55 protein-coding genes (2 of these 55 only partly in view) are annotated in these 55,447 nt (G+C 67.7%); 27 read left to right on the forward strand and 28 right to left on the reverse strand.

What is annotated here, in order from left to right:
• The 7 genes in view from thiL to glyA are tightly spaced (at most 21 nt apart) and all read right to left on the reverse strand, a layout consistent with a single transcriptional unit that may run on beyond the window.
• Nucleotides 1–869, reverse strand: partial view of a thiamine-phosphate kinase gene (gene thiL / locus ACYQ6W_RS18620; protein WP_459677433.1) — the 5' portion only. 103 nt of this gene lie to the left of the window's left edge; only the first 869 of its 972 coding nucleotides appear in the window; the start codon lies at nt 867–869; the stop codon falls past the left edge of the window.
• Between the two features lie 12 nt (nt 870–881).
• Nucleotides 882–1,415, reverse strand: coding sequence for a transcription antitermination factor NusB (gene nusB, locus ACYQ6W_RS18625; RefSeq protein WP_459677434.1), 534 nt, complete (start codon nt 1,413–1,415; stop codon nt 882–884).
• The gene (ribH, locus tag ACYQ6W_RS18630) at nt 1,415–1,894 is read right to left on the reverse strand and encodes a 6,7-dimethyl-8-ribityllumazine synthase (protein ID WP_459677435.1); all 480 of its coding nucleotides are present in this window, start codon (nt 1,892–1,894) and stop codon (nt 1,415–1,417) included. Before ribH ends, nusB begins: the two co-directional genes overlap by 1 nt.
• On the reverse strand, nt 1,891–3,045 hold the full coding sequence (gene ribB / locus ACYQ6W_RS18635) for a 3,4-dihydroxy-2-butanone-4-phosphate synthase (protein WP_459677436.1): 1,155 nt from the start codon (nt 3,043–3,045) through the stop codon (nt 1,891–1,893). The genes ribH and ribB overlap by 4 nt, the downstream gene beginning before the upstream one ends.
• Nucleotides 3,042–3,659: a riboflavin synthase gene (locus ACYQ6W_RS18640; protein WP_459677438.1), complete on the reverse strand. Its 618-nt coding sequence runs from the start codon at nt 3,657–3,659 to the stop codon at nt 3,042–3,044. Before ACYQ6W_RS18640 ends, ribB begins: the two co-directional genes overlap by 4 nt.
• Nucleotides 3,660–3,680: 21 nt before the next feature.
• Nucleotides 3,681–4,151: a transcriptional regulator NrdR gene (gene nrdR / locus ACYQ6W_RS18645; protein WP_459677439.1), complete on the reverse strand. Its 471-nt coding sequence runs from the start codon at nt 4,149–4,151 to the stop codon at nt 3,681–3,683.
• Nucleotides 4,152–4,165: 14 nt separating this feature from the next.
• Entirely contained in the window at nt 4,166–5,470 is a 1,305-nt protein-coding gene (glyA, locus tag ACYQ6W_RS18650) for a serine hydroxymethyltransferase (protein WP_459677441.1), read from the reverse strand.
• Between the two features lie 178 nt (nt 5,471–5,648).
• Between glyA and hemB the strand changes: the two genes are divergently transcribed.
• From hemB to ACYQ6W_RS18700, 10 genes are all read left to right on the forward strand, one after another.
• Entirely contained in the window at nt 5,649–6,641 is a 993-nt protein-coding gene (gene hemB, locus ACYQ6W_RS18655; protein WP_459677442.1) for a porphobilinogen synthase, read from the forward strand.
• A gap of 66 nt (nt 6,642–6,707) precedes the next feature.
• A complete protein-coding gene (radC, locus tag ACYQ6W_RS18660; RefSeq protein WP_459677444.1) occupies nt 6,708–7,457 on the forward strand; it encodes a RadC family protein in 750 nt (249 codons plus the stop codon).
• 178 nt (nt 7,458–7,635) lie between these two features.
• Nucleotides 7,636–9,792 (forward strand): putative bifunctional diguanylate cyclase/phosphodiesterase, encoded by a 2,157-nt coding sequence (locus ACYQ6W_RS18665; RefSeq protein WP_459677445.1) that lies wholly within the window; start codon nt 7,636–7,638, stop codon nt 9,790–9,792.
• A 79-nt stretch (nt 9,793–9,871) separates the two neighbouring features.
• Entirely contained in the window at nt 9,872–10,951 is a 1,080-nt protein-coding gene (locus ACYQ6W_RS18670) for a BMP family ABC transporter substrate-binding protein (RefSeq protein WP_459677447.1), read from the forward strand.
• Nucleotides 10,952–10,954: 3 nt separating this feature from the next.
• Nucleotides 10,955–12,535 (forward strand): ABC transporter ATP-binding protein, encoded by a 1,581-nt coding sequence (locus ACYQ6W_RS18675; RefSeq protein WP_459677449.1) that lies wholly within the window; start codon nt 10,955–10,957, stop codon nt 12,533–12,535.
• Nucleotides 12,532–13,548, forward strand: a complete 1,017-nt coding sequence (locus tag ACYQ6W_RS18680; protein WP_459677452.1) for an ABC transporter permease — start codon at nt 12,532–12,534, stop codon at nt 13,546–13,548. Before ACYQ6W_RS18675 ends, ACYQ6W_RS18680 begins: the two co-directional genes overlap by 4 nt.
• Nucleotides 13,545–14,432 (forward strand): ABC transporter permease, encoded by an 888-nt coding sequence (locus ACYQ6W_RS18685; RefSeq protein ID WP_459677453.1) that lies wholly within the window; start codon nt 13,545–13,547, stop codon nt 14,430–14,432. The genes ACYQ6W_RS18680 and ACYQ6W_RS18685 overlap by 4 nt, the downstream gene beginning before the upstream one ends.
• Before the next feature lie 27 nt (nt 14,433–14,459).
• Entirely contained in the window at nt 14,460–15,404 is a 945-nt protein-coding gene (locus ACYQ6W_RS18690; protein ID WP_459677454.1) for a nucleoside hydrolase, read from the forward strand.
• Nucleotides 15,405–15,414: 10 nt separating this feature from the next.
• Nucleotides 15,415–16,173 carry a class I SAM-dependent methyltransferase gene (locus ACYQ6W_RS18695; RefSeq protein ID WP_459677455.1) on the forward strand — a complete coding sequence of 253 codons (759 nt, stop codon included), beginning with the start codon at nt 15,415–15,417 and terminating at the stop codon, nt 16,171–16,173.
• Nucleotides 16,173–17,072: an MBL fold metallo-hydrolase gene (locus ACYQ6W_RS18700; RefSeq protein WP_459677456.1), complete on the forward strand. Its 900-nt coding sequence runs from the start codon at nt 16,173–16,175 to the stop codon at nt 17,070–17,072. The genes ACYQ6W_RS18695 and ACYQ6W_RS18700 overlap by 1 nt, the downstream gene beginning before the upstream one ends.
• Here the strand turns inward: ACYQ6W_RS18700 and ACYQ6W_RS18705 are convergent.
• Complete coding sequence (locus ACYQ6W_RS18705; protein WP_459677459.1) at nt 17,053–17,790, reverse strand: metallophosphoesterase family protein; 738 nt, start codon at nt 17,788–17,790, stop codon at nt 17,053–17,055. The genes ACYQ6W_RS18700 and ACYQ6W_RS18705 overlap by 20 nt on opposite strands.
• Before the next feature lie 140 nt (nt 17,791–17,930).
• Here ACYQ6W_RS18705 and ACYQ6W_RS18710 point away from each other — a divergent pair, with 140 nt between their 5' ends.
• The 4 genes from ACYQ6W_RS18710 (at nt 17,931) to ACYQ6W_RS18725 (ending at nt 20,934) form a co-directional block, all read left to right on the forward strand.
• Nucleotides 17,931–18,692: an ABC transporter ATP-binding protein gene (locus ACYQ6W_RS18710; RefSeq protein ID WP_459677460.1), complete on the forward strand. Its 762-nt coding sequence runs from the start codon at nt 17,931–17,933 to the stop codon at nt 18,690–18,692.
• Nucleotides 18,692–19,513 (forward strand): ABC transporter permease, encoded by an 822-nt coding sequence (locus tag ACYQ6W_RS18715; protein WP_459677461.1) that lies wholly within the window; start codon nt 18,692–18,694, stop codon nt 19,511–19,513. Before ACYQ6W_RS18710 ends, ACYQ6W_RS18715 begins: the two co-directional genes overlap by 1 nt.
• Nucleotides 19,514–19,535: 22 nt before the next feature.
• Nucleotides 19,536–20,168 carry a histidine phosphatase family protein gene (locus ACYQ6W_RS18720; RefSeq protein ID WP_459677463.1) on the forward strand — a complete coding sequence of 211 codons (633 nt, stop codon included), beginning with the start codon at nt 19,536–19,538 and terminating at the stop codon, nt 20,166–20,168.
• 76 nt (nt 20,169–20,244) lie between these two features.
• A complete protein-coding gene (locus ACYQ6W_RS18725) occupies nt 20,245–20,934 on the forward strand; it encodes a lipid-binding SYLF domain-containing protein (RefSeq protein WP_459677464.1) in 690 nt (229 codons plus the stop codon).
• Nucleotides 20,935–20,952: 18 nt separating this feature from the next.
• On the opposite strand, the gene ACYQ6W_RS18730 is transcribed toward ACYQ6W_RS18725, so the two are convergent.
• The 5 genes from ACYQ6W_RS18730 to ACYQ6W_RS18750 all read right to left on the reverse strand — a co-directional run bounded on the left by ACYQ6W_RS18730 (nt 20,953) and on the right by ACYQ6W_RS18750 (nt 26,150).
• Nucleotides 20,953–21,639: a class I SAM-dependent methyltransferase gene (locus ACYQ6W_RS18730; protein ID WP_459677466.1), complete on the reverse strand. Its 687-nt coding sequence runs from the start codon at nt 21,637–21,639 to the stop codon at nt 20,953–20,955.
• 109 nt (nt 21,640–21,748) lie between these two features.
• Entirely contained in the window at nt 21,749–23,212 is a 1,464-nt protein-coding gene (locus ACYQ6W_RS18735) for a sodium:solute symporter family protein (RefSeq protein WP_459677468.1), read from the reverse strand.
• On the reverse strand, nt 23,209–23,445 hold the full coding sequence (locus ACYQ6W_RS18740) for a DUF3311 domain-containing protein (protein ID WP_459677469.1): 237 nt from the start codon (nt 23,443–23,445) through the stop codon (nt 23,209–23,211). Before ACYQ6W_RS18740 ends, ACYQ6W_RS18735 begins: the two co-directional genes overlap by 4 nt.
• 78 nt (nt 23,446–23,523) lie before the next feature.
• Nucleotides 23,524–24,813, reverse strand: a complete 1,290-nt coding sequence (locus tag ACYQ6W_RS18745; RefSeq protein WP_459677470.1) for an NAD(P)/FAD-dependent oxidoreductase — start codon at nt 24,811–24,813, stop codon at nt 23,524–23,526.
• Nucleotides 24,810–26,150, reverse strand: coding sequence for a glutamine synthetase family protein (locus tag ACYQ6W_RS18750; protein ID WP_459677471.1), 1,341 nt, complete (start codon nt 26,148–26,150; stop codon nt 24,810–24,812). The genes ACYQ6W_RS18745 and ACYQ6W_RS18750 overlap by 4 nt, the downstream gene beginning before the upstream one ends.
• A 293-nt stretch (nt 26,151–26,443) precedes the next feature.
• Here ACYQ6W_RS18750 and ACYQ6W_RS18755 point away from each other — a divergent pair, with 293 nt between their 5' ends.
• From ACYQ6W_RS18755 to ACYQ6W_RS18770, 4 genes are all read left to right on the forward strand, one after another.
• Entirely contained in the window at nt 26,444–27,346 is a 903-nt protein-coding gene (locus ACYQ6W_RS18755; protein ID WP_459677473.1) for an aldose 1-epimerase family protein, read from the forward strand.
• 142 nt (nt 27,347–27,488) lie between these two features.
• A complete protein-coding gene (locus ACYQ6W_RS18760; RefSeq protein WP_459677474.1) occupies nt 27,489–29,048 on the forward strand; it encodes an FGGY-family carbohydrate kinase in 1,560 nt (519 codons plus the stop codon).
• Entirely contained in the window at nt 29,038–30,300 is a 1,263-nt protein-coding gene (locus tag ACYQ6W_RS18765; RefSeq protein WP_459677475.1) for an ROK family transcriptional regulator, read from the forward strand. The genes ACYQ6W_RS18760 and ACYQ6W_RS18765 overlap by 11 nt, the downstream gene beginning before the upstream one ends.
• 25 nt (nt 30,301–30,325) lie before the next feature.
• Nucleotides 30,326–31,267: an ABC transporter substrate-binding protein gene (locus ACYQ6W_RS18770; RefSeq protein ID WP_459677477.1), complete on the forward strand. Its 942-nt coding sequence runs from the start codon at nt 30,326–30,328 to the stop codon at nt 31,265–31,267.
• Nucleotides 31,268–31,307: 40 nt separating this feature from the next.
• Here ACYQ6W_RS18770 and ACYQ6W_RS18775 read toward each other — a convergent pair whose 3' ends face one another.
• From ACYQ6W_RS18775 to ACYQ6W_RS18790, 4 genes are all read right to left on the reverse strand, one after another.
• Nucleotides 31,308–32,060, reverse strand: a complete 753-nt coding sequence (locus ACYQ6W_RS18775; protein WP_459677478.1) for an SDR family NAD(P)-dependent oxidoreductase — start codon at nt 32,058–32,060, stop codon at nt 31,308–31,310.
• A 58-nt stretch (nt 32,061–32,118) separates the two neighbouring features.
• Nucleotides 32,119–32,991 carry an EcsC family protein gene (locus ACYQ6W_RS18780; protein ID WP_459677479.1) on the reverse strand — a complete coding sequence of 291 codons (873 nt, stop codon included), beginning with the start codon at nt 32,989–32,991 and terminating at the stop codon, nt 32,119–32,121.
• Between the two features lie 71 nt (nt 32,992–33,062).
• Nucleotides 33,063–34,439 carry a PI-PLC domain-containing protein gene (locus tag ACYQ6W_RS18785; protein ID WP_459677481.1) on the reverse strand — a complete coding sequence of 459 codons (1,377 nt, stop codon included), beginning with the start codon at nt 34,437–34,439 and terminating at the stop codon, nt 33,063–33,065.
• Nucleotides 34,440–34,612: 173 nt separating this feature from the next.
• Nucleotides 34,613–35,899 carry a Zn-dependent hydrolase gene (locus tag ACYQ6W_RS18790; RefSeq protein WP_459677482.1) on the reverse strand — a complete coding sequence of 429 codons (1,287 nt, stop codon included), beginning with the start codon at nt 35,897–35,899 and terminating at the stop codon, nt 34,613–34,615.
• Nucleotides 35,900–35,981: 82 nt separating this feature from the next.
• Here ACYQ6W_RS18790 and ACYQ6W_RS18795 point away from each other — a divergent pair, with 82 nt between their 5' ends.
• The 3 genes from ACYQ6W_RS18795 (at nt 35,982) to ACYQ6W_RS18805 (ending at nt 39,271) form a co-directional block, all read left to right on the forward strand.
• Nucleotides 35,982–37,385 carry an aspartate aminotransferase family protein gene (locus ACYQ6W_RS18795; RefSeq protein ID WP_459677483.1) on the forward strand — a complete coding sequence of 468 codons (1,404 nt, stop codon included), beginning with the start codon at nt 35,982–35,984 and terminating at the stop codon, nt 37,383–37,385.
• An 86-nt stretch (nt 37,386–37,471) separates the two neighbouring features.
• On the forward strand, nt 37,472–38,521 hold the full coding sequence (locus ACYQ6W_RS18800) for an aldo/keto reductase (protein WP_459677484.1): 1,050 nt from the start codon (nt 37,472–37,474) through the stop codon (nt 38,519–38,521).
• Nucleotides 38,522–38,878: 357 nt separating this feature from the next.
• Nucleotides 38,879–39,271 carry a hypothetical protein gene (locus ACYQ6W_RS18805; RefSeq protein WP_459677485.1) on the forward strand — a complete coding sequence of 131 codons (393 nt, stop codon included), beginning with the start codon at nt 38,879–38,881 and terminating at the stop codon, nt 39,269–39,271.
• 66 nt (nt 39,272–39,337) lie between these two features.
• Here ACYQ6W_RS18805 and ACYQ6W_RS18810 read toward each other — a convergent pair whose 3' ends face one another.
• From ACYQ6W_RS18810 to uxuA, 3 genes are read right to left on the reverse strand one after another with little or no spacing between them, the layout of a single operon-like run.
• A complete protein-coding gene (locus ACYQ6W_RS18810; protein ID WP_459677486.1) occupies nt 39,338–39,826 on the reverse strand; it encodes a hypothetical protein in 489 nt (162 codons plus the stop codon).
• Nucleotides 39,827–39,857: 31 nt separating this feature from the next.
• Nucleotides 39,858–41,321, reverse strand: coding sequence for an MFS transporter (locus tag ACYQ6W_RS18815; protein WP_459677487.1), 1,464 nt, complete (start codon nt 41,319–41,321; stop codon nt 39,858–39,860).
• A 43-nt stretch (nt 41,322–41,364) separates the two neighbouring features.
• The gene (gene uxuA / locus ACYQ6W_RS18820; RefSeq protein ID WP_459677488.1) at nt 41,365–42,570 is read right to left on the reverse strand and encodes a mannonate dehydratase; all 1,206 of its coding nucleotides are present in this window, start codon (nt 42,568–42,570) and stop codon (nt 41,365–41,367) included.
• Nucleotides 42,571–42,711: 141 nt separating this feature from the next.
• On the opposite strand from uxuA, the gene ACYQ6W_RS18825 reads away from it, so the two are divergent.
• Nucleotides 42,712–43,401 carry a GntR family transcriptional regulator gene (locus tag ACYQ6W_RS18825; protein ID WP_459677490.1) on the forward strand — a complete coding sequence of 230 codons (690 nt, stop codon included), beginning with the start codon at nt 42,712–42,714 and terminating at the stop codon, nt 43,399–43,401.
• Nucleotides 43,402–43,446: 45 nt separating this feature from the next.
• Here the strand turns inward: ACYQ6W_RS18825 and ACYQ6W_RS18830 are convergent, their stop codons facing one another.
• Genes ACYQ6W_RS18830 through ACYQ6W_RS18845 form a run of 4 tightly spaced genes read right to left on the reverse strand, consistent with a single transcriptional unit; the run spans nt 43,447 to nt 47,173 of the window.
• Complete coding sequence (locus tag ACYQ6W_RS18830) at nt 43,447–43,851, reverse strand: DUF2177 family protein (RefSeq protein WP_459677492.1); 405 nt, start codon at nt 43,849–43,851, stop codon at nt 43,447–43,449.
• A 12-nt stretch (nt 43,852–43,863) separates the two neighbouring features.
• Nucleotides 43,864–45,075, reverse strand: a complete 1,212-nt coding sequence (locus tag ACYQ6W_RS18835; protein ID WP_459677493.1) for a class I SAM-dependent methyltransferase — start codon at nt 45,073–45,075, stop codon at nt 43,864–43,866.
• Nucleotides 45,072–45,842, reverse strand: coding sequence for a DUF1365 domain-containing protein (locus ACYQ6W_RS18840; RefSeq protein WP_459677495.1), 771 nt, complete (start codon nt 45,840–45,842; stop codon nt 45,072–45,074). The genes ACYQ6W_RS18835 and ACYQ6W_RS18840 overlap by 4 nt, the downstream gene beginning before the upstream one ends.
• Nucleotides 45,839–47,173, reverse strand: coding sequence for an NAD(P)/FAD-dependent oxidoreductase (locus ACYQ6W_RS18845; RefSeq protein WP_459677497.1), 1,335 nt, complete (start codon nt 47,171–47,173; stop codon nt 45,839–45,841). The genes ACYQ6W_RS18840 and ACYQ6W_RS18845 overlap by 4 nt, the downstream gene beginning before the upstream one ends.
• Nucleotides 47,174–47,273: 100 nt before the next feature.
• Between ACYQ6W_RS18845 and ACYQ6W_RS18850 the strand changes: the two genes are divergently transcribed.
• From ACYQ6W_RS18850 to ACYQ6W_RS18870, 5 genes are read left to right on the forward strand one after another with little or no spacing between them, the layout of a single operon-like run.
• Complete coding sequence (locus ACYQ6W_RS18850) at nt 47,274–47,891, forward strand: sigma-70 family RNA polymerase sigma factor (protein WP_459677498.1); 618 nt, start codon at nt 47,274–47,276, stop codon at nt 47,889–47,891.
• Nucleotides 47,888–48,523, forward strand: coding sequence for a ChrR family anti-sigma-E factor (locus ACYQ6W_RS18855; protein ID WP_459677500.1), 636 nt, complete (start codon nt 47,888–47,890; stop codon nt 48,521–48,523). The genes ACYQ6W_RS18850 and ACYQ6W_RS18855 overlap by 4 nt, the downstream gene beginning before the upstream one ends.
• A 3-nt stretch (nt 48,524–48,526) precedes the next feature.
• Nucleotides 48,527–49,414, forward strand: a complete 888-nt coding sequence (locus tag ACYQ6W_RS18860) for an alpha/beta hydrolase (RefSeq protein ID WP_459677501.1) — start codon at nt 48,527–48,529, stop codon at nt 49,412–49,414.
• Nucleotides 49,411–50,436 carry an SAM-dependent methyltransferase gene (locus ACYQ6W_RS18865; RefSeq protein ID WP_459677503.1) on the forward strand — a complete coding sequence of 342 codons (1,026 nt, stop codon included), beginning with the start codon at nt 49,411–49,413 and terminating at the stop codon, nt 50,434–50,436. The genes ACYQ6W_RS18860 and ACYQ6W_RS18865 overlap by 4 nt, the downstream gene beginning before the upstream one ends.
• A complete protein-coding gene (locus ACYQ6W_RS18870; RefSeq protein ID WP_459677504.1) occupies nt 50,433–51,215 on the forward strand; it encodes a DUF1295 domain-containing protein in 783 nt (260 codons plus the stop codon). Before ACYQ6W_RS18865 ends, ACYQ6W_RS18870 begins: the two co-directional genes overlap by 4 nt.
• Nucleotides 51,216–51,248: 33 nt before the next feature.
• On the opposite strand, the gene ACYQ6W_RS18875 is transcribed toward ACYQ6W_RS18870, so the two are convergent.
• From ACYQ6W_RS18875 to ACYQ6W_RS18890, 4 genes are all read right to left on the reverse strand, one after another.
• A complete protein-coding gene (locus tag ACYQ6W_RS18875) occupies nt 51,249–52,013 on the reverse strand; it encodes an SDR family oxidoreductase (RefSeq protein ID WP_459677506.1) in 765 nt (254 codons plus the stop codon).
• A gap of 50 nt (nt 52,014–52,063) precedes the next feature.
• Nucleotides 52,064–53,446: an FAD-dependent oxidoreductase gene (locus ACYQ6W_RS18880; protein WP_459677507.1), complete on the reverse strand. Its 1,383-nt coding sequence runs from the start codon at nt 53,444–53,446 to the stop codon at nt 52,064–52,066.
• Between the two features lie 10 nt (nt 53,447–53,456).
• Nucleotides 53,457–54,281, reverse strand: coding sequence for an alpha/beta fold hydrolase (locus ACYQ6W_RS18885; protein WP_459677532.1), 825 nt, complete (start codon nt 54,279–54,281; stop codon nt 53,457–53,459).
• A 154-nt stretch (nt 54,282–54,435) separates the two neighbouring features.
• Nucleotides 54,436–55,447 carry the 3' portion of an alcohol dehydrogenase catalytic domain-containing protein gene (locus ACYQ6W_RS18890; RefSeq protein WP_459677509.1) on the reverse strand. 23 nt of this gene lie beyond the right edge of the window, so only the last 1,012 of its 1,035 coding nucleotides appear in the window; the start codon falls outside the window, past its right edge; the stop codon is at nt 54,436–54,438.

Genomic DNA, 55,447 nt, shown 5'->3' on the forward strand with positions numbered 1-55,447 from the left:
AGCGACACGCCTTGGGCGCGGCAGGCCTCCGCCAGCGCCGCACCCTGGCCCTCGCCCTCGGGCACGGCGAGCAGCAACTCGTAATCGTCGCCACCGCCGAGGCGCGTCTCAAGCCAAGCGGGCCCCGCGGCCTGGGCCGCCGGCGAGGCCGGCACGGCGGCCGCGGCGATTTCCGCCCCGCAACCGCCCAGGCGACAGAGATGGCCGAGATCCTGCAGCAGCCCGTCCGACACGTCGATGGCTGCCGAGACACGGCCCGCGAGCGGCAGGGCGAGGCGCGGGCTCGGTACGCAATAGCGCCGGCGCAGGAAGCCCGTGGGGTCGGCGAGCTTGCCGAGCGAGACGGCGAGGCCGAGCGCGCCGTCGCCGATCGTGCCCGTCACCCAGATCTCGTCACCCGGCTTCGCCCCCCGGCGGCGCACCGCCTGTCCAGGCGCCACATGGCCGATGATGGTGAGGGAGAGCGTTACCGGCCCTGGCGTGCTGGTGGTGTCTCCGCCGAGGAGGGAGAGGCCGAATTCCGCCTGGTCGGCAGCAAGCCCGGCCGCGAAACCCGCGAACCAGGCATCCGGCGTGCCGGTGGGGGCCGAGACCGCGAGCAGATAGCCGAGCGGCGCGGCCCCCATGGCCGCGAGATCGGAGAGGTTGACGCGCAGCAGCTTCTGCCCGACGCCCTCCGCCGGATCATCCGGCAGGTAGTGGACGCCGGCGACCATCGTATCCGCCGCCATGACGAGGGCGCGGCCGGCGGGCGGCGTCAGCACCGCCGCATCATCCTCGAGGGCGAGCGCGGCCTCCCCCGCCAGAGGCCGGAAATGCCGGCCGATGAGATCGAATTCGGGCGGCAGAACCCCCGGCGCCGCAGCCATGGCCGGCGGCCCTCAGGGCGTGGTGGCGCTGGCGGCGGAGGCGCCGTCGAACTCACCCGGGCGCACGCGGCGGGCGAGCGCATCGAGCAGGCCATTGACCATGCGCGGCTCGTCCCCGGTGAAGAAGCCGTGGGCAACGTCAAGATATTCGTTGATGACGACGCGGGACGGCGGCCCATCGGCCATGGCGAGTTCCGCGACGGCCGCGCGCAGCAAAGCGCGCAGCACCGGGTCGAGCCGGTCAAAGGGCCATTCGGCGGGCAGGCTTTCGGCGATCATCGGATCGAGCCGGTCCTGCTCGCGGGCGGCGAGGCGGACGATGGCGCCGAAGAGCGGGACATGCGCATCGGCGACACGGCCCTCCTCGAAACCGCCGGTGCCGGCATTCTTGCCGAGGCGGTGACGGGTGAACTGCTCGATGACGGTCTCGGCGCTTTCCTCGGCCTGCTCGCTCTGGAACAGCGCCTGCACGGCGGCGACGCGGGCGCCGGTGCGCGGACGGCCCTGCGCTTTCGGCGGCTTGGCCGCTTTCGGGGCGTCGCTCATCAGATGCGCCCCAGATGCCGCTGCAGCGCGATCTGCTTGAGCATGGCAATGGCGGCTTCCGCGCCCTTGTTGTGCTCGGCGCCCGAGCGAGCGACCGCCTGATCGATGGTATCGACCGTCAGCAGCGCGGTGCCGAGGCAGAGCTTGTGGTCGAGCGCCACCTTCATGATGCCGTCCATCGAGGACCGGCAGATGAAGTCGTAATGGTCGGTCTCGCCCTTCACGACGCAGCCAATGACGACGAAGCCGTCGAAGGGCCGGTCGGTCGCGGAAGCGATGCAAAGCGCCTGGGGCAGTTCGTAGGCGCCGGCGACCTCCACCACCTCGTGCTCGGCCTCCACCTGGTCCAGCACGGCGATGGCGCCGCGCGTCATGCCTTCCACGACATCGCGGTAATAGGGCGCGGTGATGATAAGGACGGAAGGCGGCGCCCCTTCGAGTTCCGGGACGTCGCCCAGAATGGCGTCGGCGGTGCTCATAGGCCGGTCTCCGCCCCGAGGTCGGCCGCATCGCCCGGATGCTCCGCAAAGGGCTGCTGGTCCACAATGTTGAGGCCAAAGCCTTCGAGCGCAATCAGGCTGCGCGGATGGTTGGTGAGCAGGATCATATCTTTCACGCCAAGATCGATGAGGATCTGCGCGCCGATGCCGTATTGGCGCAGCACGTTGTCCTCGGCACGGGCGGCCTCGTTGAGGCCAAGCTTGCGGGCGACGGCGCCCGGCTGGTTGTCGCGCAGGAGCACGATGACACCGCGGCCGGCTTCCGCGATGATGCGGGAGGAGGCGCCGAGTGCCTGACGGCCCGAGCCCAGCAGATCCGTCACCGGATCGACGCTGTGGACGCGCACCAGCACCGGCTTCGGGCCGGTGAGGTCGCCCTTGACCAGGGCCAGGTGCTCGGTCTGGGTCAGCCGGTCCTCGAAGACCTTCACCGCCCAGTCCCCGCCCTCGAGATCACCCAGCCAGGTCTCGAAGGACCGGTTCACCAGCTTCTCGGTCCGGCGGCGATACTGGATGAGGTCGGCGATGGTACCGAGCTTGAGGTTGTGCCGCTGCGCGAAAGCGATGAGTTCCGGCAGCCGCGCCATGGTGCCGTCCTCATTCATCACCTCGCAGATGACGCCCGAGGGGTTGAGGCCGGCGAGGCGCGAGATGTCGACCGCGGCTTCGGTGTGGCCAGCCCGCACCAGCGAGCCACCGTCGCGCGCCGCGAGCGGAAAGATGTGCCCGGGCGTCGCGATCTCGTCCCGCGGGTTTTCGGAATTGATGGCAACCGCGACGGTGCGGGCGCGATCCGCAGCCGAGATGCCGGTGGAGATACCATGCCGCGCCTCGATCGAGACGGTGAAGGCCGAGGCATGGCGGGAGCGGTTATGCGCGCTCATCAGCGACAGGCCGAGCTGCTGCACCCGCTGCGTCGTCATGGCGAGGCAGATCAGGCCGCGCGCATGGCGGGCCATGAAATTGATCGCCTCCGTCGTCGCGAACTGCGCGGGGATGACGAGATCCCCCTCGTTCTCGCGGTCCTCGTCGTCCACCAGAATGAACATCCGGCCGGCGCGGGCCTCTTCGATGATCTCGGCGGTGGGCGAGATGTATTCGTGAAGGGACAGGGTTTTCATCATCGTCACAGGTCACGCTCCGCGAGCCGCGCGACGTAGCGCGCCAGCATGTCGATCTCCAGATTGACCACATCGCCCACGGCGAGGGTGCCGAAGGTCGTCTCCTCGGCGGTGTGGGGAATGATGTTCACGCCGAACACATCACCCTCCACCTCGTTCACCGTCAAGGAAACACCGTCGATGGCGATGCTGCCCTTCTTCGCGATGAAAAAGGCGAGATCGCGCGGCGCCCGGAAGGTCCAGCGGGTGGAGCCGTTCTCCATGGTCTTGGAGAGCACGGTGCCGAGCCCGTCGACATGGCCAGAGACGATGTGGCCGCCGAGTTCGTCCCCCATCTTCAGCGCGCGTTCCAGGTTGATGCGCCGGCCGGGGGCCCAGGTGCCGAGCGATGTCTTGGACAAAGTCTCGGCCGAGACTTCGACGAGGAAGGAGCCCCCGTCCTTCTCTACGACCGTGAGGCAGCAGCCGGAGCAGCAGATGGAGGCGCCGATCAGGACGCCGGGCAGGCCCGCCCATTCGGCCTTGTGCTGCGGCACGGCGATGCGCAGCCGCATGTCGGCGCCGCCGCCAATCGGTTGCACCTCGGCGACGGTGCCGATGCCGGAAATGATCCCTGTGAACATTCTGCCTCTCAGGCCCGGCCCTTAAGGGGCTTCGGACTCCAGCTTGTCGCCCAGCTGGTCCAGGAACTGCTCGAAATCGCGCGCCTCACGGAAATCGCGATAGACGCTCGCGAAGCGGACATAGGCGACATCGTCCACTTCCTTCAACGTCTCCATCACCAGCTCGCCGATCTGCTTGCTGGGCACGTCGCTGTCGCCGCTCGATTCGAGCTTGCGCACGATGGAGTTGACGATGCGCTCCACCCGCTCCTCCTGCACCGGCCGCTTGCGTAGCGCGATGCGGATGGACCGGGCGAGCTTGTCCCGGTCGAAAGGCACCCGCCGCTGGTCCGATTTCACGACGACGAGTTCGCGCAGCTGCACCCGTTCGATGGTCGTGAAACGCTGGCTGCAGGCGCTGCAAAAGCGCCGCCTGCGGATCGCCGTCCCATCTTCGCTGGGACGGCTGTCCTTTACCTGAGCGTCGTCATGACCGCAGAAGGGGCAGCGCATTCAGGCGCGGTCTTTCAGCTGGCGTAGATCGGGAAGCGCGCGCAGAGCGCCTGGACCCGACGGCCGACTTCCTGCTCGACGAGCGCGTTGCCGCCCTCTTCGTTCGAGCCGGCAAGGCCGGTCAGCACCTCGTCGATCATCTCGCCGATCTGGCGGAACTCCACCGTGCCGAAGCCGCGCGTGGTGCCGGCGGGCGTGCCGAGGCGGATGCCCGAGGTGATGGCCGGCTTCTCGGGGTCGAAGGGGATGGCGTTCTTGTTCGCCGTCATGTGGGCGCGCTCCAGACTCGCTTCCGCGACCTTGCCCGTCACCCGCTTCGGCCGGAGATCGACCAGCAGGAGATGCGTGTCGGTGCCGCCGGTCACGATGTCGAAGCCGCGCGCCACCAAGGTCTCGGCCAGCACCTTGGCATTGTCGGCCACCTGCTTGGCGTAGAGCTTGAAGTCCGGGCGCAGCGCCTCGCCGAAGGCGACGGCCTTGGCGGCGATCACGTGCATCAGCGGGCCGCCCTGCAGCCCTGGGAACATCGCCGAGTTGATCTTCTTCGCGAGTTCCGCGTCGTTCGTCAGGATCATGCCGCCGCGCGGGCCGCGGAGCGTCTTGTGCGTCGTCGTCGTCGCGATATGGGCATGCGGGAAGGGGCTCGGATGCACGCCACCCGCGACGAGACCGGCGAAATGCGCCATGTCCACCATGAAGATCGCGCCCACCTCGTCCGCCACCTTCCGGATGCGGGCGAAATCGATGACGCGGGGATAGGCGGAGCCGCCGGCGATGATCAGCTTGGGCTTGTGGGTGCGCGCCTTCTCCTCCAGCTCCTCGTAATCGAGCAGCCCGTCTTCCTTCCGCACGCCATATTGCACGGCGTTGAACCACTTGCCGGACATGTTGGGCGCGGCGCCGTGGCTGAGATGGCCGCCGGCCGCCAGGCTCATCCCGAGGAAGGTATCGCCCGGCTGCAGCAGGGCGAGCATGACGCCGCCATTGGCCTGGGCGCCGGAATGCGGCTGGACATTGGCAAACTCGCAGCCGAAGAGCTGCTTCGCGCGGCTGATCGCCAGCTCCTCGGCGATGTCCACCGCATAGCAGCCGCCGTAATAGCGGCGGCCGGGATAGCCTTCGGCGTATTTGTTGGTGAGCACGGAGCCCTGCGCCTCAAGCACGGCGCGGGAGACGATGTTCTCGCTCGCGATCAGCTCGATACCGTCCTGCTGTCGACCGAGTTCCTTACGGAGAGCGGCGGCGAGTTCCGGATCGGTTTCCTCGACGGGGGCGGAGAAGAACCGCGCAAGGCTGGCGGCGGGCGTCTGCTCGTTCATAGGGCTCAAGGTTCCTAGTTCGGACGGTCCCGGCCGAGATGACGTCGAATCAGCCGGGCACGCCTTGTAACATGGGCGTGACGCGAGCGTGAACCGCCGCCTTCCCAAAGCTGGGTTGCCTGTCATGATGGGAGCGGGAGCCGTAAGAAGGCGCCGTGACCCGCGGAGGTTCTTGCTCATGACCGACAGCCGTTTCCCCCAAACCCGTCTGCGCCGCAATCGCCACGACGCCTGGACGCGCCGGCTGGTGGCCGAGAACCGGCTGTCCGTGGACGACCTGATCTGGCCGATCTTCCTGCGCGAAGGCAGCGGCGATGCGACGGAGGTCGCTTCCATGCCCGGCCAGTTCCGCGTGACTCTGGAGGGGCTGCCCCGCCACGTCGAAGAGGCGGCCAGGCTCGGCATTCCGGCGATCGCCCTCTTCCCGGCGACACCGTCCGACAAGAAGGACGCGGAAGCGACGGAAGCGACCAACCCCGAGAACCTCATCTGCTCCGCCGCCCGCATTCTCAAGCGCGAGTTCCCCGACATCGGGCTGATCGGGGACGTGGCGCTCGACCCCTATACCGACCATGGCCATGATGGCGTCATCCGCAACGGCTACGTCGCCAATGACGAGAGCCTGGCCGTCCTCACCGCCCAGGCACGGGTGCAGGCGGAATCCGGGATCGACGTCATCGCGCCCTCCGACATGATGGACGGGCGCGTCGGCGCGATCCGCGAAACGCTGGACGGCGCCGGCTTCATCCACACCCGGATCATGAGCTACGCCGCGAAGTATGCGAGCGCCTTCTACGGCCCCTTCCGCGACGCGCTGGGCTCCTCCGCCTCGCTCAAAGGCGACAAGAAGACCTATCAGATGGACCCGGCCAATTCGGAAGAGGCGCTGCGCGAGGTCGCCATGGACATCGCCGAGGGCGCCGACATGATCATGGTCAAGCCCGGCATGCCCTATCTCGACATCATCCGCCGCGTGCGCGACCGTTTCGAAGTGCCGACCTTCGCCTATCAGGTGTCGGGCGAATACGCGATGATCATGGCGGCGGCGCAAAACGGCTGGCTGGACGAGACGCGGGCGATGATGGAGAGCCTGCTGGCTTTCAAGCGCGCGGGATGCCGCGGCGTGCTTACCTATTTCGCGCCCGCTGCCGCCCGCCTGCTGAACGGATAATCTGACTTTTTGTTATTATATCGAAACAACTAGTTTTGCCATTCCTGCCGTGCCAGACTGTTCGGGATGGCCAAACAACTTCCTTCCTCCGGCGCCGCCACGCTCTTTTCCGAGCTGCCGCCGCCTCCGCCCGCCCTCCGGCACGATGCAGGGGTGGACGGCCACCGCGCCCGCATGCGGGACCGTCTTCTGCGGGCGGGGCCGGATGCTCTGAACGACCACGAAATCCTGGAGATGGTGCTGTTCCTGGCGCTGCCGCGGCGGGACACCAAGCCGATTTCGCGCAGCCTGCTTATCCGTTTCCGCAGCTTCGCCAGCGCCATTTCGGCCTCTCCCCAGGAGTTGCGGGAGATCGACGGCCTCGGCGAGGCCGGCATCGCGGCGCTCAAGACGATCCAGGCGGCGGCACTGCGGCTGAGCCGGGCCGAGATCATGGACCAGCCGGTGCTGACCAATTGGCAGCGCGTCATCGACTATCTGACGGCGGTGCTCGCGCGCGAGAAGATCGAGCATTTCCGCGTCCTCTATCTCGACAGCCGCAACCGGCTGATCGCCGACGAGGAACAGGGACGCGGCACGGTGAATGCGACGCCGGTCTACCCGCGGGAGGTCGTGCGCCGTGCCCTGGAGCTGAGCGCCACCGCGATGATCCTCGTCCACAACCACCCGAGCGGGGACCCGACGCCCTCGCACCAGGACATCGAGATGACGCGCGCGCTGCGCGCCGCCGCCGAGCCGCTGTCCCTGCTGCTGCATGACCATGTGATCATCGGCAACGGGCGATGGATCAGCCTCATCCGCGAGGGTCTGGTCTAGCTCCCTCTGCCAGCGGGGCTCACGAAAACGTGGCCCCTCAGGGCAGGTCTTCCCGAAAGTCGCCTCAAATGGGGCCAGACGGCGGCATCCGATCCCGCCGATAGTCAGCCGACCGCGCCCGCTCGATCCGATGCGATGCTGTCCGGCGGTTCGGCATTCCTTCGTTACGGTGACGCACGTGTTTTTCGGTCGGTCTCAGCACGCTCGCTCGGCAGACCATCGGCTTGCCACCGCGCTGTCGGTCGGCGCGTCCGGCGCCTTGGGCCCCGCCTTCCTCGCGATCATCCTGCTGGCCCCCCTGCTGTGCGCGGCCCTGCCCGACCTCGATTCCGCTCATCGCCTGAGCCTGGACTGGCTGCTGTCCCCATCCGCCATGCTGGCCGGCACTGCCCTGCTACTCATCACCCTCGGGGCCGGCACCGGACTGTCCCGCCGGGACTCCTGGCGCCGAATGGCCTTGGCCATCACCTTGCTCGGCACGCTGCTCCTTCTGGGCGGCACCCTGCTGCCGTCGCTTGCCCCCACTGTCGCGCTGCGGCTCGGTCTCTCTCAGCCGGCGCTCGCTCCGCTCGCCTGCGCCGCCTTCCTGCTGCTCGGCCTCGGCCAGACCGCCGTGCTGCGGGAGCGGCCGCGCCTCGGGCGCCTTCTGCTGGCGGTCGCCGCCGGCCTCTTCCTGGTACAGCCGCTGCTCCGGCTGCAGAGCCTGCCCGGGCCGAGCCCGGGCGGCATGCTTCTCGGCACGGTCGGCCTCTGCCTGACCATCGCCATCCTGCTCGCGAGCGCCGGGACTGGGCCCGGCCAGAGCCGCGGCGCCAGCCTTCCCGCGCCCAGCCGCACCATCGAACGGCTGCTGATCGCCTCCGCCCTCGGCATTCCCCTGCTGTCGGGGCTCTTGGGCTCTCTGCTCGGCCATGCGCGGGAGGTCGTGCTGCTTTCCGAAGGGCTCCTCGCCCTCGCCTGGACGGCCATCGTCATCGTTCATGCCACTAATACGCCCGCATTCGAGGGCGCCGCCTGGGCCCGCGGCACCGACCGGCTGACCGGGCTCTACAACCGCAACACCATGGATGGCCTCATCACCCTCCTGGAACAGCGGCCGGAGCGCGCGGCGATCGTGATGATCGACCTCGACCGCTTCCGCTCGGCCAACCACACCCTCGGCCACAAGGACGCCGATGCGGTGCTGCAGGAGGTGGCACGCCGGCTGCAGGAGATCGCGGGCCGGGCGCAGCAGCACGTGGTGCGCACCGGCGGGGACGAATTCGCCATCTTCTGCCGCGACATCGGCTCCGCCGAGGCGGTGAGCCTGGCCGAGCGCCTGCTGGCTGCCGTCGCCCGGCCCTTCGAGATCAGCGCCGGCCGCAGCTTCCACGTCACCGCCAGCATCGGCCTGGCCCATGGCCAGACGGAAGGGCTGACCGATCTGCGCGATGCGGCGGACGAAGCCCTCTTCTTCGCTAAACAGCAGGGCGGCAACCAGGCCGTGCTCTTCACCCTGCCGCTGCACCACGTGCAAATCGAACGGGCGGGGCTGGAGCAGGATCTGCACCGCGCCTTCCGCAGCGACAGCGAGCTGTTCCTCGTCTACCAACCCATCATCAGCCTGCGCGACAACAGCCTGGTCGCGATCGAGGCGCTGGCGCGCTGGCAGCACCCGCAGGCGGGGCTCGTACCGCCGGGCCGCTTCGTCGGCATCGCCGAAGCCGCCGGCATGGGCCTCGGTCTCGGCGCCAAGGTGCGCGAGATGGCGGTCTCCCAGGTCGCCGCCTGGCGCGACCGCGGCATGGCGCCGCTGCCCGTCGTCAACCTCAACGTCTCGCCGCAGGAACTGTCGCGCGCGGACGTGCCGGCCGATCTCGGGGCGCTCGTCGACCGCTACGGCCTCGACCGCGCCGGCTTCTGCATCGAGGTGACGGAGGGCACCTTCACCGACGGCCACGCCCTGTCGACGCTGCGCGCTGCGCGGGAGGCGGGCTTCAAGGTCGCCATGGACGATTTCGGCACGGGCTATTCCTCGCTGGCGCAATTGCCGCGCCTGCCGCTGACCTCGCTGAAGCTCGACCGCAGCTTTCTCGACCAGGCGATGGCGGGCGAAGACGGCATCAGCCTCTTCGCCACCATCGTGCAGCTGGCCCATGTCCTCAACCTGCCGGTGGTCGCCGAAGGCGTGGAGACGCCGCAGGAACTGGCCGTCGCCTCCGACTGCGGCTGCGACTTCGTGCAGGGCTTCTTCTTCGCGCGCCCCCTTTCCGCCGCCCAGTTCGAGACCAGCCTGCAGATCGGCGGGACGCCCGGAACCGCCCGGCTTTCCTGGCTGCAGCGCCAGCCGAGCTGAGCGGCCGCACCGCCGGCGCGCCGATTGACGCTCAGCCATGCAGCCTCGTAGGCTCTGCCATCCATACCAGGAGCGCGCCATGGCCGAGCGAGACGACACGTCATCCCCCCTTCCGTTGAGCGCACGACCGACCCGCCGCAGCCTTCTCGGCGCGGGCGCGCGCGGCGCCGCTCTCCTCGGGGCCGCCGCCGGCCTGCCTCTGCTCGGCCGCCCGGCCTTCGCCGCGGGCAAGCTGGTCGCCCTCGTCCATACCCAGGCGGCGGGTGACAACGGCCCGGTGGACGACATGATCGCCCATCTCAAGGCGCTCGGGAAAAAGGATCATTTCCCGGTCCGCACGATCTATGCGGCCGATCCCTCGGCCTATCAGTCGATCCTCTCGACCCTCGCCGGCGCGGGGGCCGCCGTCATCGTCACCACCTTCAACGAGATGGCAGACCCCATCAAAGCCGTGGCGCCGCAATATCCCGGCACGAAGTTCATCCAGCTCTATGCCGATCCCTTCAATCCGATCATCCCGAACGTGCGTACGGTGGAATACCAGGCGCATTACGGCATGTATCTCGCCGGCCTCTTCGGCGCGAAGATCAGCCAGAGCCACAAGCTCGGCTATATCGGCGGCGTCAGCCTGCCTGGCCTCAATGCCGACCTCAACGCCATGAAGGCAGGCGCGGCCCAGGTCTCCTCCACCGTCACCGTGAAAGGCGCCTTCGCCGGCTCCTTCCAGGACCCGACGAAGGGCCGGGAGATCGCGAACCAACTCTACGGCACCGGGATCGACTTCATCCAGACGGATGGTGCCGCGACCGACGCCGGCGTCATCCGCGCGGCCGGCGAAGGCGCCAACCGCATCGTCAGTGCCGTCTTCCGCACCCAGTTCAAGCTCGGGCCGAAGACCGTCGCCTCCTCCGTGCTGGTCAATTTCGGCCAGAGCCTGACCGATCAGGTCTCGGCCGCCGTTTCCGGCAAGTTCGAGGCGGGCCACTACGTCAGCACGCTCGCCGACGGCATCATCGACTTCGTGCCCTCGGACCTTTTCATGCAGAACGGCCCGCCGGCCTACGTAACGGCCGCGAAGGCGGCCTGGCCCGCGGTCAACGAGGCGAAAGCCGCGATCATCGCCGGCAAATTGAAAGTGCCGTTCAACACCCAGCTCTGAGGCATGCACGACGCCGCAGAGGCCGGGGCGGCTCTCGCCTGCTCCGGCTTGACCGTCCGCTTCGGGGATTTCACGGCGCTCGCCGAGGTGAGCCTCGCCTTCGCACCCCGGCGCATCCATGCCGTCTGCGGCCAGAACGGCGCCGGCAAGACGACCTTCGCCCGCGCCTGCGCGGGCCTGGTCGCGCCCTCCGCCGGCACCATCGCGGTCGGCGGTCAGCGCCTGCGCGGGAGGCAGGTACAAGCGGCGCGCGCCGCCGGCGTGGAGCTGGTGCATCAGAGCTTTGCGCTGCCGCCCTCCTTTACCATCGCCGAGGCCATGGAGTTCGGCCGCGCCGGCGCGCCCGGCGGCCTCTACACGCGCCGGCGCCTGGAAGACCGCTGGCGGTCGCATCTCGCGACCCTCGGGGTAGAGGCGAAGCCCTCCACCCGGATCCGTGACCTGCCGGTCGAGACGCAGCAGGCGGTGGAGATTGCCCGCGCCCTGGCGGGCGAGGCCCGCGTGCTGATCCTGGACGAGCCCACCGCCGTCCTCGCGCCGGCCGCGGCCGATGCGCTCTTCGCGCGCCTGCGGCGGCTGTGCGACGGGGGTGTCACCATCCTCGTCATCCTGCACAAGATCCGCGAGGTGCTGGCCGTCGCCGATACCGTCTCGGTGCTGCGCGGCGGCCGCCTGATCGCGGCGACGGACGAGGCGCGGACGACGACGCCGGACGCCCTCGCCCGCGCGATCATCGGCAGCACCCCTCCCGAAACCGTGGCGGGCCAGACCGGTGCGGAGGATCTGGCGGCGCTGGTGGGCGCGGGTGTGCCGCATGGCGTGGTGCATGCGGAAGTTGGTGCGCAGATGGTGGCGACGCTCGACGGCGTCTCCACCCGGCCGGCGGCGGACGGGCAAGAACTGCACGGCGTGACGCTGCGGGTGGCGGCGGGGGAGATCATCGGCATCGCCGGGGTGGAGGGAAACGGCCAGCGTCCGCTGGTCGAGGCCTTGGCCGGTCTCGTGCCGCTCACCGCCGGGCGCATCACCCTGGACGGTGCGGAGGTGACGGGCCTGCCGCTCGCCGAGCGGCGGCGGCGCGGGCTGCGCATCATCCCCTTCGAACGCAACACGGAGGGGCTGAGCCTGACCAGCCCCTTATGGGAAAACTGGGCGGCACGCGGGCTGCTCGAAGGGTCGGCGCTGTCCCTGATCCGGCCGCGTGCCCTGCGCCGGGCCGCGGACGAGGCCTTCCGCCGCTGGGACGTGCGGTTCACCAGCGCCGACCAGCCGGCGCGCGCCCTCTCCGGCGGCAACGCCCAGAAGGTCATTCTCGCCCGCGAGATCGACGCCGCGGCGCGGCTCATCATCCTGGCTCAGCCGACGCGCGGCCTCGACCTCGGCGCCACCGCCTTCGTCTGGCAGGCGATGCGCGAGGCACGCGACCGCGGCCTCGGCCTCATTCTGATCTCCTCGGATCTGGACGAGCTGTTCGACATCGCCGACCGGCTGGTGGTGCTACAAGGCGGCCGCGTGGCCGGCACGTTCCGCCCGCCCTACGACCTCGGGCCAGTCGGCGCCGCCATGGTGGGTGGCCCCGCATGAGCGCCGGTCTCCTTGCCGTGGGCCGCGCCGTCGCCTTCGTCGCCCTGGCACTCATCCTCTGCGGCGCGCTCTTCGAAATCGCCGGCTTCTCCGCGCCCGACATGTTCGCGGCCATCCTGCAGGGTGCCTTCCTCTCCGACGGCGCACTCGGCCACGATCTGCGCTGGGCCTGCCCGCTCTTCATCTCGGCCTGCGGCGTGCTGGTCGCCTTCCGTTGCGGCTATTTCAACGTCGGCACGCAGGGACAGTTCTACATGGGCGCGATCGGCGCGACGGTCGCCGTCACCCTGCTGCCTGGCCTGCCGCCGCTGCTGGTCACCCTCGCGGCCCTCCTCGGCGGCCTCGCCGCCGGCGGAGTCTGGGCGCTGTGGCCCGGCTGGCTCCGCATCCGCTCCGGCACCGACGAGGTCATCACCACGCTGATGGGCAATTTCATCGCCGGCCTCTTCCTGGTCTGGGTGACGAGCGGGCCATTGAAGGACCCGGCGGGCAGCGGCCAGGTGACGTCGAGCAAGCCGGTGGCCGCCGCCATCCGCATCAGCAATGACAGCGGCGTCTCAGGCTGGATTCTGGGGCTGACCCTTATCGTGGGTCTCGTCACCTGGCTGCTCGTCAACCGCACCGCCTTCGGCGTGCTGGGGGGGCTCGCCGGGCGCAACCCGGTGATGGTGACCTGGCAGGGCGCGCGCCTCTCCCGCCTCGGCCTCGGGGCTTTCGTCTTCAGTGGTGCGACGGCCGGCCTCGCAGGCGCGATGGAGGTGTTGGGGCCGGATGGGCGACTCGTCTCCGGCTTCTCGCCCGCACATGGCTTCACCGCCGTGCTGATCGCCCTCGTCGCCAATCTCTCCGTCTCCGGCAGCGTGATCGTCGCCCTCTTCTTCGGCGGCCTCGCCTCGGCCAGCCTCTATTTGCCGGTGATCGCGGGCCTGCCGGCCGCCGCGATCGACATGGTGAATGCGGCGATCGCCCTCTTCATCACGGCGCGGCCACAGTGGCGGAAGCGCGCGCGATGATCGACCTTCTCGTCTCCGTCCTGCGCACCGGCACGCCGATGATCTACGTGGCGCTGGCCGGCGTGCTCGCCCAGCGCGCCGGCGTGTGGAATCTCGGCCTCGAGGGGCTGATGATCACCGGGGCCTGCGCGGCCGTGGTCGTCGTGGCGCAGACCGGATCGGTGGCCCTCGGCCTCGCCGCCGCCGTCGCTTTCGCCGTGCTGCTCTCGGCGCTCCTCTGGTTCGTCATCGAGAAGCTGCGCGCCAATGCCATCATCGCCGGGCTCGGCCTCACCGGCCTCGGCCTCGGCGGCACGGATTTCGCGGTCCAGGCCGTCTATGGGTCAGAGGCCGCCGTGACGGCGCCGGCCGGCATCCCGAGCCTCGGCCCCGGCTTCGGCCCCTTCGGCGTGCTGGACGCCGTCGTCCTCGCCATGCCGGTCGTCGTCTTCGGAGTCTGGGTGCTGTGCCGCCGCACGCGCTTCGGCCTGCGTCTCGCCGCCGCCGGCGAGCACCCCTTCGCCGCCCGCAGCGTCGGCGCCGACCCGGCGCGCATGCGGCTGATGGCGCTGCTCCTCGGCGGCGTGCTGGCGGGCCTCGGCGGCGCCGAACTCTCCCTCGGCGGCCTGCAGATCTTCAGCGTCGGCATGACGGCGGGGCGCGGCTTCATGGCCTTCTCCGCCGTCATCTTCGGCGCGGGCCACCCGGTGGGTGCCACCTTCGCCGCCCTCTTCTTCGCCCTCGTCGATTATCTCGGCATCAAGGCCCAGCTCGTCTTCGGCGAGCGCGCCCCGCGCGACTTCGTGTTGATGCTTCCCTACCTTGCCACCGTCCTCGGCATATGGATCAGTGCCCGCTTCCGGGGCGGGGCGCTGCTCGGCTCGACCGAGATGCGCGACGGCTGACCTTTCCGCCCGAGACCGAGGAATCCCATGACCAAACGCGTGATCTTCGACACAGACCCGGGCCAGGACGACGCGATTGCCATCCTGCTCGCCCTCGCCTCGCCCGCCGAGATCACGGTGGAGGCGATCGTCGCGGTGGGCGGCAACGTGCCCGTCACCCTCACCTCCAAGAACGCGCGCAAGATCTGCGAACTCGCTGGCCGTCCGGACATTCCGGTCTATGCCGGCTGCGCGGGACCCATGGCCGCGCGCCCGCTCGTCACCGCCGAGCATGTGCATGGCGCGACCGGCCTGAACGGGCCGGATCTGCCGGAGCCCACGATGCCGCTGCAGACGCAGCACGGCGTCGATTTCCTGGTGGACAGGTTGCGCGCGGAGGCCGCCGGAGAGATCACCCTCTGCGTCCTCGGGCCCATGACGAACATCGCCATGGCGCTGATCAAGGCGCCGGACATCGCCCCCCGCATACGCGAGATCGTCGCCATGGGCGGCGCCTATTTCGAAGTGGGCAACATCACGCCGGCGGCCGAGTTCAACATCTATGTCGATCCCACGGCCGCGGCCATCGTGCTGGCGAGCGGCATTCCGATTACCCTGCTGCCGCTGGACGTGACGCATCAGGTGCAGACGACGCCGGCCCGGCTGGAGGCGATCCGCGCGGTGCCGACCCGCGCCGCCCAGGCGACGGCCGAGATGATCGCCTTCTCAGGGGGGTTCGATCTGGACAAATACGGCGCGGAGGGGCCGCCGCTGCACGACCCCTGCGTGACGGCCTATCTCCTGCGGCCCGATCTCTTTCAGGGCCGGCACATCAATGTCGAGGTGGAGACCGCAAGCCCGCTGACGCTCGGCATGACGGTTGCCGACTACTGGCGCGTGACCGACCGGCCACCGAATGCGCTCTACATGCGCGATGTCGACGCCCAGGGCTTCTATGACCTGCTGACAGAAAGACTGGCCCTTTTGCCCTGAGGAGACGGCGTTGCGCTATGTCCGGGTCGCTGCAATCGAAGAGGCCTATTTCAAAGTCGAGATCGACAAGACGGTCTCGCCGCGAGACCACATGTATAATAGCGGCCCCGACTGGTATTTCTCGGTCGGGGTAGACGCCATCCGCGCCGTCTTTCGCGCGCTCGCGACCAGCGCGATGGCGGAGCCGAAACGCATCCTCGACCTGCCGTGCGGCCATGGACGCGTGGCGCGGCATCTCCGCGCCGCCTTCCCCAACGCTGCCATCACCTTCGCCGACATCGACACGGACGGCGCCGATTTCTGTGCTGCCCAGTTTGCTGGCATGGCCCTGCATTCCCAGCCCGACCTCACCCAGGTCGATCTCGGCGCGCCTTATGACCTGATCTGGATCGGCTCGCTCTTCACCCATGTCGATGCGAGCCGTGCCACTGCCTGGCTGGCCCATCTCTGTCGCAGTCTCAACCGCCATGGCGTCGTCATCGCAACCTTGCACGGACAATGGAGCCGGGAGGTGCAGCGGTCCTACGGCGCGATGATCGGTGACCGGGAGTGGCAGCGTATGCTAGCCGGTTGTGAGGCAAGCGGATGGGGCTATGCGCCCTACCCCGATACGCCGGATTACGGCGTCTCACTCGTCAAGGCTTCCACTGCCGTCGCCATGGCGAGCACGATCGAGGGCGTCCGCATCCTGGGCTATATGGAGCGCGGCTGGGCCGGCAACCACGACGTGCTGATGCTGACCGCCTGGGACCGGATGGAGCCTTGGTGATGACCCGCGACCTCTCCGAGACGATGCGGATTCTGGAGCCCGCGCCGGGCGTGCTCGGCTTCTATGACGGGCGGATTGCGGGCAAGCGGCTGTGGTCGGAGGCGCCGAACTGGCTGGATGACGGAGCCTACGAGCTTGGCATCTGCACCTATGCCATCCTCGATGGCGATGAGGCGCTGGTCTACGACACCCATGTCTCGCTCGACCATGCGCGCCGCATCCGGGCCGCGGTGGAGACGCGCGGCGCCCGGCACATTCGCGTCGTGCTCAGCCATTGGCATGACGACCATGTTGCCGGCAACGCGGTCTTCGCCGATTGCGAGATCATCGCCAATCGGCGGACGGCAGAACTGCTGGCCGAGAACCGGGCCACCATGGAAGCGGCGGAGCCGCCGATCCGGCCGCTGGTGATGCCCACGCGCCTCTTCGACGACCGGCTGGATCTGATGGTCGGCACCCGCCGGGTGGAGCTGCACCGGATGGACATCCATAGCGAGGACGGCACGGTGATGCGCCTCGCCGATGCCAGCCTGCTCTTCGCCGGGGACACGCTGGAAGACCCGATCACCTATGTCGCCGAGCCCGGGCGCCTCGCCACGCATCTGGCCGAGATCGACCGGCTGGCCACCCTCTCCTTCACGCGCATCCTGCCCGATCATGGGGCGGAGGCGGTGATTGCCGCCGGCGGCTATGCGCGAAACTTCCTCGACGCGACGCATCGGTACGTGTCGCGATTGCTCTCGGCTCCGCGCGATCCGGCGCTCGCCGCCCTGCCGCTCGCCGACTGGATCGCCGAGGACCTGGCGCGCGGCGCGCTGCATCCCTTCGCGCCCTACGCGGCAGTGCATGCCCGCAACCTGGCGGCGGTGCTGGAGGCCGCTACTTCCGGGGCTTCTTAGGGCCCGGCACCTGGATGAAGGCCATCCGGTCTTCCTCCAGCACGAGACAGGTGAGCTTCCCGCCATAGACGGCGCCGGTGTCGATGCCGATGCGGTTGATGCGCAGGATCGGCGTCTTCTTCGGCGTATGGCCGTGCACGACGATCGCCTCATGCGGATGGGGCCAGGAGAGGAAGGGCTCCCTGATCCAGACGAGATCGTGCGGGTCCTGCTCCATCATCGGCACGCCCGGGCGCAACCCGGCATGGGCGAAGAAGTAGCCGCCGCGCCGATAAAAGATGCGCTGGTGCCGGATGACCGCGAGCTGCTCGGGCGGGATGTGCCGCTCCCACTGCACCACCGGGGTCTTCTTCGGCACGCCCCAGTCGGCGAGGCAGGCTTCTCCCCCGTTGCGGCGCCAGAGGGAGGCGGTCTCCCCGCCGCCGTCGATTGCCGTGAGGCAGAGATCTTCGTGATTGCCGCGCAGATTGACCATCTCGCCAGGAATGGGCGGGCCTTGGGCAATGCGCGCGAGAACGGCGGCGCTGTTCGGGCCGCGGTCGATGAGATCGCCCATATGGACGATGACCACCTCCTCCACCGGCCGCGCCGCATAATCCACCGCGATGCGATCGAAGATCGCCGCATGGGCCTCGTCACAGCCATGGACGTCGCCGATGGCATAGATGCGAAGATCGGGCGGCAGGCGGCCGGGCGCGGGCTTGAAGGTCAGCTTCATCGGTGGGCAGGCGTCTTTCAGTTCGTCAGGCAATCCTGTGGTCAAAATCCCGGCATCGGCGTGCCGCAGCCGCGTCGCATCTGTTCCATCCGCCTGCGGGGGGCTCGACAGACAGGCGACGGCCCGGCAGAGAGGGACCCATGAACACGGTGCGCGTGCAAGCCCTCAGCAAGCGTTACGCCACAACGCTTGCCGTCGACAATATCGGCTTCACGATTGCGCAGGGGCAGACGGTCGGGCTGCTCGGCGGCAATGGGGCGGGCAAGACGACGACGATCTCGATGATGCTCGGGCTCCTTCTGCCGACCTCGGGACGGATCGAGATTCTGGGCCATGACATGGCGCGGGACCGGTTCGCGGCCCTGGCGCGGATGAACTTCTCCTCCCCCTACATCGCGCTGCCCAGCCGCATCACGGTGCGGGAAAACCTGCGGGTCTATGCGCATCTCTACGGCGTACCCAAAGCAGATACGCGAATCGCCCAGCTGTCGGAGGAACTCGACCTCGGCGGTTTCCTCGACCGACCGGCGGGTGAACTCTCCGCCGGGCAGAAGACGCGCGTGGCGCTCGCCAAGTCCCTCATCAACCGCCCCGACGTTTTGCTGCTGGACGAGCCGACGGCGAGCCTCGACCCCGACACCGGCGATCTGGTGCGCAGCTGGCTGGAGCGCTACCGCGCGCAGTCCGGCTGCTCGATGCTCATCGCCTCCCACAACATGGGCGAGGTGGAACGGCTCTGCGACCACGTACTGATGATGCGCAAGGGCCGCATCGTCGCCGAGGGCAGCCCGGACGCGCTACGCGAGCGCTACGACCGCGAAACGATGGAGGAAGTCTTCCTCGACATCGCGCGCGGCCGCGGCCATGCCGCTTCCGCAGCGGCGGCGGAGACGACCTCGTGATGGCCTCGCTTCGCCGCATCTGGGGGCTGATGTATCGGCACCTCTGCCTCTACCGCCGCTCCTGGCCGCGCCTCGTCGAACTCGCCTATTGGCCGATCCTGCAGATGTGCATCTGGGGGTTCACCGCGCGCTTCATCTCCGGCAGCGGCTTCGGCACGGCGGCAGGCGGCGGCCATCACGGCCTGGCGCTGGCCGCGACCACGCTGCTCGGCGGCGTGCTGCTGTGGGAGATCTGCATCCGCAGCCAGATGGGCGTCGCCATCAGCTTCATGGAAGAGCTGTGGTCCCGCAATCTCGGCCATATCTTCATCAGCCCATTGCGACCCTGGGAGCTGATCGCCGGTCTCGTGGGCGTCGCCCTCGCCCGCACGCTGGCCGGCGTGCTGCCGGCCATCCTGGTGGCCTGGGCGCTCTATGCCTTCAACCTCTTCACCCTCGGCCCCATCCTGGTTCTCTTCTTCGCCAATCTCATGCTGATGGGCTGGGCCGTCGCCCTCGGCATCGTGTCGCTCATCCTGCGCTACGGCGCGGGGGCGGAGGCGCTGGCCTGGTCCCTGCTCTTCGGCCTCACCCCGCTCGCCGCGGTCTATTACCCGGTCTCGACACTGCCGGCCTGGCTGCAGCCGATCTCCCACGCGATCCCGGGCACCCATGTCTTCGAAGGCATGCGCGCCGTGCTGCTGGAGGGACGGGCGCCACTCGGCGAGATGGCCGCGGCCGTGGGCCTCAACCTGGTCTGGCTCGCCATCGCCGCCCTGCTCTTCGCCTGGCAGTTCCAGTCCGCGCGGCGGCGCGGCGCCCTCGTCGCCATCGGCGAATGACCCTTCTACGAAAGACCCGCCTATGACGAGCACCCGCTTCTGGCTCATCCGCCATGCCCTGGTGGACGCGGAGGCGCGGCTGCGGCTCTACGGCGATCAGGACGTGCCGGTCTGCGCCGCCACCATGCGGACGCAGGCGGCGGCCTATGCGGAACTCGGCCAGCGGCTGCCCCAGCCCGCGCGCTGGTTCGTCACCCCCCTCTCCCGCACCCGCCTGACGGCGGAGGCGATCTTCGCGGGCGGCTACCCAGCGCAGCCGCTCGCGGTGGAGGCCGGGATGATCGAACAGTCCTTCGGCGCGCTGCAGGGCACGGAGAACGCGGAGCTGAGCGCGCGGCTCGCCCTGCCGAAGCATGATTTCTGGCCGACCTCCCATGCCGAGCGACCCGAAGGGGGCGAGAGCTTCGAAGACGTGATCGGCCGGGTTGGCGCCATCATCGAGCGGCTGGCGCGCGGCCATGCGGGGGAGGATCTCGTCATCGTCTGCCACGGCGGCACCATCCGCGCCGCCATGGCCCATGCGCTCGGCATCGGCGCGGAGCCGGCGCTGCGCTTCACCGTCGGCAATATTTCCCTCACGCGACTCGAACGCCGGGGCGATGCTTGGCGCGTGCTCGCCGCCAACGAGACCATGGCAGGCGTCCCTGCCTTCTAGGCGTCACGTTTTTGACACCGGGCGCGGCTAGGCCGACACGATGGACAGCTAAGACGAAGCAAGAGGAGAGGCCACCATGCGCTTGAGAAACATGCTGATCGGGGCCGCCCTGCTGGCTGTCGCCCCGCTGATGAGCGGCTGCGCCACGGGCAGCGGGCCACAGGCGCAGCAGGAGATCGTCGACCGCTCGACGCTTGCGCTGCAGGACGTGCTGAACAGCACCCAATCCTCGAGCGTGATCGACACGCTGCGCAGCGCACGAGCCGTGATCCTCTGCCCGCAGATGTTCAAGGCGGGCTTCCTGATCGGCGGATCGGGCGGCAATTGCGTGCTGATAGCCCGCGCCGCCGGCGGCTCATGGTCCGACCCCGCCTTCTATTCCATGGGCAGCGGCAGCTTCGGTGCCCAGATCGGCGTGCAGAGCGCGGAGCTTGTGGTCATGATCATGAACGACCGGGCGCTGGGTGCCGTGCTGCGCAACCACTTCAAGTTCGGCGGCGATGCCTCCCTCGCGGTCGCGACGGTCGGTGCCGGCATCGGCGGCGGCACCACCACCCATCTGCGCGCTGACTTCGTGACCTTTGCGCGCACCAGCGGGCTCTTCGCCGGTGTCTCGCTCGAGGGCTCGGTGCTGTCGCCCGATACCTCCTCCAACCAGGCCTATTATGGCCAGCCCTTCAACGCCCAGCAGATCACGGTGCAGATGCTGGCGAACAATCCGGGCGCCGACCCGCTGCGCGCGACGCTCAGCCGCTACGGCGGCTGAGCCAGCCGCGGCCCGACGTCAACCGGCGCCCTGCCGGTAGGTCCGCCAGGCGGTGGTGCCCAGGTGGGCGGGCGAAGGGCAGAGGTCCGGATCGAACTGGCCGGTGGCGACCGGCGCGAAGGCGCCACCCAGCAGGGACCAGATATCCAGCCCATCGGAGACCCAGATGAGTTCCGACTGGTCCGGCCGGCGCACCGGGATGGCCCGCGCATCCATATTGGCGACGAAGAGCCGGCCATCGGCACAGAGGCTTGCCCGAATGCGGGCGATATCCTCAGCCGGCGTGAGGCAATGCTGCAGCACCCAGACGGAGAAGGCCGCGTCGACGCGCAGGCCCTTGTCGCACAGGCGCTGCAATTGCCCGGGATCGACGGCCGCAAACCGGTCGCTGCCGACGTAGTCGAGCGCGAGCGCGCGCATCCTCGGGCTGATGTCGGCGCCGATCACCGCGCAGCCATAGACATCAATCAACTGCTTCGCCAAGCGTCCGACGCCGCAGCCATAATCCAGAACCAGACTATCGGGCGTGAGGGCGAGTTCCTGGCCGATGAGGGCGCCGAGATAGGGGGTCTCCCGCGCCCAGCGTACCTCGGTTTCGCAACCAGGCCCCTCATTGGTGAGGATGATCTCCTTGGCCTGGCTCAAATCCTCCACGTCGAAGACGGTCGGGTGATAGATGAGGTGAGGAGGGCTGGTGTCTGACATCGCGCCTCGGGGGTGAGCGGCGCAGGGCCGCAGGCTGGGCTCCCCCGATGATCGGCGCGTTTCGCGCGGCCGACAAGATCATTTCGATCCTGCATCGCGCGACCGCGTATCAAGCGGCAGGCACCTGCCGCCGCAGGCTTTGGGTTGCGAGACTGACCGCCACCATGACGACGAGGTTGAGCAGCAGCGCTGCCGCACCGACGTTGAGATCCCGGATCACTTCCGGCGCATGGGGCAGCAGGGTCGCGACCGTCGTGTTCTCGTGGGTGAAATAGGCGACCGCTACAACGCCCGCAATGATGCCGGCGGCCGCGCCCTGCTTCGTCACTGGGTTGCGCGGCATCAGGCTCGCCATCAGCGCCGGGAAGAGCTGCGTCACGAAGCCATAACCCATGAGCAGCAGGGCGACGATGGTGGAGCTTCCGGCAATCGCGAAATAGACCGCGACGACGCCGATCACCGGCACGAGGCATTTGGCGATGAGCGCGGTCTGCGCGTCCGTCTGAGCAGGCCGGGCGACAGCGATCAGGTTGCGCGCGCAGAGGGTCGCGCCCGTCATCATGATCTGCGAGCCCGGCACGAGAGCGGTGAGGACGCCGGTGGCGCCGATGATGCCGACGAACCAGGGCGGAAAGGCCGCGACGGAGATTTTCAGCAGCGCCATGTTGGTGGCAGCGCCCTTCAGGCCCGGTACCACCAGAACAGCCGAGAAGCCGACGAAGAAGATGAAGAGCAGCACCAGCTGATAGAGCGGCAGCACGACGGCATTCTTGCGAAAGACATCGGCGCTACGGGCGGTGAAGCTCGCCACGAAGTAGTGGGGCCACATGAAGAAGCCGAGCGCCGTGAGCACCACCGTGGAGATGAACCAGGAGAGGCTTTTGCCGGTGGGTGGGAAGGACAGGAATCCAGGCTTTGCGTGGTCAAGCTCCGTGAACATCGCCGAGATGCCGCCATGGTAATGGATCGGCAGATAGAGGCCGATGAAGACTGCAAGGGCAATGATGGCGACATCCTTCACGACTGCAGTCCAAGCCGATCCGCGGATGCCGGAGACCACGACATAAAGTGCCACCACGATAGCGCCGGTGATGACCGCGGCGCTTTTCGGAATACTACCGTAGCTCGCCACTTCGACGATGATACCGAGTCCGGTGAATTGCAGGACGAGATAGGGGATGAGGGCGACGATGCCGACCAGCGCCACGAGAAGCCCAAGCCCAGGGCTTTGGAATTTCGCCGCGAAGAAATCCGGCTGGGAGACGAGGTGCCGTGCCCGGGCATAGCGCCACACCGGCGGAAGCATGAAATAGGAGAGAACGTAGGCGACGGTGCCGTAGACGAGGATGTAATAGGCAGGCGCGCCGAGACCGTATGCGTAGCCGGAGGCCCCGAGGAAGGTGAAGGTCGTGTAGATCTCGCCGGCCAGGAGAAGAAAAACCAGAACGCCGCCGAAGCCTCGGTTGCCGACGGTCCATTCCTCCAGCTTCATGGCATGGCCGTGCCGCGCCGCGAGGCCGAGCCCAAGGGCGAGGATCGCGCCGAGTGCAATGAGAAGGAGGGCGACGTTCATCGGACCTTCTCCTCGTCCGACCGTCCCCGCACGGGATCGAGCCAGTAGATCACCGCCATCACCGCGGATGTGATGACGATCCACACTGAAATCCAGCCCAGAATGAAGGGCATGCCCAGAATAAACGGGGTGGAGGCGTTATGGCATATCGGCCCTAGAAACATGCCGATGAGGGGAAAAATGGCAAGCCACCCGACATGTTTCATCACTGCACCATTTGCTTGATCAGACATCGGAAAGCTTGCGGGCGGTGGAGGGCCGCGCGCAAGCTTTTTGTGTCCGAGACCGTGCGGCCGGCTGCGAGAGAACCGTTACAGCAGGTCGCGCAGGCGGTAGTAGGAGGTGGCCAGGACCAGGGCCGGCAGGCGGAAGCTGCGCCCGCCCGGGAAGCGCGCCTGGGGGATGCGGGCGAAGACGTCGAAGCGGCCGGCCTGGCCCGCCGCCGCTTCCGCCAAGACCCGCCCGGCGAGCCCGGCGAGCGCTACGCCATGGCCTGAAAAGCCCTGCGCCATGAGGACGTTCGGCGCCAGCCTGCCGAAATGCGGCGCGCGGTGGCGGGTGATGTCAACCAAGCCCCCCCAGGTGAACTCCGCCCGCGCATCCCCGATCTGGGGAAAGACTGCGCGCATGCGGGCGAGCATGGAGGCAGCCAAACGCGGCGGCGGCACCGAGGAATAGGACACGCGGCCGCCGAAGAGCAGGCGGTCGTCCTCCGACCGGCGGAAGTAGTCCAGCACGAAGTTGAGATCGGCCACCGCCTCGTTCTGCGGCAGCAGCCGCGCGACGTCGGCCCGCGGCTCGGTCGCGATGACATAGGTGCCGACGGGCATGACGTAGCCCGCGACCTCCGGCCATAGCCGTCCGAGATAGGCGCCGCCGGAGAGCAGCAGCGTATCGGCGGTGACGGTGCCCGAGGCCGTGCGCAGACGCAGAACCGGCCCCTGCTCCACCGCCGTCACCGCGGCGCGCGAGAAGAGCCGCGCCCCCGCCTGCTGGGCGGCGAGGCCGAGACCCAGGGTGTAGTTGAGCGGATGCAGATGGGCCGAGAGGGGATCGGTCATCACCGCGCGGTAGCGCGTGGTGGCGATATGCGCGCGCATCGCCTCCCCGCGCAGCACCTCGGCGCCAGTGACTCCGAGGCGGCCGAGAGCCTCGACCTCTTCTTCCAACTCCCGCTCATGCCGCGGCTTCACCGCGGCATGAAGATAGCCCTTGGTATAGCCGCAGGGGATCGCGAAGCGCCGCACCCGCTCTTCGACGAGCGCCGTCGCTTCCAAGGACATGTCCCACAGCCGACGGGCATCCTCCGCGCCAACGAGGCGGGTGAGCGTCCCCTGCCCCGCCGCGAAGCCGGGCAGCACCTGGCCGCCGTTGCGGCCGGAGGCGCCCCAGCCGATGTCCCGCGCCTCGAGGAGCGCGACCGACAGGCCGCGCTCTGCGAGTTCCAGCGCCGCCGAACAGCCGGTGATGCCGCCGCCGATGATGGCGACGTCAACCCGCAGATCGCCCTGCAGCCTCTCGGTTTCGAGCGCGACGCGCCGCGTCGCCTCGTAATAGCTCGGGGCCGGCCGTTCCCCCTTATCCGCCGGATCGAAGCTCATACGTTCAGCAGCAGATGCTCGCGTTCCCAGGAGCTGATGACGTGCAGGAAGGTTTCGTATTCGAGCTTCTTCACGGCCACCAGCACGTCGATCATCTTGCCGCCCAGGATGTCCCTCAGGGGCTGGCACTCCTCCATGAGATCGAGCGCGTGGGACAGTTCGCGCGGCAGGGCATAGGGCATGGAATAGGCCGAGCCTTCGTAAGGCGCGGTCGGTTCCAGCCCTTCCACCATGCCGAGATAGCCGCAGGCGAGGGTTGCCGCGAAGGCGAGGTAGGGATTGGCATCCGCCCCCGGCACGCGGTTTTCCACGCGCATGGCGGCCGGCGAGCCGAAGGGCACGCGCAGACCGCAAGTGCGGTTGTCGTACCCCCATTCGAGGTTGATCGGCGCGTTCGAGAAGCGCGAGAGCCGGCGATAGGAATTCACATTCGGCGCCAGGATGGGCATCACCGCCGGCGTGTATTTCTGCAGACCTGCGAGATAGTTGCGGAACAGCTTGCTGGCCTTGCCGTCCTCGCCCGCGAAGAGGTTCTTCTTGGTCTCGGGATCGACGATGCTCTGATGCACATGCATCGCGCTGCCTGGCTCATGGCTCATGGGCTTGGCCATGAAGGTGGCGTAGATGTCGTGCCGCAGGGCCACTTCACGCACCGTGCGCTTGAAGAGGAAGACCTGATCGGCCCGCGTCAGCGGTTCTCCATGCAGGAAGTTGATCTCCACCTGGCCCGCGCCCTCTTCGTGAATGAGGGTGTCGAGGTCAAGTTCCTGCGCCTCGCAGAAATCATACATTTCCTCGAAGAGCGGATCGAACTCGTTCACCGCATCGACGGAGTAGGACTGGCGCCCCGTCTCCTTGCGGCCGGAGCGGCCCACGGGCGGCGTCAGCGGGTAATCCGGGTCGGTGTTGCGCCCGACGAGGTAGAATTCCAGTTCCGGCGCGAGGATCGGCTCCCAGCCGCGATCCTTGTAGAGCTGCAGCACGCGCTGTAGCACCTGGCGCGGCGCCATCGGCACCGGATCGCCGTTCTTGTAGTGGCAATCATGGATGATCTGGGCCGTGGGCTCCCGCCCCCAGGGCACCAGACGCACCGTGCTCGCATCCGCGCGCAGCGTGATGTCGATGATCGCGGGGTCGGTCAGCTTGTCGTCCTCATCCGGCGGATATTCGCCGGTCACGGACTGGATGAAGATGGCTTCCGGCAGGCGCAGCGCGCCGCCATCGAGGAATTTTTGCGCGGGCGTGATCTTGCCGCGCGGAATGCCAGTGATGTCCGGCACAAGACATTCCACTTCCGTGACATGATGTTCCGCGAACCATTCGCGCAGATCCGTCATGACGATCTCCTATCGGGTCGAATCCTGTCTCTGGCGCGCGCGAAGGCGCGCACCGCATATCGTCGTGAGAGGAAGGAAGAGACCCTAAGGAGGGCCGGAGACCGGGCGGCAGAGCAGCGCCAGTGCAGCGGGAGACAGCGAATGTCTGTCGAGGCGAGACAAGGGAAAACTCCTGTTCACCGCAAATCTCGCACAAGCCCCCGGGGGTCCGTCAAGCGGGATCGCGTGCCCGCGATGCTTCCAGGCGGGCCGGCCTGCCCCTATCTTCAAAGCCGATCAGACAGGAGCGAGCCATGACCGCCACCGACGACGACCGTCACGCGCTTTCGAACGGAACGCTGAGCGCGACCGTGACCGCGCGCGGCGCGGAACTCTCCTCGCTGCGCGACGCGGCCGGGCAGGAGTATCTGTGGCAGGCGGGCCCTGCCTGGCCGCGCCATTCTCCCGTGCTGTTTCCCATCGTCGGCCGCCTGGCCGGGGACAGCTACACGCATAAGGGACAGACCTACCGGCTGACCCAACACGGCTTCGCGCGCGATCGGCGCTTTGCTTGGGAGACGCGGGAGAGCGGCGCCTGCAGCCTGGTGCTGACCGACGACGCCGAGACCCGGCAGCTCTACCCTTACGCCTTCCGCCTCACCCTCTCCTATGCGCTGGAGGGGGCGACGCTCACCCTTCGCTACACCCTGCGCAACACGGGCGATGGGCCGATGCCGGCAGCCCTCGGCGCCCATCCCGCCTTCGCCTGGCCCATCCTGCCCGGCGTGCCGAAGGAGGCGCACGAGCTGCGCTTCGCGCGCGATGAGCCCGCGCCGATCCATGGCGTGGCGGGCGGCCTGCTGACGCAGGCGACCCACCCCTCCCCCGTGCAGGACCGCGTGCTGCCGCTGCATCCGGACCTTTTTGCGGAGGACGCCCTGGTCTTCACCGAGCTGCAGAGCCGTTCCGTCCGCTTCTCCGGCCGCGACACGCCCGTGCTGGAAGTCGCCTGGGAAGGCTTCGAGCAGCTCGGCGTCTGGACCAAGCCGGGCGGCAGCGGCGATTTCCTCTGCATCGAGCCCTGGCACGGCTATGCGAGCCCGGAGGGCTTTGCCGGCGACCTGATGGAGAAGCCCGGCATGATGATCCTGCCCCCCGGCACCGAGCGTGCGCTGCAATGGAGCGTGACCCTGCTGCCGGCCGACGGCCAAATCTGACCCGGTTTCGGCGCCCAGGAGAGGTTTTGACCAAATTTGGTCAAAACCTCTTGCAGCCCTTCCGCCTGCCCGCTAGCCTTCGGTCCAAGGAAGCGGCCGCCCATGCAGGTGGCCGCGCGGGACGAAGCGCTCACGGGGCGAAATGGCATCGCGCAGCATCATCGGTCTTGATTTCGGAACCGAATCCGCGCGTGGCGTGCGCATCGACATCGCGACAGGCCGGGTCGATGCCCATCATACGGAGCGCTACCGCCACGGGGTGATGACGGCGCAACTGCCGAACGGCGCGCCCCTCCCGGCCCATTACGCCTTGCAGAACGCGCCCGACTATCTGGAGGCGGCCGAGACCATCCTGCGCCGCATCGCGGCCGGGCAAGACGTCGCCGCGATCGGACTCGATTTCACCGCGAGTTCGCCCCTGCCGGCGGCAGTGGACGGCACGCCGCTGTCGCTCCGCCATCCAGACACGCCCCATGCCTATGTGAAGCTGTGGAAGCATGCCGCGGCGCAAAGCTATGCGGATGCCATCAATGCCGAAGGCGGCGCCTTTCTCGCCGACTGCGGCGGGCGGCTGTCCGGCGAGTGGCTGCTGCCCAAGGCCGCGCAGATCGCGGCGGAGGCGCCTGACCTCTGGGGTGAGACGGCGCGTTTCATCGAAGCGGGCGATTGGCTGACCTGGCAGTTGACGGGCCAAGAGAGCCGCAGCCGGGATTTCGCCGCCTATAAGGCGCAGTACACGCCGGACCGGGGATACCCGGCCCATGTCGTGCCGGGCCTGGCCGAGCGGCTGGCACCCCCGGCTGCCGTGGGCACGGCCTGCGGCCGGCTGAACGATGCCTGGCGCAGACGCACGGGCATCACGGGCGAAGCGGTGGTGGCGGTCGCGGTGATCGACTCTCACGTCGTTCTGCCGGCCGTGGGCGCCGTGCAACCTGGGGTGTGGGTCGGCGCGCTCGGCACCTCCGCGGCCTATCTGCTGCTCGGGAAGACGCCGCAGCCTCTGCCACCCGGGCTCGAGGCCGTGGCACATGGCGCCGTGCTGCCCGACCTCTGGTGCTACGAAGCGGGCCAAGCGGGCTTTGGCGACATGCTGGCCTGGTTCGTGCGCACCTTTCCCCGCGATGCCGATCTCAGCCGCAATTTCGCGCTCTACAATGCCGAAGCGGCGCGCCTCGCCCCTGGCCAGAACGGTCTCCTCACCCTGGATTGGTGGAGCGGAAACCGCGTGCCCTATGCGGATTCCGGCCTCGCCGGTCTGATCGCCGGGCTGACCATGGGCAGCACGGCCGCCGGCATCTACCGCTCGCTCATCGACGGGCTGTGCTTCGGCGCGCATCACATCATGGACCGTCTCACGGCGGGCGGCCTGACCATCGACCGCCTGCTCCTCACCAGCGGCCTCGCCGAGGCCAATCCCTTCCTGGTGCAGACGATGGCGGATGTTCTGGGGCGCGAGATCGCCGTGCCGCTCATCGCGCACCCGACGGCCGTGGGCGCGGCGATCCACGGCGCCGTCGCGGGCGGGGTCGTCCCCTCCTTCGCCGAGGGTGCGGCGCGCTTCGGCGCGCGGGAGGCGCAGACCTACCACCCGGACGCGACGCGCCACGCCGCCTATCGCCCGCTGTACCGGAGCTACCTCGACCTCGCCGAGAACGGCGCCTTGCGCAGCACCCTGAGGCGGATCAACGGCCATGCTGGGTGAAAGAGACGCGGCATCGGCGCCGAGTGGCGCCGGGCTGCTGCTGTCCCTGATCGCCGCTGGGGACGCGCGATCGCGCGCCGACCTCGCGGCCCGCACCGGCCTGTCGCGCACGACGGTGACCCAGCTTCTGGCCCAGCTTCTGGCGGATGGGTTGATCGTGGAAGGCGACGAACGGCGGCAGAGCGGTGGCCGCCCCTCTCGCCTGCTGACGGTGGCACCGACCGCCGCGCTTATCCTCGCCGCCGACATCGGCGAAACCCATGCGCGCCTCGCGGTGACCGATCTGACCCCGGCCGTGCGGGCCACCCGCACCCTGCCGATAGACCTCGCCGCCGGCCCCATCGCGACGCTCGATCTGCTCGCCATCGAGTTCCGCCGCCTGCTCGGTGAGGTCGCCGAGGATGGCCCGCGCGTGCTCGGCGTCGGCCTCGGCCTGCCCGCACCGGTGGACCACACGGCGGGCCGGGTGGTCGGCCCCTCCGTCATGCCCGGCTGGGATGATTTCGACATCTGCGATTGCCTCTGCGCCCATCTCGGCGCGCCGGTGGTGGTGGAAAACGACGTCAATCTGCTGACGCTCGCGGAGGCCGCGGCCGGGCGGCTGGAGGCAGAACCCATCCTCTTCGTCAAAGCAGGCACCGGCATCGGCAGCGGCCTCATCGCCGACGGCCGGCTCTATCGCGGCGCGCAGGGCGCATCCGGCGATATCGGCCACATCCAGATCGCCAGCTCGGCGGGGCCGGCCTGCCGCTGCGGCAAGCTCGGCTGTCTCGAAGCCCATGCCGCCGGCTGGGCCCTTGCCCGTGATCTACGGGCCGAAGGCTTTACTGCCGAAACCGCGCGCGACGTGGTCGGCCTGGTGAAGGCGGGCGAGGCGAAGGCCGAGGCGGCGCTGCATCGCGCCGGCCGGGTGTTCGGCGCGGTCATCGCCAGCGCCGTCAGCATTCTCAACCCGAGCGCCATCGTCATCGGCGGCACACTCGCGGAAGCAGGCGAAATCCTGCTCTCCGGCATCCGCGCCGAGGTCCATGCCCGATCGCTTCCGCTCGCTATCCGGCAGTTGCGCATCCTGCGCGCCGAGGCGGGGCCGGATGCGGGCCTGCTGGGGGCCGCGCGCCTGGTCATGGCGGACCGGCTGTCCCCCCGCCATGCGGACACAACCATCGCGATCCATCGCCGCTCTGCCGCCCCGGCTGCGCCGGGCAAAGGAGCGAACGCGGCGGCCCGAAAGGGCCCGGCTCGTCGCGGATAAACAACCGGCCCTGAGGAACGACCCGATGTTGAAGAAGACCCTGCTTGCCGCCGGTGCCGCCTGTCTGGCGCTTGCAGCCCGCAGCCCTGACGCCTCCGCGAAAGACCTCACCTCGATCGGCATCAGCGTGGGCTCGCTCGGCAATCCCTATTACGTGGCGCTGGTGAAGGGCGCCGAGGCCGAGGCCAAGAAGATCAACCCGCAGGTGCAGGTCACCACCGTCTCCTCCGACTACGATCTCAACAAGCAGTTCAACCAGATCGACAGCTTCATCGCCAAGGGCGTGTCCATGATCCTGGTCACCGCCGCCGACCAGCATGCCATCGCGCCGGCGATCGCCCGCGCCCATGCCGCCGGCATCGTCGTCGTCGGTGTCGACGTGAACGCCGAAGGCGCGGACGCCGTGGTACAGACGAACAACGTGCAGGCCGGCGAAATCGCCTGCCAGTTCCTGGCCGACACGATCGGCCACAAGGGCGACGTCATCATCGAGAACGCCGATCAGGTCTCCGCCGTCATCGACCGTGTCAACGGCTGCCATAGCGTTCTGAGCCACTACCCCGACATCAAGATTCTCAGCGACAACGAAAACGCGAAGGGCTCCCGCGATGGCGGCTTCGCGATCGCGCAGGGCTATTTCGTGCGCTATCCCAAGATCGACGGCATCTTCACGGCGAATGATCCCGAGGCGATCGGCACGCAGCTCGCCGCGAAGCAAGCGGGCCGCGACAAGGGACTGGTCATCACCTCGGTCGACGGCGCGCCCGATATCGTCGCGGAGTTGAAGACGCAATCCGCCATTCAGGCCTCCGCCTCACAGGACCCCTTCACCATGGGCGAAATCGGCGTGAAGACCGGCTACGACATCATGAACGGCAAGCCGCCGGCGCAGCGCACCACCCTGATGGCGCCGAAGCTGATCACGCGGGACAATGTGGCCAGCTACATCGGCTGGACGCAACACTAGTTCGAAACGAAGGGCGCGGGGGTTGCCGCGCCCTGCTGCCTCAGAACTGCACGCCGCGGGTGAGCGCGCCATCCACCACCAGATTGGTACCGGTGATGAAGCTCGCGGCGGGGCTCGCCAGGAAGACGGCGGCCCGCGCCATCTCCTCCGGCCGGCCCATGCGGCCGGTGGGGTTGAGGGCGAGCGCCTCGGCAAAGAGCGCCGGCATCTCGCGCTCGATCTTCTCCCAGACACCGCCCGGGAAATAGGTATTGCCGGGGGACACGGTGTTCGCCCGGATGTTCTTCGGCGCCAGCTGGAAGGCGAGGCCCTGGGCATAATGAATCAGCGCGGCCTTGAAGGCGCCGTAGGGGCCGGCCGCGAAATCCACTTCTCGCCCCGAGACGCTGGAGATGATGACGATCGCGGCAGCCTCCGACTTTTCCAGCCAGGGCATCGCGGCATCGACGAGGCCCACCGTACCCATGATGTCGGTCTCGAAGCCGGCCTTCCAGGCAGCGGCATCCCGCGAGACGGCGAGCGCGCTGACATTGGGCACCAGAATGTCGAGCCCGCCCAAGGCTTCGGCAGCCGCTTGGGCAAAGGCCGTCAGCGCCTCGGGGTCGGAGACGTCCACCGCCTGACCGAAGTGGCCGTCACCGAGCTTCGCCACCGTCTCGGCCACTTCGGTGGCGTTGCGCGCGCAGAGCGCGACCTTGGCACCTTCCGCTGCGAGCAATTCGGCGATGGCCCGGCCGATGCCCTTGGTGCCACCGGTGACGAGCGCCTTCTTGCCTGCAAGACCGAGATCCATTCTGCGTCCTCCTTCGCGTGCATGAACGACCAGCGCCCATGCAAGCGAGCGGCCAGCCTCAGCTCACCTCCGCCGGCATGGGGGGCAGTTGCGTCAGAGGGGCCGACGCGCGGCGGGGACGGGTCTGGCGGCGCGCCCGCTCCTGCTCCACCATCCGGTCCATGCAGGCCCGCACCTGGGCGGGATCATAGCGACGCTCCACCGCGCGGAGGGTGAAATGCACCCGCGCCATCTGCTGGTAATAGTCCATGAAGGCATAGTTGAGGGCGCCGCCGGTCGCAGCCCCCACCACGGGCACCAGCCGCGAGAGGAATTTCCGGCTGAAATTGAGCCCGAGGGTCGCCGCCACCTGGCGCAGGAAGCCGTCGATCGCGAGGTTGGAAAGCGCGGCGCGCGCCGCCCAGTAGCCCGCCTGGCCCTCGGGTCCGTCGCGATGCTCGGAGAGCGCGAAGACCTCGAGGCAGGCGCGCCGGCCCTCCTCCGTCTCCGGGTCTTCGCCATAGCTGCGGGCGATGCCGGCGATGGAGCGCAGCATGAGGCCCGTGGTCAGCGGGATGTCCAGCACCATGCCGGGGACGCCCATGAAGCCCGTGGCTGCACCGCTGATGGTGCTGAGCAGCTTGTGGCGGCGGCCGGCGGCGGTGGCGGCCACCTCCTCGGCCAGCGCCACCGTGTCCATGCCGCGGGTCGATGCGTCATAGAGCCGCGCCAGGCTGAGTTCGACCAGCTTGCGGGCGCTGAAGGCGCTGTTGTTGAGCAGGAAGCGCCCGGCGGCGTTCACCAGGCCTTCCGTCTGATCGCCCAGGAAGCTGCCCATGCGGAAGGCGAGCCCTTTTTCCGCCACCAGGATGCGCGCGGCCTCCCGCATCCGGTCCAGATCGACCGGCGCGATGCCGGTGCAGGCGTTGCCCAGATCCTCGCTGTCACTCATCCCACTCATCCCCGGTCTCCCTCATCCCCCTTCATGTAGGGCAAAGATGGCGGAGAGGGAGGGGCGCGCGTTTATGACACGCCGGCCGCCGCCTTGCGGGTGATGGCGAGGGCGAGGGCGGTCGGAACGGTGTCTCGAACCTCGTCCATGTAAAGAACGTTGGGGAAGGTCTGTTTGGTAACCTTCGGCCACAATTTCTCGACCAAGAGGGCGTTCAGCTTGGCGGCCTGCCCTCTTAGGTCCCAGCCGAAGGCATCGATTGCGATAGAGGGGCCACCAAGACCGGGGAGTAATTTTGAAGCTGTGATTGCAATTGTGCTCAATGTTCCAAAAGTCAGCGTCCATGAAATGATAAAAAATATTGAAGTAGGCGCGCTTCTTTCTTCTGTCATTTTATGCAGTTGGTCGGCGATGACTTCATCGAAATCTTGCTTCTCGGCATAGCGGTCATAAACCGGGAAAAGGCTCGCCGGGTAAATACCCTTGGCGCCATGGCGGCCGATATCCACACCCGTGCCTGCATCGGCGACGATAAGCACGCAGGCTTTTCCGCCGCCGATGTAGTCCTGCAGACACTTCCGGGTGAGGTCACCCGCAGGCTCCCCGGATTTGAAGAAGAAGCGATCGTTGATCTTCTCCAACTCGCCCACCAGCCTGTCCCACTCGCCCTGAGTGAAGTCCGTATAGTCCCTGCCGACATCGGTATTGTACGCGTGAGAGAGAGACAGAATGACGAGTTCTTTGTTATCTTTTGTGAACCTGTTGAGGTTTTCGATGACCTCCTGGATCGATTGACCGCGTGCCCCCTGCCAACTGTCGATTTTCGGGACAAGAGAATAGTGCCCGGTATGAAAATTGCCCCCGCCGATGATGGGACGAATATCGAAATATCGCACACCTTTCACGAGTTGCGCGTAGATATCCAGCGTCTGATTCTGGGTGGTCTGCGGAACCGCGTAAGCGGTTCCGTCCACAAGCTTGCTCATGCCCGCGTCATGGCTGCCCGGCATGCAGATTTCACGCAGCGTTCTTCTGCCTAGCCAGGACAGGTTCTTCTGCATCCAGTCGGCGGGCGTTTCATTGCAGACGAAACCCTCGCTTCCCCCGCTGAGGATGAAGGGTGTTACGCCATCATGACGCCAGCCGAGCTTGGTGACGTCGCCAGTGGATTTGCCTTGGGGCACCAGGTCTCGCCACACTGCCTGGAGCCCGAAGCCACCCCTCGCCCTCGCCTGGATCTCGAAGGACCGCGTTTTCCCATCGATCGTGAGTGTATAGACAACTTCGCCCGCATCGTCCGCTTTGGTGTTGAAGACGCCCTCATCCCACTCAACATAGACAGGTGCGTGCTGCCCCGCCTTGATGGTTTCCAGAAATGACCAGCTTTTCATCTGGTAGGAATGCTGGTGGGTTTTCTGCCAATCATACGCCGTCGCGTTGATCAGCATGAGTTGACCGCCTTGGCCCATGACCTGCTCCCCGCTTGAATGATGGAGACCCCCGCGGACGATGCGGTGGCAGGAGCCTCCTCCCGAGACGGTCAGGTTCGCCGAAGGGACATTCGTACTGCAAGCGAAATATTATGACTTCGTTCAGATGTCATCAAGCTGAGAAGCCAGGGTCACCCTGCCCGCGCCAGCACCCAGCGGCTGATGACATCACAGGCGGCGTCGAAATCCTCCATCCGCATAGCCTCGCGCGGATTGTGGCTGCCGTGCTGGTTGCGCACGAAGAGCAAGCAGGCGGGAATGCCCGCCTGGGCGAAGGCCGCCGTGTCATGCCCGCCGCCCGAGAGCATGCGGCGGTAGGGCACGCCCGCCGCCTCGGCCGCCTGCCCAAGTTCCTGCTGGATCACGGGGTCCATCGCGCTCGCCGCACTGCCGCTCTCGGGGCCAAGGTCGAAGCGCACGCCGCGGCTCTGCTCGATCTCCCCCACCAGACGGATTAGCGCGTCATGCAACAGATCGACGCTCGCGCGGCTCTCGCTCCGCATGTCGAGCTGGAAATGGGCTTCGCCGGGGATGAGGGTGAAGCCAGCCTCGGGCGCCGTCGCCAGCACGCAGAAGGTGCAGACGAGTGCATGACCCTCGGCCTCGAGCTTCGCCCATTCGGCGTCCAGCCGATAGGCGAGTTCGGCCAGCGCAATGGCGGCATCGCGCCGCAGCCGGCGGGGCGTCGCGCCCGAATGGTTGTATTCGCCGAAGACGCGGGCGGCGCGGTAGCGGCGGGAGCCCGGAATGCCGGTGACGATGCCCAAGGGGATCTCGGCCTCGTCCAGCAGCGGTCCCTGCTCGATGTGGAGTTCGATGAAGGCTGCGACCCCGGCCGGTGTCAGCGCCGGCTGTCCCGCCCGCACGGAATCCGGGTCGAAGCCTTCCTCAGCCATATGGTCGGCGAGCGTTCGCCCGTCATCCATGCGCGGCGTGTCCAGCGCCTCCGCCGGCAGGCGGCCGAGGGCGGCGCGGCTGCCGACATAGCTCACCGGGAACCAGGACCCCGCCTCTTCCGAGCGGATGAGCATCACCGTCACCTCCCTCTGCGGCTGAAAGCCGGCGCGGGCGAGACCGGCCACCACCGCAAGCCCCGCCAGCACGCCGGCCGCGCCATCGTAATTGCCGCCGGACTTCACGCTGTCGAGATGGCTGCCGATGACGAGCTGGGGCAGCGCCGGGTCCGCCCCTCGGAGCGTGAGATACATGTTGCCGGCATGGTCGGTGCGGATGGCGAGGCCGAGCGCCTCGGCTTCCGCGCGGACCAGGGCATGCGCCGCGGTCTCCTTCGGGCCATAAGCCTCCCGCGTAATCCCCACCCCATCGAAGCTCATCTCATGCAGCGCCTGAAACAGCCGGGGGGCAATCGCGCGGTCCGGCAGCAGGTTAGGACGATGGGGGCTCGGCTCTGTGCTCATGGGAGAAACTTGTGCCCCGGCCCTTCCCCCGGCTCAAGCACCGGCTCATCATGGGAGGAACATCTTCGTGGAGCACCCGACCATGACCCCACCTTCCCGGCTCAATTCCCTCGCGGCGCGCGACGTGGCAAGCGTCTTCCACCCCTATACGGACCAGGTGGCCCATGCCGAGAACGGGCCGGTGGTCATCGCGGGCGGCCAGGGCGTGCGGGTAACGGACGACGCCGGCAAATCCTATATCGACGTGGTGGCCGGGCTGTGGTGCGCGGCCCTCGGCTTCTCCAACGAGCGCCTTGTGAAGGCGGCCGAAAAGCAGATGCGGGCGCTCCCCTTCTACCACGCCTTCGCCTCCAAATCGCATGAGCCGATGATCGAGCTGTCGGAGATGCTGCTGGCCCGCGCGCCGGTGCCGATGAGCCGGGTCTTTTTCTGCAACTCGGGATCGGAAGCGAACGATACCGCGGTAAAGATGATCTGGTACTACAACAACGCCCGCGGCCTGCCGCAGAAGAAGAAGATCATCAGCCGCATCAAGGCCTATCACGGGGTGACGGTGGCCTCCGCCTCGCTCACCGGCCTGCCCTACAACCACAAGTCCTTCGACCTGCCGATCGCCGGCATCCTGCATACGATGACGCCGCATTTCTACCACGGCGCCGAGCCGGGCGAGACCGAGGAACAGTTCGCCAGCCGCTGCGCCGAAGAGTTGGAGAAGCTGATCCTCGCCGAAGGGCCGGAGACCATCGCCGCGATGTTCGCCGAGCCCATCATGGGCGCGGGCGGCGTGCTCATCCCGCCCACGAGCTACTTCCCGAAAATCCAGGCAGTGCTGAAGAAGTACGACATTCTTCTGGTCGCCGACGAAGTGATCTGCGGTTTCGGCCGCACCGGTAACTACTGGGGCTGCCAGACGCTGTCCGTGGAGCCCGACATCCTGACCTGCGCCAAGGCGCTGTCCGCCGCCTATCTGCCGATCAGCGCCGTTCTAGTGAATGCCAAGGTCTATGACGCGATCTCGGATGAAAGCCACAAGCTCGGCACCTTCGGCCATGGCTACACCTATTCAGGCCATCCGGTGGCGGCCGCCGTCGCCGTGGAGACGCTGAAGATCTACGACGAGCTGAACATCCTTGATCATGTGCGCGAGGTCGGCCCCTATATGCAGGCGGAGCTGCGCCGCCGCTTCGCCGAGCACCCGCTGGTGGGCGAGGTGCGCGGCACCGGGCTGATCGCGGCCATCGAACTGGTGGAGAACAAGACGACGCACCAGAACTTCGACCCGTCCCGCCGGGTGGCGGCACGCACCGCGAAACATCTGGAAGGCTTCGGCGTGATCGGCCGGCCCCTGCCGGGTGATGGCCTCGCCTTCTCCCCACCCCTCATCATCACCAAATCCGAGATCGACGAGGTGCTGGAAGCCGTGGAAAAGGCGCTGGCCGCGATCACCCAGGATCTGCGGGGCGAGGGCTTTTCCGCCTCCGCCTGACGCGTTACCTTCCCGCTGCACCCGGCGCCTTCCGGCGCCGGGTTTTCTCTGACGACCTGCCAACGACAATTCATAAGGATCAGCCCGTGGCGGAATACCGCTCGCTGGGCCGCACGGATTTGCGCGTGTCGGCCATTTGCCTCGGCACCATGACCTGGGGCCAGCAGAATACCGAGGCCGAGGGCCATGCCCAGATGGACATGGCGCTGGATTACGGCATCAACTTCTTCGATACCGCCGAGATCTATTCGATCCCGCCGAAGGCGGAGACGCAAGGCTCGACCGAGCGGATCATCGGCAACTGGTTCAAGAGCCGCGGCAACCGCGACCGTATCATCCTCGCCTCCAAAGTAGCCGGGCGCGGCAACAGCTATTTGCGGCCGGACGGCCAGCCGACACGGCTGGACCGCGCCAATATCCGCCACGCCATCGAAGGCTCGCTGACGCGGCTGCAGACGGATTACATCGACCTCTACCAGCTGCATTGGCCGGACAGGCCGGTGGCGTTGTTCGGCAATGAGGGCAACAACTACCGGGACCTCGGTCTCGGCGATTCCGTGCCCTTCGAGGAGACGCTTGGCGCGCTGCAGGAACTGGTGACGGAGGGTAAGATCCGCCACATCGGCCTCTCCAACGAAACCGCCTGGGGGACGATGAAGTTCCTGGCGGCCGCCGAGGCCGGGCACGGGCCGCGCGTCGTCTCCATCCAGAACGCCTATAACCTGGTCAATCGCACCTACGAGACCGGGCTTGCCGAAATCGGCATGCGCGAGGATGTCGGGCTGCTGGCCTATTCACCGCTGGGCCAAGGCTATCTCACGGGCAAATACCAGAAGGGCGCCCGCCCACCCGGCGCCCGCACCACGCTTTTCGAGCGCGGCCAGCGCTACGAGAAACCGGGCGTGGAGGAGGCGATCGACGCCTATATGGCACTCGCCGCCGAATTCGGGATGGATGTGACGACGCTCAGCCTCGCCTTCGTCACCACCCGACCCTTCGTCACCTCCAACATCATAGGCGCGACTTCGCTGGAGCAGCTGAAGGTGGCTTTGGACTCCGAGGCCGTGACCATCTCATCGGAGTTGGAGACGCGCATCAACGCCCTCTTCCAGATCCACGGTAGCCCGGCGCCTTAAGAATTTCCGTGTCGGTGGCCCCTCCTCATGCTGCGGAGGGGCTTTACGAAAGGCGCAACCCTTCTCACCCTCCGCTGCGTCACAGACCTTCCGCGGTTGAACCAGGCGATGATGGTATTCCTCGGCCTGACAGCCCCCCCCAAAGGCGTGGCTCCCGAGCACACGATTAAACCAGGTCGCATGGTGCGGTAGATACGTCAAAAAATAACGCGGCTCCTTCGGCGCCGCTTCAATACTGTCATCAACTTCACAACTTGACGATTTGGATCGTCAAACCAGTTCCTCCTGGAGGAGGTCGCAGTTTCGTGAGCCCCATGAGGGGACTCGGCGTACCTCACGAAAAAAGGAGGAGAGACGATGGGCTATCGGATTGGTCTTCTTGCGCTCGGTCTGTCGATCGGCTGTGCCGGCAGTGCTTTCGCCCAGGCAACCCCAACGGCCGACCAGATCGACATGCTGCACAAGGCCGCGGCGAACCAACTCGGCGTGCTCGAATACTGCCAAGCGCAGGGGAACACGGATGGTGCGGCGGTTGCCGCCCAGAAGGCACTGATGACCAAGCTGCCGGGCTCCAGCAGCAATACCGATGATGCGGAGGCACTCGGCAAGCAGGGCACCGTTTCGGTGAACGGTAACACCCTGACGCTGGCGAGCGCAGCGGAGACGCAGAAGACGACGGTCGCCGCCCTCTGCAAGCAGATGGCCGACACCGTGGTGCAGACCGCCAAGATGTCGGGCGTCACCCAGTAACCTGGCCGGTGGACGGCGGCCCCGCCTATCGGTCCGTCGTTCACCGACCGCGGTCGGATCACAGCATCATCCGTGCATCCCGGCGCAATGCCGGAAGGCCGGCAGCACGGTCGCGAAGCCCGAGAGCGGGACATGCACCGGCATGCCAGGGAAGATCGTCACCGTCAGTGCAGAGGCCTGAAGCATGGCCGCGAGCAGCGACGGGAGAGACGCCGCGTCGATGGGCGCAAGCGCGGTATTGGCACTGGCCCTGACCACCGGAAAAGCTGCCTGTTGCGCGCCCAGCGTGAGGCGAAGCGTGCCCTGCATCGCCTTCGGCAAATCCCAATGGGCATTGGCGACCATCAGGGCATAGCCACGCGCATCGCTGCGAATGGCGACGGCGGCGGCCGGCGCCACGATCATGCAGCCGCCCAGCACGCCCGCAGCCGGGTCCTGCACCACCACCGCCCAGGAGCCGGCCTGGGCCAGCGGATGGCGCAAGGCTTGCGCATCCGCCGGGCCGATCCGCAGGAGCAGGAGAGCCGTAAGCCAGGCAACCGACCACGAGCGCATGGGCGTCTCGCTCCGTCCTGCCAGGCCGCGACTACACCCCCTTCACCTCCGCCGCCCGGCCGATGGCGGCCGTCGTGGCGCCGGCCTCGGCCGCCGCATCCTCCGTATCCACATAGCCATAGACCTCCGGCAGGATGAACTTCGCCGCTAGGAAGCCGATGAGAGAGAGGATGGAGACCACGAAGGTGGCGCCGGCCTTGCCGAAATGCGCGCTCACCACGGGGAAGACGAAGGCGCCGAAGAAGGACGCCGCCTTGACGAAGACATAGCCGAAGCCCGAGGCGGTGGCCCGGAAGCGCGTGGGCGCCACCATCGAGACGATGGTCATGCCGTTCGACGCATCCCAGTAGTGGCCCCACATGAGGATGCAGGCGCCGACGACGATGAGGATCTTCACGTCATACTGGATGGCGAAGCCGCCGAGGATGAGGCCGCAAAAGGCAAGGCCGAAGCCCCATTGCGCGACCCCGCGATGGCCGATCTTCGGCAGCATGAGCGGCGCGACATAGCCCGAGACGGTGGCGAGGCAGAAGATCAGCGCGGTCACGATGTTCGTGCCGGTCACGTTGCCGCCATGCGAGACGCCGACGCCGCTGAGCACGAGGATGACGGGCAGGTAGAAGCCCCAGGCTGTGAACTCCGCCCCCTGGCAGGCATTGGAGATCCAGCCGAAGATGGTGGCGCGGCGCTTGATGGGATCGGCCCAGATCACCTTCAGGAAGTCGCCGATCTTGGGCTTGGGCAGCGTCACGTCCCGATCGGGCAGGATCTCCAGCGGATCATCGAAGAGCTGCTTCGACACGGCCTTGGCCTGCACGAACTTGCCGCGCTGCAGAAGGGAGAGCGGCGTTTCCGGCAGGTTGAGCCGTCCGATCAGCAGGATGACCGCGGGCACGGCCCCGAGCGCCAGCGCAAGCCGCCACAGCACCGCATGATCGATGCCGATGACGTAGAGGAAGGTGACGACGAGGATGGAGACCACCTCGCCCACGCCGAACATGAACTGCCAGCGGCTGCCCATCTCCTCGCGCTTGCCGCGGGACATGGACTCCATGATATAGGCATAGCCGTTGGAGATGTCGCTGCCGAGCGGGATGCCGAGCAGGAAGCGCACCAGCACGAGCTGCCAGATGCTCTGGACGAAGGCTTGCGCCAGCGCGAGAACGATGAACAGCACCATCGTGCCGATGAAGACCTTCTTGCGTCCGAAGCGATCCGCCACCATGCCGCCGAGGAAGGCGCCGATCAGCGCACCGCCCTGCACCGCCGCCATGGCAAGGCCGGTCTCCGCCGCCGTGGGGTGCAGATCGGTCTTGATGAAGATGAGCACGAAGGCAATGGCATAGAGATCCCAGGCTTCGATGAGGATCGTCGCGATCATCATCCAGCCACCTTGCGTGCTGGACAGCGTGCCCGGCTTGTTGAGCAGGGTCTGTGTTGCCTGGTCCGACAGGCGCCGCAACTCGTGCGGCGTCAAGGCGTCATCCTGGGTCATGGAGCCTCCCTGATATTCTTATGAGATGCCCTCTGGTTCGGGCTCATGCAGCCCGCACCAGAGGATAGTCCTTCAACGCCGCCACCGCCGTCATCACGCCCCTTAGCTCGGCGAGCCCCCGCAGCCGGCCGATGACGGGATAGCCCGGGAAGGTCGGCTTGCCGATGTCGTCGAGCAATTCATGCCCATGGTCGGCGCGCATCGGAATGGCCCAGTCCGGATCTCCGGCGGCCCGGCGGCGGGCGCCGGCCTCCATCAGAGCGGCGATGACCGGCACCATCGGCACATCGCCGCCGAGGTGATCAGCTTCCATGAAGGAGCCATCGGGCTCGTTGCGAACGTTACGGAGATGGGCGAACCAGGTGCGGTCGGCGAAGCGCCGCGCGATCGCCGGCAGATCGTTGGCAGGCCCCGCGCCGAGCGAGCCGGTGCAGAGCGTCAGACCATTGGCCGGGCTCGGCACGCCATCCAGAATGAAGGCGATGTCGTCCTCGGAGGAGACGACGCGGGGCAGGCCAAAGAGCGGCCGCGGCGGATCGTCCGGATGGATGCACAGCCGCAGGCCGAACTCCTCGGCCACGGGCACCACTTCACGGAGGAAACGCAGCAGATTGGCCCGGAGCGCCGCGCGGTCGACACCTTCGTAGCGGGCCAGCATGCGGCGGAGGCCCGCGACGTCGTAGCGATCATAGGCGCCAGGAAGGCCCGCCATGATGGCGCCGAGGAGGGTTGCGCGCTCGCTTTCCCCCGCACTCGCGAACCAGGCCCGCGCTTGCGCCATCACGGCCGGCGTGTATTCCGCCTCCGAGCCCGGCCGCTGCAGCATCAGACAATCGAAGGCCGCCATCTGGTGCGCGTTGAAGCGGAGCGCATTGCCGCCACGCGGCAGCGGCGCGCGCAGCTCCGTGCGCGTCCAGTCCAGCACCGGCATGAAATTGTAGCAGATCGTGCGCAGGCCCTGGCGCGCGAGGTTGCGGAGCGAATCCCGATAGGCGCCGAATAGCCGGTTGAGATCGCCGCTGCCGTGCCGAATGTCCTCATGCACCGGCAGGCTCTCCACCACGCGCCAGTGCAGGCCGAGACCGGCCTTCACGATCTGCGCCTGCCGCTCCGCAATCGCCTCGACGGACCAAACGGCGCCATAAGGAATGTCGTGCAAGGCGGTCACGATGCCGGTGGCGCCGGTCTGCGCCACCTGCGCGAGCGTCACGGCATCTTGCGGGCCGAACCAGCGCCAGGTTTCTTCCATCGACCCTCCCCCGCCGGGCGATCTGACGTGCCCTTGCGAACTACCATACCAGTTCGGTAGCAAGACACGGCCGCCCGGCGGGGTCAAGCTGCCGTGGCGCGCCGCCCCGTCTTGGGCCAAAACCTCTTCGAGAGGACCGACATGGATGAAACCCTAGCCCCCGGCACACCGGTGGGCGTGCAAGTGCGGCACATCCTGGAACGCCGCATCATCACCAACCTGCTGCCACCGGGCGCGCGCCTGTCCGAGAACGAGGTCTCGGCACAGCTCGGCGTCAGCCGTCAGCCGGTGCGCGAGGCACTGATCCGGCTGGCAGAAACCGGGCTCGTCCGCGTCCTGCCGCAGCGCGGCACGGTGGTGACGCGAATCTCGGTCTCTCAGGTTTCATCGGCCCGCTTCCTGCGCGAGGCGGCGGAGCGGGCCATCATCCGCGCCGCCGCGACCATGGCGACGCCGGAGACGATCGCCCAGATGCGCGGCCTTCTGACGGCGCAGGAAGAGGCGATAGCGCGCGGCGACCATGCCGCCTTCCTGGGGCTTGACGATGCGCTGCACCGGAGCTTCGCCGCCGCCATCGGCCATGAAGCCGTCTGGCATAGTCTGCAGACCATCAAGCAGCAGATGGACCGGGTGCGCTATCTGAGCCTTGCGGATGCAACACCGGTGGCGCGGCTCTTTGCCCAGCACGTGGCGATCGTGGATGCGCTGGCGGCGCGGGACGCCGAGGCCGCGGAGGACTGGATGCGACAGCATCTTGGCGAGATGCTGTCCTCCCTGCCCTGTCTCGTGGAGCGGATGCCCGACTATTTCGAGCCGGCGGCGCCGGCGTGAGGCACGCGCCACACCCGCGCGCCGCCGCTCAGGGAAGGCGTACCCTCAGCCGGTGATCCACTTCCAGGCCAGGCAGCCGGCGCCGGCGGCGGCCGCGGTGACGATGGCGCCCCAGCACAGATCGGAAAGCGTGATGACCGTCGGCCAGTTCTTGAGCGTCGCCTGGTTCGTCAGATCATAGGTGGCGTAAGCAACCAGGCCGAGCACCGCACCACGCGCGACGACGGGGCCGAGCTTCGGTGAGCCCGACCAGGGCGCGATGGCGAGGACCAGGATTCCGGCGATATAGATCAGGTAGAAGACCACCGCAGGGACCGGATTGACGGTCTCTGCCAGCAATCCGCGCAGCAGCGGCTTGTAGAGCCGCGGTCCCATCAGGCTGAGCCAGACCGCATCGAGCCCGAGGAAGACGACGAGGCTCGCGGCATAGGTGGTGACGATGGCCAACATGTGGGTGGGTCCTCAACCGTGCAGTTCGTACAGGCCGACGTCGATCGCGCCGGTGCGGAACCCGGCCTCGCAGTAGCAGAGATAGAAGAGCCAGAGACGGCGGAAACGCTCATCGAAGCCCATGGCCGTGAGCTTCGGCCAGGCGGCGAGGAAGCGGATGCGCCAGGCGGCGAGCGTGAGCGCATAGCTTTCGCCGAAATGACGCACGCGCCCGGGAACGAGCCCTGCCGCCTGCGCCGCTTTCGCGATGTGCGCTTTGGCCGGCAGCATGCCGCCGGGGAAGATGTGGCGCTGGATGAAATCGGGGCTCTCGCGATAATTGGCGAACCGCGCCGCCTCGATGGTGATGACCTGCAGTAGCGCACGGCCGCCCGGCTTGAGGCAGGACCGCAAAGTGGCGAAGTAACTCGGCCAATAGGCCTCGCCGACCGCTTCCATCATTTCGATGGAGACGATGCGGTCATACTGCCCCGTCTCCTCGCGATAGTCGCGAAGCGCCACCTGCACCTCGGCGTCGAGACCGGCGGCGGCCACGGCAGCCTCTGCATGGGCATGCTGGGCCGGGGAGATCGTGAGTGCCGTAACTTTCGCGCCGAGGCGGCCGAGCCGCATGGCGAGCGCGCCCCAGCCGCCGCCGATTTCCAGCACCTGCTGGCCAGGTTCGACATCCAGCCACTCCGCGATGGTCGCGAGCTTGCGCGCCTGCGCGGCCTCCAGGCTTTCCGAGGCAGTTTCATACAGGGCGGAAGAATAGAGCATGCTGGGGTCGAGCCAGGCCGCGTAGAAATCATTCCCGAGGTCGTAATGCGCCATGATGTTGCGCCGCGCGCCGGCGCGTGTATTGGCGTTCAGCCGGTGACGCAGGCGCCGCAGCAGCCGCAGCGGCCAAGGTGTCGCGTAGCGCCTGTCGAAATTCTGCGCGGCCAGGGTGAGAAAAGCCGTGAGATCCGGGCTTGACCAATCACCCCGCAGATAGCTGTCGGCGAAGGCTTCGTCGCCAGTCAGAATGAGGCTGCGGAGCGCACGCCAGCGGTGCAGCACCAGCGTCGCCTCGGGGCCCGGATGCGGCGCCGTCTGGTCGATGATCTGGCCGTCTGGAGTCACGCAGGTGAGCCGGCCGTAGCGCAGGCTGCGGACGGCGCGGCGCAGGAGAGCAAGCTGCCAGCGCCCGGAGCGGCGCGCGGGAAGGTGAAGCTCCGAAGGATACTGTCCGACCTGGCTCATGCGACAGACTCCGTCTCGGGCGCAGCGATGGTCACGGCTTGCGCGGGGGGCGGTGGGCAGCGGCGCAGCCGCAGACCCTTGGACCATAGTTTGAGCGCCTCCCAATGGATGGCGCCAATGATCTTGAAGCCGAGGAAGGGCATGGTGCAGGCCATGCGTAGCAAGGCCGCATCGGTGAGTGCCGCGCGGCGGCCCGCCATGGTGGCGCGCAGAACGACGCCGCTCTCATCCTCCACCGCGATGTGCAGGCCAAGCGAGTCATCCGGCGGATGCACCGAGAAGCGGTAGCGCAGCCCCATCTCCATGAAGGGCGAGACGAAGAAGGCTTTGGCGCAGGATTGCCGGATCAACCCGCCATCCGTGCCATCCGTCACCGGTACCAAATAGCTGTGCCTTTGGCCGAAGGTATTGTTCACCTCGTAGAGAATGGCGCCGAGGCGGCCCGCGGCGTCGCGGCAGAAATAGAGGCTGAGCGGATTGAAGGCATAGCCGAGGAAGCGCGGCACGGTCAGCAGCGAGACGGAGGCGCCGGCCTGCGCCATGCCGGCGCGCGCGAGCTCGCCCCGCACATAGCCGAGCACGTCGCCCGAACCGTCCCCATAATCCCGCAGGCGCAGGCTGAAGAGGCCGAAGCCGCCGCGCGCGAGGAGACGAAGCCGCGGCAGCTGCGCGAGATCGAGCAGGAGATAGGAGACGGCATAGCGCAGATGATGGCGGCGGGGCCGAAGGCGCGTATGCGTCACCAAGGTGCGGTAGAGGGCGTTCATGCCGCTTGCCGACCCTGGGCGGGCAGATGGATGCGGCCGGATTCAGAGGCCACCTGCCAGGGCCGGCGCACACCGCCCAGCGCTTCGGCGACCGCAAGCCCAGCCTGCAGCCCATCCTCATGAAAGCCCGCACCGAAATAGGCCCCGCAGAACCACAGCCGATCGGCGCCCTGGAGCGACCAGAGCGCCTGCTGCGCGCGCAGCGCCGCCACGTCGAAGACCGGATGCTCATAGCTCTGATGCAGAAGAGCGTCCCGCGGCGGCCGATCGGGATTGAGCGTGACGAACAGATCCCGCTCCGTCGCCAGCGGCTGCAGCCGGTTCATCCAATAGGTCACCGAAACATCGCCGCCGCCGCCGCGCCGGCCGAGATAGTTCCACGAGGCCCAGGCCGCCCGGCGGCTGGGCATGAAGGCCCGGTCGCGGTGCAGCCAGGCTTCGTTGCACGTGTAGCGGAAGGCGCCGAGCGTCCGTCGCTCATCCTCCCGCGGGTCCGCCAGAAGCTGCAGCGCGGTATCCGCGTGGCAGGCCAGCACCACGTCGTCGAAGAGTGCGCTGTCTCTGCCTGCATCCCGCACCAGCACGCCGGCCGCCTGTCGCTGCACGCGCACTGCGCCGCAGGCGATGCGCACCGTGCCGGCGAAGGCCGCGCGCAGCCGCCGGACATACTCACGCGATCCGCCCTGGACGGTGCGCCATACCGGCCGGCCGGCGATCTTGAGCAGGCCGTGGTTCTCGCAGAAGCGAATGAAGGCGGCGGCCGGCAAATCCCCGGCTTGTGCGGTGGGGCAGGACCAGACGGCGGCGATCATCGGATAGAGGTGATCCTCGATGAAGGCACGGCCATAGCGGCCGGCCCGCAGAAGATCCCGCAAGGGCATCTCCGTCCCTCGTGCCGCGGCTGGCGCTTCCCGATAGAAGCGCAACAGGTCCCGCAGCATGGCGTAGAAGCGGAAATTCACGAGGTTCCGCTTCTGCGCGAAAAGCCCGGCGAGGTCGCTGCCCGCATATTCCAGGGCACCCCCGTCGAGCGAGACCGAGAAGGACATGTCGCTCGGATGCGTCGGCACGTCGAGATGATGGAAGAGCGCGGTGAGGTTGGGATAGGCCGGCTCGTTATAGACGATGAAGCCGGTATCGACGGGGATGCCTTCGGCCTCCACCGTGTGGCTGTGGCCGCCGAGGCGCGGTTCCTTTTCGTAGAGCGTCACGTCATGGCGCTGCGCCAGTAGCCAGGCCGCAGAGAGCCCGGCGATACCGGCGCCAATGACGGCGATGCGCCGCTGCCCGCTGCCTTCGCTCACCATGTCGCCCTCGTTGTTTCTCTGCATCTTACGGGGCGTGTATCGGGGTGGATCACCCACGCGTCAAAAAAGCCACTTGCCGGATCGCCTTGTGATCCGACATCCACGAGGCCGCGTAGTAAGGTGCGTGAATGTCCCTGACCCCCTTCCCCGCCCGCTGCGCACGCGGGCCTTGTCGCCGGTGAGCGCGGCGGAGGCTGCACCTCCCACCGTGGAGACGCAAGCGGCGCTCATTCGGCGCGTGGCCGACCACAAGGACCGGCAGGCTTTTGCCCTGCTGTTCCGCCATTTCGCCCCCCGCGTGAAAGCCTATCTGTTGAAGAGCGCACTGAGCGCCGCCGCCGCCGAGGAATTGACGCAGGAGGTCATGCTGCGCCTGTGGCGCAAGGCCGAACAATTCGACCCGTCGCGCGCCGCACCGGCAAGCTGGATCTATGGCATCGCCCGCAACGCGCGGCTCGATCATCTGCGGCGGATCGCCCATCTGCCGCCCCCGCCGCTTGAAGAAGAAGGCCTGGAGCCTTGCGCCGAAACCGTGGCTTTGGCCGCCGAGCGGGACCAGCGCGTGAGCGCCGCCCTCGCCACGCTGACTGAGGAACAACGAACGATCTTGTCACTGTCGTTTTTTTCGGAACTGCCCCACTCGGCGATCGCCGAGCGGCTGAACCTGCCGCTTGGCACTGTCAAATCCCGCATCCGCCTGGGTCTCGCCCGGCTGCGCCTGCTTCTCGGGGATGCCGGATGATCAGCCATCACGTCACCGACGAGACCCTGGTGCGCTACGCCGCAGGCACCCTGCCTGCGGGCCTTGCCGTCGTCGTCGCGGCGCATCTCGAAACTTGCCCCGCCTGCACAGCATCCGCGCGCCGACTGGAAGCCGTGGGCGGTGCGCTGCTCGACGCGCTGCCGCCCGAGCCACTGGACGAGCGCGCCTTCAATCAGGTGCTGAGCCGGCTGGACGAAGCGCCCGCAGAACGCCTGCCTCAGCCGGTCCCGCCGCCGCAGGCGCGCCTGCCGCAAGGGATGCGGCTGCCGGCGGCGCTCAAGGGCGCGCGCGTCGGGCGCTGGTTCTGGGTCGGCCTCGGCATCCGCTATGCGCGGGTGCAACTGCCCTGGGCACCCGATCAGACGACGATGCTGTTGCGCGTGGCCGGCGGCCGACGCGTGCTGCACCACAGCCACGGCGGGGCCGAATTCACCCAGGTGCTGGCCGGCGCCTTCACCGACGAGACCGGGCACTACCAAGCCGGCGACATTGCCGAAGCGGATGAAAGCTGGGAGCACCAGCCGATCGCCGACCCGCAAGGCTGCCTCTGCCTCGCCGCGCTGGAGAACGGGTTGCGCCTGCCCTGGGTCAGCCGACTGCTGGGAGCCTGAGGCATGGGCTGGGCGCTCGGCCTCTCGCTCGGCGCCGCGGCCCTCCTGGCGGGCACGGCAGCCTTCGCGGCTCTCTCCCCCGTCACCGTCCTCAACCGGCTCGCCCCCGGTGATTTCGTGGTGACCCGCAGCCTCGCCTATGCGCCGGGCGACCGCGGCCGGCTCGATCTCTACGCGCCGAAGAAGGCGCACGACGCCCCCGTCGTCGTCTTCTTCTACGGCGGCAGCTGGCAGTGGGGCAGCAAGGCGATGTACCGCTTCGTCGGTGCGGCGCTGGCGGCGCGCGGGGTGGTGACCATCATCCCCGACTATCGCGTCTATCCCGAGGTGCGCTTCCCTGAATTCCTGCGCGATGGCGCAGCGGCGGTCGCCTGGGCGCATGACCATGCCGCGGCCTATGGCGGCGACCCCAGCCGCCTCGTTCTGATGGGCCACTCCGCCGGCGCCTATATCGCCGCCATGCTGGCGCTCAATCCGGCCTGGCTCGCCCCCCACGGCCTCTCCCCAGCCCATGACATCGCGGGCTTCGTCGGCCTCGCCGGCCCTTACGACTTCCTGCCGCTGACCGACCCCACGCTGAAGACGATCTTCGGGCCGCCCGCGACGCTTGCCCGCACGCAGCCGATCACCTTCGTGACCCCGCATGCACCGCCCGCGTTCCTGGCCGCCGGCCGCGGCGACCAGACCGTCGATCCCGGCAATACGACCCGCCTCGCCGCCCGGCTGACACAGGCCGGCGACCAAGTGGAGGTGCGGCTCTATCCGGGCCTGGATCATCGCACGCTGATCGGTGCGGTCTCCCCCTGGCTCAGCCTGCTCGGGCCGGTGCTGACCGACTGCCTCACCTTCATCCATGGCCTCCGGCCGCATACGCTGAGGAATGCCGCATGACGCTCGCGACCCAGATGGCCCAGGCGGCCGAACGGCTGCCGCTGCCGGACCCTCTGCTGCGCTTCGGCGTGCGCCAGCTGGTGGGCCGCACGCACCGGGAGCTGATGCGCACGCCACAACCCCTGGGCCGCTTCACAACCGCCATGGCGGCCCGCCCGATCGCCGAACACACGGACGAGGCCAATCGTCAGCATTACGAACTGCCGGCAGACTTCTTCGGCCTGATCCTGGGACCGCGGCGCAAATATTCCTGCTGCCTCTATCCCACGGGCCGTGAGACGTTGGCCGAAGCCGAATTGCATGCGCTGGAGGAGACGGCGGGCCACGCGCTGCTGGCGGACGGGCAGGAGATTCTCGAACTCGGTTGCGGCTGGGGCTCCCTCTCCCTCTTCATGGCCGAACGCTTTCCGGCGGCGCGCATCACCGCCGTATCTAATTCGGCGAGCCAGCGCCGCTTCATCGAGGGCGAAGCGGCACGGCGGGGTTTTGGCAATCTCCGCGTGCTGACCTGCGACATGAACGATCTCGCGCTCGACCAGCGCTTCGACCGCGTCGTCTCCGTCGAGATGTTCGAGCACATGGCCAACTGGGAGTCTCTGCTCACGAAGGTGCGCGGCTGGCTGAAGCCGGAGGGCTATCTCTTCGTCCATGTCTTCGCCCATGCGACGCAGCCCTATCGCTTCGAGCTGGAGAACGAGGCTGACTGGATCGCCCAGCATTTCTTCACCGGCGGCATCATGCCGAGCCACGAACTGATCGGCGCCTTCCCCACGCTCTTCACCCTGAAGCGGGACTGGCGATGGAGCGGCGTGCACTACCAGCGCACAGCGGAGGATTGGCTGCGCAACTACAATGCCGAGGCCCCGGCCATTCGCCGCATCCTCGACCAGGTCTATGGCGCGGATGCACCGCTGTGGTTCCGGCGCTGGCGGCTGTTCTTTCTCGCGACCTCCGGGCTTTTCGGCTATCGCGCGGGCGGCCCCTGGGGCGTGAGCCATTATCTGTTGCAGCCCGCGCCATGATCCTCTGCCTCTGGGCCGGCTGTGCCGTGACCCTCGCCATGCTGGGCGCCTGGGCGCTTCAGCGCGCCGTGGGCAATGCGGGATGGGTGGACGTGATCTGGACCGTCGCGACCGGGCTGGCGCTCGCGACTGTCGCACTTGCAGCACACGGCGTGGGCTGGCGGCAGGGGATGCTGACGGCGCTTCTGCTGATCTGGGCCGTGCGGCTCGGCGGCCATGTCGCCTACCGCGTCGCCACGGGCCCTGAGGATACACGCTACGCCCAGATGCGGCGCAGCGCGGGGGACCGCTTTCAGCGCTGGATGTTCGGGCTGATCATCGGCCAGGGACCGGTCACCGGCCTTCTCGCGCTTTCCGTCTATTGGGCCGCGGTGCAGCCCGCGCCGGGCTTGCGCATCGCCGACGGGCTCGGCGTGCTCATTCTCATCGGCGCGCTCGCGGGAGAGGCTCTGGCGGATCGCCAGTTGCAGCAGTGGCGTGCCGACCCCGCGAACCACGGCGGGATTTGCGAAGCCGGCCTCTGGGCCTTGTGCCGTCATCCGAACTATCTCTTCGAGGCGCTCGGCTGGATTGCCTATCCCGTCATCGCGCTCGATTTCGGCCGGCCGCTCACGATGCTGAGCCTGACCGCACCGGTGCTGATGTTCCTCGTCCTGCGCTATCTGACGGGCGTGCCGCCGGTGGAAGCCGCGATGCTGCAGCGGCGGGGAGACAGCTACCGCCGCTACCAGGCCCGGACGAATGCGATGTGGCCGCGTTTCTCCTACCGCAAGGTTTAGAGACGCGCGGCCTATCGGTCTGCGAAGGCGCGGTCAGGCGGCGACGGGAATAGGGTTCTCGATCATCGCCTGATTGAACCCATTGACCATCGCATGCTCGCCGGCGCCCGGATTGTCGCGGATGGCGCGGATCGCATCGACGATGATTTCCTCGTCATCGGTCGCGAGCTTCTCCATCGTATCCTTGATGAAGGCATCGAGCGGCATGGCGCGCGGATCGTCCGACTTATGCACGAGATCGGTGTTCACCCAGGGCGGCGCGATCTCTTGCACGCGGACGGAGGTGTTCCGCAGCATGAAGCGCTGGGACAGGGTGAAACTGTGCAGGGCGGCCTTGCCGGCGGAATAGACGGCGGTGGGAGCGAGCGGCACATAGGCCAGCACCGAGGTGTTGTTGATGATGACGCTGCGCGGCTGCGTCTTCAAATGCTCGATCAACGCTGAGCTCATGCGGATCGGCCCGAGCAGATTGGTCGTGAGGATGGACTGCGTCACCGCGTCATCCAATGGCTTCGAGACGTCGTCGAAGGGCATGATGCCGGCATTGTTGATCAGCACGTTGAGCTTCGGGAAGCGTTGGGTCAGTTCCTGCGCCGCGGCGGCGATGCTCGCCGCGTCGGCGATGTCGAAGCGGATCGACTCCATGCCGGGATGACGCGCGGTCAATTCGTCGAGCAATGCCTGGCGGCGGCCGGAAACGATGACCTTGTTGCCAAGTGCGTAAAAGGCCTCAGCGAGACCCCGGCCGATGCCGGAGGTGGAACCCGTGATGAAAACGGTGTTGTCGGTCAGTTGCATCTGCATGTGTCCAGATTGAGGATGAATTTTTGGATTGAACGGATCGCCCATCAGGCGGGAGGAACGGCCCCGAACAGCGCGTTGAGCCCCTCGGCGTAGGTCGGGTGGGCGATGATCGCGTCGCGCAGCGCCGTGTAGGGCAGGCCCGCCAGGATCGCGACATGCACCGCCGCCATCACCTCCCCCGCCTCGGCGCCCAGCATGGCAAAGCCCAGGATGCGGTCGTCCGACCCGATCACGGCTTTCATGAAGCCCTCGCTCCGGCCAGTCGTGCGGCTGCGCAGCACCCGCGCCATCGGCAGGGTCGCGACACGCGGCGCGTGGCCGAGCGCCACCGCCTCCGCTTCGGTGAGACCGGTCCGTGCCAACGGCGGATCGGTGAAGAGGCAGGAGGGCATGATCCGGTTGCGGGTGGAACGGTCACCGCCTGCCAGATTGTCGCGGATGATCCGGAAATCATCCAGCGAGGCATGGGTGAACGCCGGGCTGCCGGCGCATTCGCCGATCGCCCAGATCCCAGGCTGCGTCGTCTCCAGCCGGTCATTCACCTGAATGATGCCGCGCTCGGTCAGCGCGACGCCCGCCGCTTCGAGACCGATGCCACGCGTGTTGGGGCGCCGGCCCGCCGCCACCAGGAGATGGGACCCCGCAATCTCCCAGGTCTCCGCGCCCTGCGCGACCGTCACGGCAACCGCTTCGCCCGAGCGACCGGCTACGGCGTGCAATGCGACGCCGGTGTGGATCACCATGCCTTCGGCTTCGAGAAGACGGTGGAGTTCCGCGCTCACCTCCGCATCCTCGCGGGCGGCGATGCGCGGCCCGGGTTCGAGCATCGTGACCTCGGCGCCGAAGCGGCGAAAGGCCTGCCCTAGTTCGAGCCCGACATAGCCGCCGCCGATCACGATGAGATGCCTGGGCAGAGCGTCCTGCTCGAGCATTTCGATATGCGTCATGGGCTGAGCCTCGGTGAGGCCCGGCACGGCCGGAATGTCCGCGGTGGTGCCGAGATTGAGCACGATGCGCGGCGCCGTCAGCACCCGCGTGCCGCCTTCGTTCAGCGTGACCCGCACGGTCTGCGGATCATCCATCTCCGCGTGGCCCATGATCAGCTCGGCGCCGCTCTTGCGGAAGAGATCGAGATGCATCTCGATCAGGTCGCGCACCATCGCCCGCTTCCGCGCGAGGATGCGCGGCATGTCGACGGTCACCGGCTCGGCGACGATGCCGAGGGCGGCCGCGACCCGCGCCGCGTGAATCTGCCCAGCGCTCCAGATTTCGTTCTTGCTCGGCAGGCAGTTGATGTTCGGGCAGGAACCGCCGATCCAGCGGCGCTCCACGACGGCGACCTTCTGCCCCTGGGAAGCCAGGGTCCAGGCGAGATATTTCCCGCCCTCGCCGCTGCCAATGACGATGAGATCATACGCTTCGCTCATGACGCGTCCCTCAGCTCTGAATGAAAGCGAGGATGTCGTGGTTGATGACGTCCGCATGCGTGGTCATCATGCCGTGCGGAAAGCCGGGATAGACCTTGAGCGTTCCATTGCGCAGGATCTTGACCGAAAGAAGGGCGGAATCAGCGATCGGCACGATCTGATCGTCATCGCCATGCATCACCAGGACCGGCACCGTGATGGCCTTCAGATCCTCGGTGAAATCCGTCTCCGAAAAGGCCGCGATGCAGTCATACTGCGGCTTGGCGCCGCCGATCATGCCCTGGCGCCACCAGTTGTCGATCACGCCCGGGATCGGCGCGACACCCGGCCGGTTGAAGCCATAGAAGGGGCCGGCTGGCAGATCGCGATAGAACTGCGCCCGGTTGGCGGCCAGCGCCTTGCGCAGCCCGTCGAAAACCTCCATCGGCAAGCCGCCGGGATTGGCCGCGCTCTTGAGCATCACCGGCGGCACCGCCCCGATCAGCACGGCTTTGCTCACGCGGCCGGCACCGTGCCGCGCCACATAGCGCGCCACTTCGCCGCCACCCGTGGAATGGCCGACATGGATCGCATCCCGCAGATCGAGATGCGCGATCAGTGCAGCGACGTCCGCGGCATAGGTATCCATCTCGTTGCCCGTCGCCGTCTGGGTCGAACGGCCATGGCCTCGGCGGTCATGTGCGATCACCCGGTAGCCTTGCGACAGGAAGAAGAGCATCTGCGTGTCCCAATCGTCGGCGCTGAGCGGCCAACCATGATGGAAGACGATCGGCTGACCTTTCCCCCAATCCTTGTAGACGATGCGGGTGCCGTCCGGCGTGGTCAGGCTGTCCATGAACTCAGATCCTTGAGAGAGGGGCGCGGCCACGGCGGCCGCGCCCTGCTCGGGCCGCAGCCCGGTGAGTGAGAGGGCCGCACCGAAAGCGAGGCCCGAGAGAAGAACGTCGCGCCGCAGAAGTGGCGGCCGCGCGGGATGTTGCGCCATGCCGCTAGCGCGCGGCGGGCGTCATGGTGAGCACCACCCGGAACCGCGCCTTGCCCGACATCATGCGGGCATAGGCGGCAGGCGCCTCTTCCAGCGGCATGGTCTCGATCATCGGGGCGACGCCGGAAAGCTGGCTGAAGCGCAGGGTGGTATCTCCGGTTGCAGGGTCACCGGTCAGCGCGCCTTCGATGCTACGGCCGGCGAAGAGCAGATCGTTCACCGAAAGCGGCAATGGCTCCTGCGTCGCACCAAGTGTGATGACCTTGCCACCTGGGGTAAGACCGCGGAGCAGCGTCGCGACTGCCGTGCCCGCGGCCGCCGTCGCCACCAGCAGGGAGGCACCACCGAGACGTTGCAGGGCCGCAACCGCATCCTCTGCTTCCGTATCGAGGTAATGATGCGCGCCGAGCTTGCGCGCGAGGGCTTCCTTGTCGCCACCGCGGGCGAGCGCCACCACTTCGAAACCCATGTGCCGGGCATATTGCACGGCGAGATGGCCGAGGCCGCCGATGCCAAGAATGGCGACGAGATCGCCGGCTTTGGCGCCCGCGTTGCGGAGCGCGCTAAAGGTGGTGAGACCCGCGCAGAGCAAGGGCGCTGCCTCGACCGACGCCATGTCATCCGGGACTGAGACGAGACCGCTGGCCTTCGCGATCATCACCTCCGCATAGCCGCCGTCGGCGTGGACCCCGGTGAAGCCCTGGTTCTCGCAATGAACCAGATCGCCGCCACGGCAGGCGCGGCAGTAGCCGCAGGCGCCGCCAAGGAAGCCGACACCGGCGCGCTGGCCGAGGCTCCATCCGGCGACGCCTTCGCCGATGGCGTCGATCACGCCCACCGCCTCATGGCCCGGAACGCGGGGCCAAGCGATGGGCATCACCCCCTCCACCGTCGCGGCATCCGAATGGCAGACGCCGCACGCTTCGATTCGAAGCCGGACATGTCCGGGCGGCGGCGCCGTGACGGGCTTGCGCATGAGCACGAGTTGACCCGGGGCGACAGCCGCCACGGCTTGA

It is taken from the genome of Acidisoma sp. 7E03 (assembly GCF_054665075.1).

Coding starts and splice junctions, on each gene's coding strand:
- nusB (WP_459677434.1), bottom strand. CDS start 1,415: ATGAGCGACGCCCCGAAAGCGGCCAAGCCGCCGAAAGCGCAGGGCCGT.
- ribH (WP_459677435.1), bottom strand. CDS start 1,894: ATGAGCACCGCCGACGCCATTCTGGGCGACGTCCCGGAACTCGAAGGG.
- ACYQ6W_RS18640 (WP_459677438.1), bottom strand. CDS start 3,659: ATGTTCACAGGGATCATTTCCGGCATCGGCACCGTCGCCGAGGTGCAA.
- nrdR (WP_459677439.1), bottom strand. CDS start 4,151: ATGCGCTGCCCCTTCTGCGGTCATGACGACGCTCAGGTAAAGGACAGC.
- glyA (WP_459677441.1), bottom strand. CDS start 5,470: ATGAACGAGCAGACGCCCGCCGCCAGCCTTGCGCGGTTCTTCTCCGCC.
- hemB (WP_459677442.1), top strand. CDS start 5,649: ATGACCGACAGCCGTTTCCCCCAAACCCGTCTGCGCCGCAATCGCCAC.
- radC (WP_459677444.1), top strand. CDS start 6,708: ATGGCCAAACAACTTCCTTCCTCCGGCGCCGCCACGCTCTTTTCCGAG.
- ACYQ6W_RS18670 (WP_459677447.1), top strand. CDS start 9,872: ATGGCCGAGCGAGACGACACGTCATCCCCCCTTCCGTTGAGCGCACGA.
- ACYQ6W_RS18675 (WP_459677449.1), top strand. CDS start 10,955: ATGCACGACGCCGCAGAGGCCGGGGCGGCTCTCGCCTGCTCCGGCTTG.
- ACYQ6W_RS18680 (WP_459677452.1), top strand. CDS start 12,532: ATGAGCGCCGGTCTCCTTGCCGTGGGCCGCGCCGTCGCCTTCGTCGCC.
- ACYQ6W_RS18685 (WP_459677453.1), top strand. CDS start 13,545: ATGATCGACCTTCTCGTCTCCGTCCTGCGCACCGGCACGCCGATGATC.
- ACYQ6W_RS18690 (WP_459677454.1), top strand. CDS start 14,460: ATGACCAAACGCGTGATCTTCGACACAGACCCGGGCCAGGACGACGCG.
- ACYQ6W_RS18700 (WP_459677456.1), top strand. CDS start 16,173: ATGACCCGCGACCTCTCCGAGACGATGCGGATTCTGGAGCCCGCGCCG.
- ACYQ6W_RS18705 (WP_459677459.1), bottom strand. CDS start 17,790: ATGAAGCTGACCTTCAAGCCCGCGCCCGGCCGCCTGCCGCCCGATCTT.
- ACYQ6W_RS18710 (WP_459677460.1), top strand. CDS start 17,931: ATGAACACGGTGCGCGTGCAAGCCCTCAGCAAGCGTTACGCCACAACG.
- ACYQ6W_RS18715 (WP_459677461.1), top strand. CDS start 18,692: ATGGCCTCGCTTCGCCGCATCTGGGGGCTGATGTATCGGCACCTCTGC.
- ACYQ6W_RS18720 (WP_459677463.1), top strand. CDS start 19,536: ATGACGAGCACCCGCTTCTGGCTCATCCGCCATGCCCTGGTGGACGCG.
- ACYQ6W_RS18725 (WP_459677464.1), top strand. CDS start 20,245: ATGCGCTTGAGAAACATGCTGATCGGGGCCGCCCTGCTGGCTGTCGCC.
- ACYQ6W_RS18730 (WP_459677466.1), bottom strand. CDS start 21,639: ATGTCAGACACCAGCCCTCCTCACCTCATCTATCACCCGACCGTCTTC.
- ACYQ6W_RS18735 (WP_459677468.1), bottom strand. CDS start 23,212: ATGAACGTCGCCCTCCTTCTCATTGCACTCGGCGCGATCCTCGCCCTT.
- ACYQ6W_RS18740 (WP_459677469.1), bottom strand. CDS start 23,445: ATGTCTGATCAAGCAAATGGTGCAGTGATGAAACATGTCGGGTGGCTT.
- ACYQ6W_RS18745 (WP_459677470.1), bottom strand. CDS start 24,813: ATGAGCTTCGATCCGGCGGATAAGGGGGAACGGCCGGCCCCGAGCTAT.
- ACYQ6W_RS18750 (WP_459677471.1), bottom strand. CDS start 26,150: ATGACGGATCTGCGCGAATGGTTCGCGGAACATCATGTCACGGAAGTG.
- ACYQ6W_RS18755 (WP_459677473.1), top strand. CDS start 26,444: ATGACCGCCACCGACGACGACCGTCACGCGCTTTCGAACGGAACGCTG.
- ACYQ6W_RS18760 (WP_459677474.1), top strand. CDS start 27,489: ATGGCATCGCGCAGCATCATCGGTCTTGATTTCGGAACCGAATCCGCG.
- ACYQ6W_RS18765 (WP_459677475.1), top strand. CDS start 29,038: ATGCTGGGTGAAAGAGACGCGGCATCGGCGCCGAGTGGCGCCGGGCTG.
- ACYQ6W_RS18770 (WP_459677477.1), top strand. CDS start 30,326: ATGTTGAAGAAGACCCTGCTTGCCGCCGGTGCCGCCTGTCTGGCGCTT.
- ACYQ6W_RS18775 (WP_459677478.1), bottom strand. CDS start 32,060: ATGGATCTCGGTCTTGCAGGCAAGAAGGCGCTCGTCACCGGTGGCACC.
- ACYQ6W_RS18780 (WP_459677479.1), bottom strand. CDS start 32,991: ATGAGTGACAGCGAGGATCTGGGCAACGCCTGCACCGGCATCGCGCCG.
- ACYQ6W_RS18785 (WP_459677481.1), bottom strand. CDS start 34,439: ATGCTGATCAACGCGACGGCGTATGATTGGCAGAAAACCCACCAGCAT.
- ACYQ6W_RS18790 (WP_459677482.1), bottom strand. CDS start 35,899: ATGAGCACAGAGCCGAGCCCCCATCGTCCTAACCTGCTGCCGGACCGC.
- ACYQ6W_RS18795 (WP_459677483.1), top strand. CDS start 35,982: ATGACCCCACCTTCCCGGCTCAATTCCCTCGCGGCGCGCGACGTGGCA.
- ACYQ6W_RS18805 (WP_459677485.1), top strand. CDS start 38,879: ATGGGCTATCGGATTGGTCTTCTTGCGCTCGGTCTGTCGATCGGCTGT.
- ACYQ6W_RS18810 (WP_459677486.1), bottom strand. CDS start 39,826: ATGCGCTCGTGGTCGGTTGCCTGGCTTACGGCTCTCCTGCTCCTGCGG.
- ACYQ6W_RS18815 (WP_459677487.1), bottom strand. CDS start 41,321: ATGACCCAGGATGACGCCTTGACGCCGCACGAGTTGCGGCGCCTGTCG.
- uxuA (WP_459677488.1), bottom strand. CDS start 42,570: ATGGAAGAAACCTGGCGCTGGTTCGGCCCGCAAGATGCCGTGACGCTC.
- ACYQ6W_RS18825 (WP_459677490.1), top strand. CDS start 42,712: ATGGATGAAACCCTAGCCCCCGGCACACCGGTGGGCGTGCAAGTGCGG.
- ACYQ6W_RS18830 (WP_459677492.1), bottom strand. CDS start 43,851: ATGTTGGCCATCGTCACCACCTATGCCGCGAGCCTCGTCGTCTTCCTC.
- ACYQ6W_RS18835 (WP_459677493.1), bottom strand. CDS start 45,075: ATGAGCCAGGTCGGACAGTATCCTTCGGAGCTTCACCTTCCCGCGCGC.
- ACYQ6W_RS18840 (WP_459677495.1), bottom strand. CDS start 45,842: ATGAACGCCCTCTACCGCACCTTGGTGACGCATACGCGCCTTCGGCCC.
- ACYQ6W_RS18845 (WP_459677497.1), bottom strand. CDS start 47,173: ATGCAGAGAAACAACGAGGGCGACATGGTGAGCGAAGGCAGCGGGCAG.
- ACYQ6W_RS18855 (WP_459677500.1), top strand. CDS start 47,888: ATGATCAGCCATCACGTCACCGACGAGACCCTGGTGCGCTACGCCGCA.
- ACYQ6W_RS18860 (WP_459677501.1), top strand. CDS start 48,527: ATGGGCTGGGCGCTCGGCCTCTCGCTCGGCGCCGCGGCCCTCCTGGCG.
- ACYQ6W_RS18865 (WP_459677503.1), top strand. CDS start 49,411: ATGACGCTCGCGACCCAGATGGCCCAGGCGGCCGAACGGCTGCCGCTG.
- ACYQ6W_RS18870 (WP_459677504.1), top strand. CDS start 50,433: ATGATCCTCTGCCTCTGGGCCGGCTGTGCCGTGACCCTCGCCATGCTG.
- ACYQ6W_RS18875 (WP_459677506.1), bottom strand. CDS start 52,013: ATGCAACTGACCGACAACACCGTTTTCATCACGGGTTCCACCTCCGGC.
- ACYQ6W_RS18880 (WP_459677507.1), bottom strand. CDS start 53,446: ATGAGCGAAGCGTATGATCTCATCGTCATTGGCAGCGGCGAGGGCGGG.
- ACYQ6W_RS18885 (WP_459677532.1), bottom strand. CDS start 54,281: ATGGACAGCCTGACCACGCCGGACGGCACCCGCATCGTCTACAAGGAT.